Below are 56,214 nucleotides of genomic sequence, written 5' to 3' on the forward strand. Positions count from 1 at the left end.
ACCCGTTCGTCCCGAGCGGCGCCCACACGCCAAGCTCGGGCACTGGCTCGGCATTGAAGGGCGCCAGTCGAGGGATCGAGCGGCGGCGCTGAGGCCTGGTTCGACTCGGCTAGATCCGCTGCATCAGCCGTTGGCCCAGGCGCAGCGGGTCTCCCGCTGCAAGCTGAGCGACCGGTGCCACCCCCTCGCCAAAGCAGAGGATCACGGTCGAGCCGAGCTTGAATCGTCCCATCTCCGCGCCCTTGTCCAGGCTCACGCCGTCGCTGAAGTCGTGGCGCTGGATCTGCTCGCCGTGCGGCGGTACCTGCCCGGCCCAAACGGTCTCGATGCCGGCGACGATCATCGCGCCGACCAGCACCATCGCCATCGGGCCGTACTCGGTATCGAAGTGGCACACCAGGCGTTCGTTGCGGGCGAACAGGTGCGGTACCTCGGCGGCGGTGGCGCGATTGACCGAGAATATCCGCCCCGGTACGTAGACCGTGCGCCGCAGCCTGCCGGCGCAGGGCATGTGCACCCGGTGATAGTCGCGCGGGGAGAGATAGATGGTGGCGAAGCTGCCGTGGCGGAACGGCTCCGACCAGACGTCGCCACCGCCGAGCAGGGTATCGACCGAGTACTCGTGGCCCTTGGCCTGGAAGATGCTGGCGTGGCGAATCGCGCCGCACTGGGAGACCGCGCCGTCGGCGGGGGAGACGATCCCTTCCTCGATCGGTCGGGCGCCGGGCTTGAGCGCGCGGGTGAAGAAATCGTTGAAGCAGGCGTAGGCGCGCGGGTCCTCGATCTCGGCCTCGCTCATGTCGATGCCATAGAGCCGGGCGAAGCGTTGGATCAGCAGGTTCTTGAGCCACGGCGTGCGTGCGCTGGCGATGCGGCCTGCCAGTCGGGAGATCAGCGCATGGGGCAGCGGGTACTGGAGAGCGGCGAAGAGCTTGTCGCGATTAAGATCGGGCATCGGTCTCGGCAACGAATGGTGAGCGTGCGGTACGCCGGGTTATCGGGGCAGGCAGTATAGCCTGCCCCGCGTCGACGGCGCGGACGGCTTCAGCGTTCTATCGGGGTATCGTCGCGGTTGCCCCACTCCTTCCACGAGCCAGGGTAGGCGCGGATATGGGTGAAGCCGAGCGCGCGGCCGACCAGCCAGCTGAGTCCACTGCGGTGGTGGCTCTGGCAGTGGGTGACGATATCCTCCCCGGTGGTCAGGCCGCGGGCCTCGAGCATGGTCATCAGCTCGACGTTGTCGCGCAGCCTCAGGTCGCGGTCGCGGTCCATCAGCTCCAGCCAATCGAGGTTGACCGCGCCCGGGATATGACCAAGATGGCGGTTGTCGCCTTTCTCCCCGCGGTACTCGGCGGGGGAGCGCGCGTCCCACACCACCACCTGGTCGAGCGACTCGAGCAGCGTCTCGCGGTCGATCGAGACCTCCGGATGGAGCAGCTCCGCGCGATAGTCGCTCGGCGTGGGGGTGTTCGCCTCGCGCTCGAGCCGCAGGCCTTCGCCGCGCCAGGCGTGGATCCCACCGTTGAGATAGGAGTAGTGGCGATGGCCGAGCAGCTCGAGGGTCCAGAGCAGGCGTCCGGCCCAGCCGCCGCCCTCGTCATCGTAGGCGACTACATGGTGGTTGGGACTGAGGCCGAGTTCGGAGAACAGCCGGGAGAGCGCCTCCAGGTCGGGCAGATCGTTGGGCACCGGGCCCTCGCCCTTGAGCAGCCGGCGATGATCGAGGAACAGCGCCCCCGGCACGTGGCCGTCCGTGTAGCTTTCGGCCTTGAGCGGCACGTCGATGATCAGCAGGTCGGGGTGGTCGAGCCGCTCGGCGAGCTGAACGGGCTCCGTGATCAGGGGCAGCAGCTTGTCGTTGGGCATGGAGCTCTCCTTCCTGGTGTTTCGAGCACGATGGATGAATGGGTCCACCCAGCATCGCATATCCGCCTTCCTCCTGCTTTCGTATCGCTTGGAAGAAATCAACCTCCCCGGAGGATGAGGTGGTTTCGATTGACTGATACAGCGCCATTGCGCAGCCAGTTCAACGTCTGTCTGGAGAGCGCGATGGTGTCATCGTCCCGGCGGCCGAACCCATGAGGCGCTCGGGCAAAATCGCGAAGCTCTTTCCGTCCGCAGAATACCGACTCACCTTATCACCCTGGGGATTGCTGAATGCGAACACCGTTGGTTCGAATGAATCGAACGCTACCGCGCTTCAGACCCATAGAGCTGGGCGATAGCGATAATGCTGTGAGCTGGTTGAATAGATGTGTTTCGACAATTCGTCGGCGAAATTCCCGGTGAGAAAGTGTTGCCATGCATGCTCATGTTCGCCATGTCATTCCGAGGCTTTGACGGAATGGCGTCTTTCTTTGAACCCCTGATAAAGACAAATAGCCATGAAGACGATGCCAAAAGTAAAGAATAGCGAGGCCAAAATGAGTCGAATAAAAAAATCAACCCGTAAATTTTCATGGATGTAATCGTAAGGAATAATCATATTTTTTCTTTCATCCATGACCTGCCACACTCTTATTTCATCGTTGGGTGTATTGTGGCGGGTAATGTATATTAATAATTTTCGCCCGATAGGAAATTCATCGAAGTAACCGTCACCTTTGAAAAAAGGTACTGAGATACGCTGTGATTCTCCATTGTCCATAATCGTCAAACTCAATCGATACTTGTTTCCCGCTCTGTTGACAGTTCTTGGTCTGGTATCGACTACCGTATCATGAATAGAAAGGAAGGGTTGGTCCTCTGTTCGAAGTTGATAGGGGTAATAAGACATCGCGGTCCATATAAAAAAGACTGACGATAATAAGAAAGCTAGCATGCCTGAAATGCCAGCCGAAATTTTTTCATTGGGGGACCATTCACTGAAAGGAGGCATCCCCGATCGTTTGAATCGTTGTTTGAAGCGCATTCGCCTGCCTCAAGCAGAGGTGAAATTAAATTTTAACTCTAATGCCTGAGATGCGATGAAGTCAATGGCTAATAATAACCGTCTCTCGTAGAACCGCAGCAGTTATAATCATCTCCATTGTTGGGAGGGGATGGGGTCGTTGGAACGGTTAACCCGCCAGACCCTCCGCCGACACTGCCAGGAGGATAGTGGATGAGAGGCTGGGGGACTGGGCCTGGCGGTATATATACAATGGGTGGGCCCTCAGCTGGAGGCGCGGCGATGTTTCCTCCATTGCCATTGTTGTTGCGCGTGAAATTTATCTTTCCCAGGTTCATGATATTGCCATCAGGATTAAGGAAGAAGGCTGCCACTGAGTCGCCTTCATTGAAGGAATTTTCCTCTTCAACGGTGCCCTCGGGAGTAGCAATACCGCCACTCTTATTTTCTCCAATCATATTGTCCATGATGTTTTTTATAAATTCTCTTACTTTGAATTCGTTATTATTGTTCATGATGATGCTATTTATTTAAGCAACTATTCCAAAGGCAGTTAAAACGATTCCTACGTTTGGGATTAAACGCAGCCCTGCCAATGCAGTTAAATTTAGTGCAATTCCGCTCACGTTTCCAATTAGTGAGACTATATCCTCATGATTTATCCCTTCAGTTTGGCTATAATCCACGGAAATTTTATGAACCGTAATCCACCCGGCAACTGCATTGGTGGAGGAATTAATGATGGCTACCGGGGCAACCCCAGGCATGGCTACTTGCGAGGCGCTGGTGATAGCTGCGATAGTTTGGCCATGAGTATTAATCAATTCAATTCTGGTTTCTCCGCCGCTATTTAGGCTATGATAGATGGAGTCACCAGCGGATACTGTCGTTGTGACATCACTTATATGTCCTAGGAATATATATCCATTAGCCACGTGTCGCTACCTTGTATTTGTCTTGAAAGCAATTGTCATTCGCATTTGTAGTGCGGATGAGTTGGGTGAATTAGCATTGTGAGCAATGCTTCCAGAAAAAAAACTGCTCTTCCGGGTTTCGGTAATACAGATTTTACAATGTCCTCTCGGTTTTTATCATAAAATTGCAGGGCGCCTCCCCAGGCAACAGGCCAATGGGGATTAGCAAATAAAACTAGTGTCATTCCTTCTTCGCCAGGGCGATTGTCTCGATGAATAGGAGCGTCTTGTCCGAACACTTGACCATTGGCATAAACGCCAAGTAAATTTGAATTTATAGGCATATGATCCTGTTTTGCTCGCTGCCAAATCTCAATTAAAAGTCCAAAATCTGGATTTTGGGCTAATTCTTCTTCGGCACATCCATTCTCTAGGCGCTTCTTGCCTGCAATAAATATTTGAAATGCTGTTTTTATATAATCTGGTAATGTTTTATCAGGCCATCCATATCGCCATATCGGGTTGTTCAATGCTTTGTGCAAAGTGAATATTTTTCGTTCCGTCAGAAAGTTGTCTACCACGCTGATTCCGTCATCAGGAAAGGATAATTTTGTCATATGTTGTTATGTCAGTATCAATATACTATGATGTTGGTTTTTGAAAAATTCAAAAGACATATTGGGGTCTGCATGAGGCGAGTTGAGTTTTGAGTAAAGAATCATTTTGTGGCATTGATGAGCGAAAATTATTCTTGATTTTCCTACATGTTGTTAATTGGGGAAATCTTATCATTATTGGTATTCCTAAATGAACTGGTTATGTACTTTGTTGTATGCCAGATACGTTAAGTTCTTTTGCGTAGGGGATGTAGGTAATCGGGGAATGCCATGAAGAAGTCGACGACGTCCCCTTCAGGAGTGCACGCGTGGACGACGGTGAGCCCGGTACAGGGGCATCAGAACCGGTACGCCTGGGGGTGGATGGCGATCGCATCAATCTCAAGTAAGAGCGACCGCGCGGCCGGGATTCTGCGCAGGTTCGTTCGAGCCGTGGTGGTTCAATTCGATGGCGTGCAGCATCGCGCATATCCGCCTTCCTCCTGCCCGTGCGCTGAGGAAGGCGACGGTGTGGCGCCCAAACGGCGACGCCGCCTGGTGTCGGATACGACCTTCGGATGGATATACTACGCGCTGTCCGCGCGTCCCTGGCGCCGGCTGCGCCACGCACCCGCTGAGCGGTGGGGAAGGGCGAACACAATAACGGCACCGGTGCCCCGCGTGGCGCATCCGGTGCGAACCCCCTCAAGGAGAACGACGCGTGCTAGAGCGACTGTTCGATACCGCGCGGCAGGGCACCAGCCCACGGCGCGAAATCATCGCGGGGATCAGTACCTTCCTCGCCGCCATGTACATCATCGTGGTCAACCCCACCATCCTCAGCGCCGCCGGCATCTCCTTTTCCGCCGCACTCACCGCCACCGTGCTGATCAGCGCCTTCGGCAGCCTGGCGATGGGGCTCTATGCCAAGAACCCGATCCTGGTCGCGCCGGGCATGGGGATCAACGCGCTGTTCACCTACACCATGGTGCTCGGCGCGGGCGTGCCGCTGCCGGTGGCGCTCGGCTGCGTGTTCTGGTCCGGCGTGCTGTTCGTGGTCCTGGCGGTGCTCAACGTGCGCCAGTACGTGATCGATGCGATTCCGGCCTCGCTGCGCCACGCGATCGCCTGCGGTATCGGGCTGTTCATCACCGTGATCGGCCTGGTCAACGCCAAGTTCCTGGTCGGCAACCCCGCTACGGTGATCGGCCTCGCCCACATGAGCGCGCCGGTCATCACCTTCCTGATTGGCCTTGCGATCACCGCTGCCCTGGTGGCACGCAGGGTGCCGGGCGCGCTGATCATCGGGATCATCACCACCACCCTGCTGGCCAGCCCGATCGGGCGGCTGTGGGGCGATGGCTCGGCCTATCCGCCGGGACTCTCGACCCTGGTCAACTTCAACGGCATCTTCGCCTGGCCGGATTTCAGCGGGCTGTTCCAGGTCGACCTGCTCGGCGCGCTGAACGTGGCCTACTGGCCATTCATCTTCGTGATCCTGTTCACCGCCTTCTTCGACGCGCTCTCCACCTTCATGGGCGTGTGCCAGGCGGGCAACCTGCTCGACGAGAAGGGCGAGCCGCGCAACATTAAGAAATCGATGGTGGTCGACGCCTTCTCCGCGTTGATCTCGGCACCGCTCGGCACCAGCCCCGCCAACGCCTACGTCGAGTCCGCCGCCGGCATCAGCCAGGGCGGGCGCACCGGGCTGGTGGCGGTGACCTGCGCACTGCTGTTCCTGCCGTTTCTGTTCCTCTCGCCGCTGCTCTCGCTGGTGCCCGCGATCGCCACCGCTCCCGCGCTGATCATGGTCGGGGTGTTCATGCTCGCGCCGATCCGCCACATCGACTGGGTCGAGCTCGACGACGCCATCCCCGCTTTCCTCGCCATGGTGCTGATCCCGCTGACCTACTCAATCACCCACGGGGTGGTGTTCGGCTTCCTCGCCTTCGTGGTGTGCAAGACCGCGGTGGGCAAGACCGACGAGATCCGCCCGACCATGTGGGTGCTCGCCGCGCTCTCGCTGCTGCTTTTGTTCCAGGAGTGAGGATGCGTCCGGTGCGGATCGGATGACGAATCCCGTCCGCTCCCCCGGCGCTCCCCCCGGTCCACCCGCTTTGCTATCATCCCCCGCCGACGCCGCTGAAAGCGGCGTCGGCGTTTTCGTCTCCGCCATCGCGCGCCGCGCGTCCAGACAAGTTGCCCGCTATGCCGATTTCTCCCCCTGCCATGCCCCGCGCCCTGTCCCGTAGCCCGAAGGTAGCTCGATGAGTTCGTCGTGGAGCCGGCTGCTCGCCGCCACCGCGCGCCTGATCGACCTGCACGATAGCGCCCACGAACCCGGCTCACCCTTCATCCAGGTCAGCCAGGAGAGCCGCCGGGGCCTGCGTGACGGCTACTGGCTCGATCTCGGCTGCCTGCTGCTCGACTATCTGCTCGAGGTCGATTTCGACGCCAACGGCGCCTTCATCCCGCAGTCGCGCTGCCTGACGCGGCTGCGCGAGGAGTATCCCGCGCTCTCGGCGGACGACCTGGGTTTCGTGGTCAATCTGCTTTCGACTCCGAGCGAGCTCCATTTTCGCCGTGGCGAGGAGGGTGCGGACGAGTCGCCTGCGCGAGTGAGCGCGAGCACCAAGCGCACCGCGCCGATCGAGCGCCAGCGCCAGACCGGCCAGGTGCGGCTCAGCGCAGCGGGTCGCCAGGCGGCGACGCTGGCGGCCCAGGTCGAGGACGTGCTGTACAGCGAATACGATGCCGCCAAGGTGCTCGCCGCGCTCGATCGCGGCGATTTCGCCCGGGTGCCGCAGATCTGTCGCCAGATCCTGATCGCGATCCGCGGCCTGACCCAGGAGCTGCGGCGGGTGCGCGAGCATCCGAGCCTGACCAGCAAGCTCGCCGCGCTCACCGAGCAGCATCGCCACTACCATCATGCGCTGGGCCAGATCCAGGGCACTTTGCTCTCGGCCCGCGCCAAGCTCGCCACTGCCGAGCTCGCTGCTCGCTTCGAGCACTGGTGCGAGCAGCGCCCTTCGGAGCAGTGGGATCTACTGGTGCTGAGCGCTGCGATCGCCCGGGTGCTGACCGCGATCGAGAACCTCTCGCGCCGGCTGGCCGAGCTGCTGGCCGACATCGCCGAAGGGCGGATCCAGTCGATGGGGGTGATCGATTTCAGCGCACTGGCCAAGCGCCTGCTGCTGGTGCCGCCCAGCGAACGGCTGAGCGAAGCCTGGCTTGGCAAGAGCATGCCGTTCGACTGCGCGGCGAGCTTTCCGAGACTCGCGCCAATGCTTGCGATCACCCAGCGCGAGCGCGAGGCGCGCAGCACCACCACCCTGGTGTTCGACACCGAGGCCAGCACTGACGCGCAAGATCGCCTCCTGGCCCGCTTTCTCGCGCGTCGTGCAGCGCCGCTTCGCGAGCGCATCCGCCGCGCGCCGCTCTCGCTGCCCGAGGCGATCGAGGAGGGCTGGCACCGGCTCGACGACGAGGAGTGCCTGGCCCAGCTGGTCAACGCCTTCGTCGATACCGAACTGCTCGGCGAGCCGCTCAGGGTCGGGTTGGATGCCTCCCCGTTCGCGGTCGAACTCGCCGACGGTCGCCTGATCGAGGGCGACCTTACCCCGACACTGCGCTTCGCCGAGGAGAGCCCAGGATGAACATGACCGAGATGGGCGAGGTGGTCGCCTTCCTGCTGCGCTATCGCACCGCCGAATCCCACCCGGCTGGTGGACGCAAACGCCGCGGCCCGCGTGTGGGCCAGCTTTCCGAGCGCGACGTCTGCGCGCTTTTGAACGGCGCCGAGGAGCACGAGCGCACCGCGCTCGCCGCGCTGCTCGAGGGCTTCGGCCTGCGTCTCACCGAACTTGGCGCCGGCGACTACCCCGGCATCCAGCCGGGCGCGCGGGTCTATCTGCTGCTGCCCGACCCCGAGGCGGAGCTGCCGCCGCTGTTTTCGCTCGACCCCAGCTTCGCCGCCCTGCGCCTGCGCCAGGAGAGCAAGGGCGAGCTGGCGCAGTGGTTCCTGCAGCTGTGGATGCTGACCATGACCCTGCTCTATACCCGCTGCAACCGCGCGCCCTCCGATGTCAGCCGCTACCAGGAGGCGACCTTCTGCGCCGAGGAGCTGGTGGAGCTTACGCGCGAGCAGCTCGAATACCTGCGCGGGCTCGGCGAGCGGGCGCCGCGCTCGAGCAGGGTGCTGCTCGAGGAGCGCGGCGAGGACCTCGCCCGCCGCGTGCGCGGCTTCATCGAGCTGCTCGCCCGCGCAGGCCACCTTGAGCATCCGCGTGAGAACGAAAGCGCGCAGGAGGTCTGGCAGCAGACCCTGCTCGGCGCCGTCGAGGTCGCCTCGATCAGCGTTCACCACCTGCGTCATCTGATCGAGGCCACCGCGGCCGCGGAAGAAGAGCATCCGCTCGGAGCTTGGCTCGGGACGGGAGGCGGCACTGGCGCGGATGCCCCGGCCGGTGACAGCGAAGCAGTCGACCAGCCATTGGATCAGGAGAACTCTCGATGAGCGTGATCAACCGGATCGAGGTCGCCAACCTGCTCAACAAGCACGGCGATATCGGTTCTCCCTGGGACGCCAAGATGCGCCACCTGCTGCTCGACCTGCGCGGTCAGTCGAGCGCGATCAGCATGGAGAACGGCTTCGGTAAGACTACCCTGGCCGAGGCGCTGATCGGCCTGCTGGCTCGCGACCGTACCCTGCTTTCGCGCACTCGCACCAAGTGTTCACCGGCCAACGTCGGCGGCCAGGCGAGGAGCTGGACCCATCTACGGGTCGAATTCCGCGCAGGCTCGGGCGGCGCGCAGAGCGACCTGCTCGCCGAGAGCGGGCTGGAGAGCGGTGGCGAGACCTTCGTCTTCGGCTGCCACGGCTACAGCGACTCGGGCAGCCTCGGCTTCTACCACTACGCGGGACGGCTCGAACAGCTCCCGGTCCACTACCTGACCCGCGACGACAAGCTGGCGCTGTCGAGCAACGCCGACTTCCTCGCCGCGATGAAGGCCCTCGACGTCCAGCGCGGCGCCAGCCGCGAGGAGTGGCTCGATGCAGTGGGCGAGCACATCTCGCGACGCGAACTGGCGCAGATGGCGGCGTTCCAGAAGGAGGGCGGCGCCGACAAGAGCCAGATCTTCAATGCCATTCGTCCACGCGCCGGGGAGAAGCCCGACCAGGCGTTCTTCTTCGAGGTGCTGGCGCCGCAGATCCTGCTCGGTGCGATGCGCGGCGAGAGCGACGAGAACGAAGAGCTGATCGAGGAGGTGATCCTCAACTCGGGCCACAAGGTTTCGACGCTTCGCCACAACCTCGACGAGGCCGAGCGTGACCTAGGGCGCGCCGAGCACAAGGTCGCCAAGCTCTCCGCGCTCAACGCCCAGGGGCTCGAGCTGATCGAGGCGCGGGTAGGCTTGAGCGCGCTCGATGACGAGATCGAGGGCGTCGAAAGGTTGCTCGGTGGCGGCGCCATCGGCGGGCTGCCCGGGCTGCCGGCGAGCGACGAGGAGCCGGCGCGCTGGTGCGCCTGGGGGCTCGAGGAGGAAGGGCGCCCGCGCGTCGCGGTGGCGTTCATCGCCAGGCTCTGCGCGCAGTCGAGCGCCGATGTCGAGGCCGCGCTCACCGCGCGCGGCCAGGCGGTGGCGCGCCATCGTCGGCTGGTCGCGCTGCCCGAGGCAGGCTGGCTCGACGATGAGCGCGCGGCGCATCTCGACTACCGCCAGGCGCGCGACTATCTCAAGCAGCACGCGGGTTTTTCCGATGAGCAGGCGCGCCGGCAGGCTGTGGAGATTTTCGAAGAGGCGATCGAGGCGTTCGAGAGCGCCGGCGGCAATCCGTATCGGGTCGAGGTGATCGCCGACCGCGCCCACCTCGCCAGTCTCGAGGAGCAGCGCGCGCGGGCCGAGCGCGAGGTCGAGCGGCTGGAGACCGAGCGCGAACGCCTCGATGCTCGCCACCAATCCTTCGCCGACAACCAGAGCTTCTATCAGCAGGCCCTCTCCGACGGGCTGTTCGAGGCCGCCGAACTGGATGATCTCGCCGGGCTCGAGGCGCTGGAGGCGCGCTGCCAGGCGCAGGCCCGCGAGGCGTTCGAGGCGCTCTCCAGCCACCAGCGCCAGCGCGGCGAATGGGCCAGGCCCTATGCCGACTATCTCGCCTTCGTCGAGCGTCATCCGGGCGACACCCCCGAGACCCTGCTCGAGCTCAAGGAGGCCCGCAGCGCCGAGCTCGAGGAGCGCATTGCCCTGCTCGAGGGCGAGCTCGAGACGGTCGAGCGCGATTTCGCCGCTGCCCAGGCCCGGCTCGATGCGCTGGCGCTCGAGCGCCAGCCGCTGCAGAGCGAGCTCGACCAGCTCGGTGGCGGGGTCGAGGCGTGGCGCGAGTTCCAGTCGCGCTGGCCCGATCAGCAGGCCGCTGGCCTCTGGCACGCGCGCCGAAGCGCGCTCGATGCGCTCGAAGCCGAGCTTGGCGAATGCCAGCGCCGGCGCGACGAGGCCGAGCGGGAGCGGCTCGAACTGGTACTGCTCGAGCAGGACGCCGAGCGCTATCGCAAGCTCCACGGCGACGAGGAGCCGGTGCACCTGCGCCAGCGCCTGGTCGACGAGCGCCAGCGGGTCGACCGCGAGAGGGAACAGCTCGGCCGAGAGGCGCAGCGCTACGAAGGGCTGCTGCACGCACTCAAGGAGTTCCGCGAGGAGAGCGAGCTCACGCCCGAAGGCTGGCTCAAGGATGCGCGCGGACGCTATCCGAAGCTTCTGCGCGAGCGCGAGGCGCTGCTCGAGGGGATCGCGGCCCGCGAGGCCTATCTCGCGCGCCTGAGCGAGGATCCGCTGGCGCGCCAGCAGGTCGAGGCCGAGGCGCACGCCTGCCTGAATGAAGCGGGGATCGATTTCGTCGCCCTGCATCAGCGCCTGAGCGCGGCGAGCGAGGACGCAGAGCGGCGCCGCGCCTGGCTCGCCCAGGCCGCCGGCTGCCTTTTCGCTCCGGTGGTCGACGGGGTCGAGCAGGCCGAACGAGCAGCCAGGCTCTTGCTCGAGCGCAACCTGGCCACGCTGGTGCTCGAGGGTGGGGCGCTGGCCGCGCGGATCGAAGCCGGGCAGCCGCCGCTCGGCGCGGTGGTCGGGCTCGAGACCCTGGCGGTCAAGGCCGCGCTCGACCCGCGCCATCTCGACGAGCTGCGCACCCAGACCGAGCAGCGCATGCAGGCCGAGCGCCTTCGCCTGGCGGCGCTGGAGGAGGAGCTCGAGCGCCTCGACCCCGAGGGCTACGCCTACGCTTTGGCGCAGGCCGCGGCCAAGGCGCTCGAGCTCGAGGTCGAGACCGCGCTGCCCAAGCTTTCGATCGAGGCGGGCGCGCTCGCCGAGCGTGAGGCGCTGCTCGACCAGCGCTTGAGCCCCGAGGGGGTGAGCTGCATCCAGGGCCTGCTGCGCTTCATGGAGCGCGGCGGCGCGGCCGCGCTAGAGCAGACGCTGGCGCGGCTCGCCGAGGCCGACGAACGGCTGCCGGAACTGCGTGCGACGCGCGAGCGCCAGGCGCTCGAGATCGAGCGCTTCGGGGCGCTGTGGCTGACCGTCGAGCGCTTCCACCAGCATGGCGGCGAGCAGGCCCTGACCCGGCTGGAAGCGCAGCTCGCGCTGCTCGACCAGCAGCGCGAAGCGGGGAGCGAGCGGCGCGCAGCGGCGAGCGAACGCCGCGAGCGGCTGCGCGGTGAGCTGCTCGATGCGCGCCGTGCGTACGAGTCGGTGTTCGCCGACGGCGAGCGCGCCACGCTGAAGGGGCTGGTCGAGTTTCTCGATGCCGGTGGCGTCGGCTTCATGGCGGTGGCCGACCAGCAGCAGGCGCTGCTCGATGAGCGGCTGCAAGCGGCCAACCGCCGTGCCGGCTTCGACTTCGAGCGCGTTCGCGGCTATCTCGAAGTGGTCCAGCAGGGCGCCGGCGGTAAGCGCTTGGAGCGCGAACTCGCCGAGCTCAAGGGCGCGATCAAGGAGGCTCGCGACGGGCTCAAGGCGAGCCAACGCGAGCATGCCGAGACGCTCACCCGGATCACTCGCCATCGCCGGGTGCTGAGCGCGCTCGACCGTCTCGGCCATGCCTGGCTCGAGCGCCTGCGCCAGCTGCCCAAAGGCTGGCGCGAGCGCATCGCGCTTGCTCCGGCGGGCGAGCCCGATGAATCGCTGCGCGCGCTCGACGCCGCCCTCGATGAGTGGCGTCGCAGTGCGGTCGACCCGCTCGAAACCGACGCCGATGCCGATCGGCTGCTGGGGCTCTCCCAGCGCCTGCTCGACGGTCTCGAGGCGCTGCGCCTGGGCGAGCGCGGGCGCGAGCGCGACCGGCTGGGCCGGGAAATCCAGCGCCTCGAGCTCAAGCTCGGCAAGGCGCTGTTCGACGCGCTCGAAGGCGGGTTGTTCAATGCCCTCGAGCGCGCCCGGCTCGAGGCCTTGTCGAGTCTCGACCCCACCGCGCTGGATGGCCTCGAAGGGCTCCATGCCCAGCTCACCGAGCAGCTGGCCGAACACCGCCAGCGGGTCGAGCAGCTCAACGCCTCGCGCGGGCAGATCGAGGAGACCCTGGTCGAACGTCTCGGCTCGATCACCGTCGACGCCGCCGCCAACCTCGATATCCTCAAACGCGTCGCCAAGCGCAGTGCCAGCGGCGGCGCTTTCTTCGAGGTCCGCGCTGAGCTGATCGAGCTCGACCAGGTCCATCGCCTGATCGAGACGCTGCTCGCCGAGATCGACGAGCACCTCGACCAGCGCCGCCGTCGCGAGGCCGACGATGCCAGCCAGCAAGCCAAGCGCGACGCCGAGCTGACCAAGCGCATCCGCCAGCGGATCTACCGCGGGCTTTTCACCCACGTCTCGATCCGGCTCAAGCACGACGCCATCCGCCCCCACGGTCGGCTGTTCTCGCTCAATGAAGGCATGTCCGAAGGCCAGCGCGAAGCCGTCTCACTGATGTGGCTGGTCAAGCTCTCCGAATTCGCCATCGAACGCGAACTGCGCGAACTCAGCGCCAGCCAGCGCAGCCGCGGCCAGGTCCAGCGCGAAAGCGTGATCCTCCTCGACGGGCTGTTCTCCAAGCTCTCGCACCGCAAGATGATCCAGGACTCGCTCGAGTCGCTGCGCAACACCCGCGGGCGCTTCCAGATGATCGGCCTGATCCACAACCCCAACTACGAAAACGATCCCGGCATCTTTCCCACCTACCTGGTCGGTAGCGTGATCGGCGCCCGCCACGGCCAAGGCGGGCACGTACTGGTGCGCGACGGCGAAGTGGTCGAGCCCGAAGCGGTGGGCCGCAGCGAAGGGGAGGCGAGCCTGTTCGGGATCAGGGTGAGGGAGAAGCAGGGGTAGAAGAAGCAAGGGTAGGATCGAAAAAGCGCTCCAGGAGGGGCGCTTTTTCACCTTGGATTGGGCTTGCGTTGGCATCGAGGCCGGGATGGCCGGCCCTCATCTCCTGCGTGCGATGATATCGAATCGATGCCAACGTTTAGGGCCTCTCATGCTGCTCCCATCCTCTTCGATCTCGGCAAACGAGAGCACTTCGAATTCGAGCAATGAAGCTTCCGCCTGGGCCAGGGAGTGAAAGGTCATCGTCGGTATGCTTGACCACCCGTCCCTGTCTCCAAGCAAGTTGCCGACGAACAGCCCGCCCGGCACCAGTGCGCGAGTGATCAATGCCCATAGCCGTGGAAAACCATCCGGGTGGCAGAAGGGCAAGCTCATTCCCGCGAACACCAATGACGATGAGGGCAGCGGGCCGAGACTTTCGAAATGGCTGGTGACGGTGGTCAAACGGCCTTGCGGTAAGCGTTGCGCAATCGCCTCTACCCTATCGATCGCCGATCGTTGCTTGTCCACTGCGTGGACGCTCCAACCCCTCTCCAACAGCAGCCCGCTTTCGAGTCCCGCGCCGCAGCCCAGGTCCACAGCAGATTGGCGCTGGTCCGGTGCGATCATGGCAAGAGCGCGTCGGAGCAAGGGTGAGCCTTCGCGTCTCTCATTGAGCCTGTAGTAACGCTCCCAGCCGTCCGGGTATTCCATCATCAACCGGCCTCATGTCGGTATGCCTGATTGCCATGGGAGCTGAATGCGGACGCGGTTTTTCAACGGCGGCGCAGTCGAGTCTTCGGTAGGCGCTCTCGCATCGAGTCGCTCAAGCTGGGCGACAGTTTTGATGCTCATGGTCCGCTTTTTATCTTTCTTTTTCGACAAAAAAAAGCTGATGCTCGGTAAATAAAACTCGTTGGTATGCATTATTTGCACTTCCTATGATGTTTTCAGGCGCTAAATAACCGATCCTTCCTTGCGAGGCAGTGACATGCGTTCATCCAATAACAATACAAAGTTTTCCTTGGTGGTGCTGATGGTCGTGCTGTGCGGATCTTCCGGTTTGGCCAGCGCGGCAGAGATCACAGTGATGGGGTATAGGTCGGGTGGCTTCCAAGAGAACTACCAAAAGGCCGTTATCGACCCGTTCAATGCGTCCCACCCCGAGGTTCATGTGACTTTCTACGGTGTGCAGAATGCAGCCGTATCCTTGGGATTGCTGCGGGCGCAAAGGGCCAACCCGCAAGCCGATGCAGTGATTTACGATCTTTCCGTGGCCAAGATCGCCAAGGATGAGGGCCTGATCGACGAGATCGATATGGCCAAGGTGCCCAACGCCGAACGGTTGGGCTCGATTGGCCGCGAACTGGGGGGATACGCGTTACCGCTGACCTACGATACTTTCACACTGGTATTCAACCAGCAGGTCTTCGCTGACGGCGCGCCGGACAGCTGGAAAGCATTGTGGGATCCGCAGCATCGTGGACGTGTGGTGGTTCCTGCACAAGGCGGTGGCGATATACAAGCCATCGCGCTCACTTTGCTGACCAACCATATGTTGGGTGCGGATAGCGATGAGACCATCGAACCCGCGATCGAAGCGTTGATCGAGTTGGCACCAGCGGTGCAGACCTGGGAACCGAAGCCGGAGCAGTACACTTTAGTGGCCAATGGCTCGGCCGATATCAGTGTTGGCTGGAACGCACGCAGCCAGTATTTCATCGACCAGTCCGAGGGACTGCTCGGCACGGTGGCACCTCAGGAAGGTACGCTCACCCAGGTCAATGTGATCAGTCCGATTGCTGGTTCGGCCAATCCGGATGCCACCCAAACCTTCATTGATTACGCGCTCAGCGCTGAAGCCCAGCAGCGATTTTCCGAACTGATGTATTACGCACCGACCAATATAGACGCAGTACTCGACCCATCGGTCGAAGAACGCGTCCCCTTTCTCGACGACACCCAGCACGACAAGTTGTTGCCGGTGGATTGGATGAAAATCGCTGCTGCCCGCGATGAACTGCTGAACCCCTGGCGGCGCCAGATCATTCCTGCCAGCCGGTAAGGTACGAGCGGTAATTTGCATCCCTCTTCCAATATAGCTGAGCAAGAAGGTTCATCATGCAAACGACTTTATCCCAGTCGCCGGTCGACTCCTTGCCGGTGCGGTCGTCCGACGCTTCTTTCCTTCGCTTGGAGGCCATCACCAAGCAATATGGTTCTAACTCGCCCACCGTGGATCGGCTGGATCTGAATCTGGGCAAGGGGCAGCTGCTGGGATTGTTGGGTCCCTCGGGGTGTGGAAAGACGACGACTTTGAGGATGATCGCCGGCCTATTGCCGATCTCCGCGGGGCGAATCCTGATCGGCGACAACGATATCTCCCATCTGCCGCCGCACAAACGGGACATCGGTCTGGTGTTTCAGAACTATGCACTGTTTCCCCATATGAATGTTGGGGAGAACGTCGCCTTCGGCTTGACCATGCGCGGTATCGGTAAACGTGAGTCGTTGCGCCGCGCCGAAGAGGCTTTGGAAACGGTACGTCTGCCCGGGCTTGGCAAACGCCGGCCGAAGGAACTCTCAGGTGGTCAGCAGCAGCGAGTGGCATTGGCGCGGGCGCTGGTGATCAAGCCCCGGTTGCTGCTACTGGATGAACCGTTGTCCAACCTGGATGCACAGCTGCGCGACCAGATGCGTATCGAGATCCGCGACATCCAGCAGCTGCTAGGCATCACTACTGTCTTCGTGACCCATGACCAGACCGAAGCGCTGACCATGTGCGATCAGGTGGGGGTGATGTACGGCGGCCGCTTGGCGCAGCTAGGGGCGCCCGAGGAAATCTACGAGCGCCCGGCCTCGATGTTCGTCGCCCAATTCGTCGGTCGGACCAATGTCTTGACCGGTGAACAGGTGAGCCATCAACAGGTTCGCATCGGTGGTGCGCGCTATCGCTGTAGCGGCGCCCGGCCCCATTGGCGTGGATTGAAGATTGCCATTCGTCCTCATCGGATCAGCCTGACGCCCAACCGTGACCCTAGTCTGCTGAGCACCGCGACCAATTGCGTCCAGGGACTGGTCGCGGCAATCACCTACATCGGCGATGTGTTGCAGTACGAGGTTGACATCGGTTGTGCACGTATCCGGGTGGAGACGCCGACCGGCTCTTCCAGGCTGCGCTACAAAGTGGGCGATTTAGTGATGTGCGAGTGGCTCCCTCAAGACATGCTGGCGTTCGAGGGTTGACGACATGAAAATCCTGACCGCGAATTCTTCTTCCCTTGGGCAGTTGAAAAATACGACCAAACCACGCTTGTGGTTGTGGGCCTTGGTGTTGCTGGTACCCCTTTTAGTGATCAATTTGGTCTCGTTCGTCGGGCCAATTACCCATCTGGTCCAGCTGTCTTTCCTGCAGAGCCGTGCCGGAGTGATAAGCGGTACCTACAGCCTGGAGAACTACGCCAACTTCTTCTCCGACGGTTATTACTGGGGCTTGATCGGTAATTCGCTGATGATGAGTTTTACCGTCACCTTGATCACTCTGGGATGCAGCTATCCGATCGCTCTGTTTCTCTACCGGATGTCTGCGAGCTCCTGGCGCAACGTGCTGTTCGTTTTGACCATCTCACCATTGTTGGTTAGCAGTGTGGTACGCACCTATGGCTGGATGGTCCTGCTCGGCGACCAGGGTGTTCTCAATAGTGCTTTGCTGGGAGCGGGGTTGCTCGATCATCCATTGCGCCTAGTCAACAACCGTATAGGTGTGGCGATTGGCCTGGTTGAGACGCTAGTGCCCTACATGGTGCTGTCGCTGATGGCTGGCTTTGGCCGACTGGACCTGTCTCTCGAGGAAGCTGCAGCCTCGCTCGGCGCTAACCGCATCAAGCGCTTCTTCCGGATAATCCTGCCGCTCACCGTACCTGGGATTGCCCTGGGTTGCCTGCTCTGTTTCGTTCTCGCCATCAGTTCCTTCATTACCCCGAAGTTGCTCGGGGGAGGCCGAGTCTTTCTATTGGCTACCGAGATCTATGACCAAGCGGTGATCCAATTGGAATGGTCGATGGCTGCCACGCTCTCGATCATCGTACTGCTGATTTTCGCGCTGACGCTGTTCCTTTACAGCCAGTTCGCCCGCCGTTTTGGCTGAGCGGATTCTTTTCCATCCATCCATGATCAGGAGGCCCCATGATCGGCTCCCCTACTTGGACGTTTCGCTTGCTGATCGTCGTTCTTTACCTGTTTTTGCTGGCGCCGATCATGATCGTTGTACCGCTCTCGTTCAGCAATGATCCGTTACTGATGTTTCCGCCACGCTCTTGGGGCATGCGTTGGTACGTCGAGCTGTTTCACCACCAGGGCATGATCGATGCGTTCTGGATCAGCTTCCGAGTGGCGATCATTGTCACGCTGCTGTCGTTGGCCGCCGGGATACCCGCTGCTTATGCCTTGCGCCGCTTCGTGTTTCCAGGGCGGGATGCACTGATGGCGCTGTTCACCGCACCGCTGCTGTTGCCGAGCATCGTGCTCGGCCTGGCGATCCTTTTGATGTTCGTGCGGTTGCAACTGCTCGGTACGTTCACCGGCCTGGTGATTGCACATTCGATCGTCACTACGCCTTACGTGGTGCGCATCATGAGTACTTCGCTGGCCGCGTTGCCTCCCACCGTGGAGGAGGCCGCAACCATGCTTGGCGCCTCGCCGCCGCAGGTGTTCAGACGGGTCACCTTACCGCTGATGATGCCCGGGGTGATCGCAAGCTCAGCGCTCTCCTTCATGCTCTCCTTCGATGAGGTAGTGCTCTCCTTGTTCGTCACCGGCCCGCGTATCTCGACCTTGCCTGTCGCGATATTCAATTACGTCGAGGTGAGAATGGACCCAATGATCGCTTGTGTGTCCGTAGTCCTGGTGGCGGTCACTTTGCTGGTAATCCTATCGGTGGAGAGATCGCTGGGCTTCACCAGGGCGATGGTCAAGTAACGCCCGATGTCGGGCCTGCGTTAAGGGCCTGTGCTGCCCCAACCCGAGGAGTGAACATGCAACAGGATGGATTGGTACTCTGGATGTCTTCGCCGTTGATCGGATTGGTCGAGATCGCCCAACTCTGCGGCTTCAGCAATATCATCATCGACGTCGAGCACGGCTCCTTCGATCTCGAGGGGCTCGACCGTTTTCTCGCCTTCACCAAGGCCAAGGGAATCTCGGTAATAGCCAAGACCCAATCGCCCGCTACCGATGCGATCCAGCAGGTGTTGGACTTTGGTGCCGATGCGGTAGTCGTACCCCATCTTCAGGGGGTCGAACATGCGCGCCAAGTCACAGCTGCAGCGAAGTATCCACTGCTTGGCATCCGTAGCTACATGACTGGTCGAGTCAACGACTACACCCGACCGAGTACCGAGTTCTTCGGCATCGAAAATAGGCGGACTCGTTGCTATGCGATGATCGAGACCGCCGAGAGCTTGGAGGAGGTCGAGGAGATCGCCGCATTGGATACCGTCGATGGAATCTTTCCCGGGCCTTCCGATTTGGCGCTCGCTCGTGGCCGCGGCGCCTACGCTTTCACCGATGCTGATCGCCGCGACCTCGTACGTTGCGTCAATGCTGCCAGAGCGGTGGGGAAACCCTGGATGATGCCAGCCTGGACCCCGGCCGAGCGAGCCTTCGCCCTCGAGCACGGCGCTGAACGGATCATCGTCTCTACTCAGTCGATGATCCTTCGACAGGGCTTGAATGCGACGTTGCAGGCACTGAAAGACGAAGCCGTGCTTGGCTGATCTACTCCTAACTGTTGCCGGACGAGACCATGAAAGTTTCCCTGATCCAGACCAATCCGAATACCGATCGCGACGCCAACCTTCGGATCACTCGCGAACTGATGGAATGCGCGATCGCCACCGATTCGCCAGACCTGTTGGTGCTGCCCGAGTACTTCGAGTTCTATGGTGGCACGCTGGCTGACAAATTAGCTGCCGCCGAGCCTTTGCCGGGTGGCGCCGCCTACGCCATGGTGCAGGAGGTAGCGCGAGAGCACGGCGTCTACGTGCACGCCGGCAGCCTGCTCGAGAGAATTGCTGAGGACGAGCGGCGGATCTACAACACCAGCGTCGTGTTCGATCGTAGAGGCCGGGAGATCACCCGCTACCGCAAGATCCACATGTTCGATATCACCTCGCCCGACGGAACCGCCTACAAGGAATCCGATTCGGTCAAACCTGGAGAGGAGGTGGTCGTTTATGAGCTGGATGGGTTCAAAGTAGGGTGTGGGATTTGCTACGACATACGCTTTGCTGAGCTCTTCCTTGCTCTGGCCGACCAGCGGGTCGATCTGATCGTGCTGCCGGCCGCTTTCACCCTCCAGACCGGTAAAGACCATTGGGAGGTGCTTTCGCGCGCTCGCGCGATCGAGACCCAGACTTACTTCGCCGCCTGTGGTCAATGGGGCACCCATTTCGACAATGGTGAACCTCGCCAGACTTTTGGCCACTCCCTGGTCTGTGATCCTTGGGGACATGTGATCGCCAAGGCTTCCGACGGCGTTGGTTTCGTCACTGCACGGGTGGATCGAGACGTGCTCGAGCGCACGAGAACTTCGATTCCGATCCATACCCATCGCCGCCTGGCCCATCATTGAGGAGTGCAGGATGTACACGATCAATCCAATGCCGCCGCAAGTCCCGCCGGAGTTGCTCGCGCTTTTCGCTGAAGTGGAGACCGCCACGGTCGGTCACTGGCGTTTGTTCGGCTTCATGCACCGCGAGATCCGAGCCTTGTTGCGCAATCATCGGGTGGTAGGCACTGCCGTTACCCTGGCGATTCCTGGCTCGGATTCAACGCTTCTGCACCATGCCTCCGGCATGCTCCGTCCGGGGGATGTACTGGTGATTGACCGGCTCGGCGACGACCGCTATGCCTGTTGGGGCGGTGGCGTTACCGTTGCCGTCAAGGCCGCCGGTGCGCTGGCCGGAGTGGTCGATGGGCCATGCACCGATCTGGCTGAAATCGAGGACTCCGATTTCCCTATCTGGTCACGTGGCTTGTCGCCGATCACTACCCGGTTAGAGGACCTTGGCGGTGGCCTGAACATTCCGGTGTCTTGCGGCGGGGTCCCGGTGATGCCGGGCGATCTCATCCTTGCCGACGACAGCGGCGTGCTGGTGCTGCCCGTCGCTGAAGCCGAATCGGTCGGACTGCGCGCCTTGGAGATGCAGCAGGCGGGGCGAGCGCGAGAGGCCGCGGTACGCCGCGGAGAAGCGAAGCTAGGGGATATCTCTGGGGCGACGGCGCGAGTGCTGGCCCGCTGAAGTCCGTTAGTCCACTGAGGTAGCGATTGAGTTAGTCTGATCTCGAGCCCGGTCGTCAAGGAGGCGCTTTCAGCTTTATTCGTTCGACGCGTTGAACACTGCCTTTTCCCATATCGGTGCCCATTCGTGGGGCCGCTGTGTCCAATATAAGAAGCGGCACTTCGCCACCAGATGGGTGCCGATTACGAAAAGACCAGGATGACGCATACCATGAACATCCGTTTTCTTGAAACGGCGATTTGTCTGGCCGAATTGCGCAATTTCCGGGCGACTGCCGATAGCCTGAACATCACGCCTGCGGCCATTTCCAGCCGTATTTCCTCGATGGAGCAGGAGGTTGGGTTCAAATTGTTCGATCGAGATTCTCGCCAGGTGACGATTACCGAGGGTGGCAAGGTGTTCGTCGAAGGAGCCAAGGATATCGTCGAGCGATATCATCAACTGGTGCAGAGCATGGATTCGGCAGTTTCGGTCGAAGGCTCGATTCGTATTGGCCTGGTCGCTAGTATGGCATTGGTACTGCTACCGGATATCGTCGCTGCTCTGCGGCTGCGTTTACCGAAGATCCAGCTTTCGCTGGTGACCGATTCTTCCTTGCGGATTCTGGAGATGCTCGACCGCGACGAAGTTGACATCGCGCTGATCATCCCGGCTCGCCGTGTCTCCCATTACAAGCTGGTAGAGCTATGTACGTTCGGTATGTACTGGGTGGCTTCTCCTTCGGTGATCTCCAATGAAGATGACCATGTCTTCCACTTCGAGGATATCTGTCATCTTCCGATCATTTCCTATGAGCAAGGCTCTTATAATCAAGGTTGCATGTCTCGTTATCTGGAGAACCGTGGGTTGGATAATTCCATTACTCATTACTCCAATGCTTTACCCACCACGGTAAGGATGGTGACCGCTGGCCTTGGCATCACTGTGGTGCCGCCGGTGGTGATCCAGAAAGAACTGCGCGAAGGCACGCTCAGCGTTCTGAAGGTCACGCCCCGTTTTCCCGCTACGCGATACGTGGCCCTCCATACGGGAAAACGAGCCCCGCAGCTGTGCGCGTTGGTAGTCTCCATCGCAGCGCAAGTCGCCAGGGATTTCTGCGCCATGTTCGATGACTTTCTCGCATACAGCGATAGCCCACCGGTGCCGCTGAGCCGCAGGGTGGAGAAGCAGGCGCTTTCCTGCGCTCATTCGTGTTCCGAGACTCGCCGCTGAGGGGACAAGGACCTAGGCCGAGCTGGGCCAATCTTGCAAGACACCAAGGAGGCCCGAGTTGAGCCACGGCCTCATCGCCGCCGCTTGATCCCTCGACTGGCGCCCCCATTGCCGAGCCTGGACTCGATCTCGGTGCGTACCGGCGCCCCATTGCCGAGCCGGTGCTTGGCCTCGGCGCGTGCGGGCGCCGCTCGGGACGAACGGGTGAGGGTTGGCGCCCCGTTCGTGTCCTTCGATGCGCTTCGCTTACTCAGGATGCTCGGATAGCCGGCGAGGACCCTTCGGCTCGCTGCGCTCGCTCAGGGTGCTCGGAAACATCTCGAGTCGAACCACGGCCTTACCGCCGCCGCTGGGTCCCTCGACTGGCGCCCCCATTGCCGAGCCGGTGCTCACGCTTGGCGCATATGGGCGCCGCTCGGGACGAACGGGTGAGGGTTGCCACCCCGTTCGTGTTAAGCCGGGCCTTCGCCGAGCTGGGCCAATCTTGCAAGACACCAAGGAGTCTTGAGTCGAACCACGGTCCGGCGTCGAGGCCGGCAGGAACGCGAGTGGCTGAATTGTTGTTGGGGTTTGTTTGTATTTGGTGACTTATTGTATCGTTGGGCCCGCGAACTACCCGCTCTTGCGGGTAGACTCTGATCCTTCACCTCGCCTCATCTTCATCGCCCGATCTTCATCGCGCGATCGCCGGACGCGGTGGGTCCGGCCTGGCCGGCAATCAGGCCGGTATTGCGCCAAGCTTTCGAGTACGGATGCGCGTTTCAAGGAGAACACTGGATGTCCAGAGCTGCTAAGCGGCGGGTGTGGCCAATCGCATTGGCGCTGGCGTTGGGCAGCGCGGCGGTGATCGCCGCCGCCTCGGACGGGCGCAGCTATGCGCAGCGTTTGCTTCATCTGGAGCTGTCGCAGCGCTTGCCGTCGCTGTCGTCGGCGCTGGAGGGCGAGTCCGATGCGGTGAAGATCGTCTTCATCGCCTACGCCGAGGACGAGCCGCTATGGCTCAACGCCCGGTTGGCGCTGCTTAAGTATGGCGATGACGCGCGCGAACCGCTCGCCGAGCAGGGGCTCGAGCCTGAGTTCCAGCATGCGCTGCGCGAGTACGGGCCGGATATGCTGCTGCCGGTGATCTATTTCCGCCAGCATGGCTATTTCCTGTCCCGCTGGAAACGCCAGGCCGAGTCGGGCTACCAGACCCTGGCCGAGTGGTGGCGCGATGAAGTGCAGCCCGGGGAGGTGATGCCCGACGAAGCGGCGCTGCAGCGGGCGGATGGTGCCAGGGCGGTCGAGTTCGTCAACGACGAAGGCTACGACTTCATCCAGCAGTTCACCCGCAATCCCGCCAGCGGAGAAATCGACTGGCTCAACACTGAGCGCATCTCGCGAGGCATGACCAATCTGCTGCTCGGAGACACCAAGCGCTGGGAAGCGCTGCGTGCTCGCGGGGAGGAGGTACCGAGCGCGGTGATGTTCGGCTCGGTGCTGGAGATGGGATCGCTCGGCCTGCTCGCCGCGGGTCCCGCGATCAAGGCGTTGAGCGGCGGTTCGCGTATGGCGCGCTGGGGGATCGCATCGCGCTCCCCCAGCGCCGCTGCGACCAGCAGTGCGCGGGCCTCCAGGGTCGCCCTCGCGGCACGCCGGGGCGTGACGGCGGTGACTTGGCTCGCGGGCAGCCGCTGGGCCAAGGTCGCCGGAGGCGCTGCGCTGGCTTACTTGGTCATCAAGCATCCGACGCTGCTCAATGGGGTTGGCAACGCGCTGGCCTGGGCATTGGGCATCCCGGCTTGGCTCGGGGTGGCGGCAGTGTGGTTCTGCGTGCTCGCGCCGCTTTACTGCCTGGCGCGTCCGTTCCTGCGCCTGCTGGGCGGGGTGATTCGCTCCTGCCTGAAGGTCTCCGGCTGGGTACGTAGGAGCGCGGTGTCGTCGGGTTGAAAGTTCTGGGCTGAAAACCCGGGGCTCAACAACCCCCGCCACGATGCTTCAGACCAACTACGTCATCTTCTCCCTGAGCACTCAGCTCCTCGGCGCGAACATGATGATCCCCATCCCCACCATGGCCACCGAGGCGCCGAGCAGGTCCCAGCCGCTCGGCCTGATGCCGTCGACCGACCACAGCCAGAAGATCGCCACGAACACGTAGACGCCGCCGTAGGCCGCGTACACCCGTCCCGCTGCGGTGGGATGCAGGGTCAGCAGCCAGGCGAAGAGCATAAGGCTCAGCGCCGCCGGCACCAGCAGCCAGGCCGACTTGCCCTCCCTGAGCCAGAGATAGGGCAGGTAGCAGCCGATGATCTCGGCCAGCGCGGTGACGAAGAACAAGGCGACGGTCTTGAGTATCAGCATGGCGAGAGGGCTCCTCGAAGTCGCTCGGAGTCTACCAGCATGGTCCGCTGGCCGGTGAGAAGGATGATGCGGCTGAGCGGGCACCCGCCCTCGCTGGATGGCTTGGTGATCCGGACGAAAATCCACCGCCTGATCGTGCCGATGCCACACAGGCCCGCCGCAGCCTGATATCGTCAGCGCTCTTCGCACACCGATGGAGAATCAGGATGTCGCAGAGCAGGACCGATTTCGCCACGCTCTTCGTCGACGAGGTGGCGTTACTCGACGTGCGTGCGCCGGTGGAGTTCACCAAGGGGGCTTTTCCCCAGGCGGTCAACCTGCCGCTGATGGACGACCTCGAGCGCCAACGGGTCGGTACCCGCTATAAGCAGCAGGGCCAGCAGGCCGCGCTCGAACTCGGCCATCGGCTGGTCAGCGGTGAACTCAAGCGCAGGCGGATCGAGGCCTGGACGAAGTTCGCTCGTGCCCATCCCGAAGGCTGCCTCTATTGCTTTCGCGGCGGGCTGCGCTCGCAGATCGCCCAGCGTTGGCTGCGTGACGAGGCGGGCATCGACTACCCCCGCGTGGCGGGCGGCTACAAGGCGTTGCGTGGTTTTCTCAGTGAGGTGATCGAGCGTGCGGTGGTCGAGTGCGAGTGGGTCCGGATCGGTGGGCTGACCGGCGTCGGCAAGACCGAGGTGCTGGCCGGGGTGGCGAACGCGGTCGATCTCGAAGGGCTGGCCTGCCACCGTGGCTCGAGCTTCGGTGGACGCGTCACGCCGCAGCCGGCGCAGATCGACTTCGAGCATCGGCTGGCGATCGCGCTGCTCAAGCTGCGTGAGGCGGGTGCCGCTCGCCTGATCGTCGAGGACGAGGGAGGGCGGATCGGGCGCTGCATGCTGCCGCTTGCGCTGCAGCGCAGGATGCAGAGTGCGCCGCTGGTATGGCTCGAGGCACCGCTGTCGCAGCGGATCGAGCGCGTGCTCAAGGACTACGTCATCGACCTGCGTGCCGAGTTCATCGCCGCCTTTGGCCTAGAGCCGGGCCTCGAGCGTTTCGCCAGGCGTCTCGAGCAGAGCCTCGCGAGCTTGTCCAAGCGGCTCGGTGTGGAACGTTATCGCCGGCTCGCCGCGCTGATGTCACGGGCGCTCGCCAGTAGCGCAGAGGAGTCGCTGGCGCTGCACCGCGGTTGGATTCGTCTGCTGCTTGACGAGTACTACGACCCGATCTATCGCTATCAGCGTGACAGCCGGCAGCAGCAGGTGCTGTTCAGCGGTGAACGCGAGGCAGTGATCGACTATCTGCGCTCGATGAGCCGCGCCCGGTAGCGGTTCGATCGGCAGGGCAAGGTGGCGGGCGAGGCTTCTGAACACCGGCCGAGCGTCTCAGCCCTTGCCGTGCCTGGCGAGCAGTTGGCACACCTCGGCCTGCTCCTGCGCATCCAGCGGAACCAGGTACTCGAGCCTTGCGCCCAGGGCGCGCGCTATCGGCACGCCGTCGCGATAGACGATCCGGTTGCCGGCGAGCGCGGGGACCCGCTCACCCGGCAGCAGGATACCGACCAGATTGAGCGGATCGGTGGCGCAGACCAGCTGCAGCGTGCCCTCGCTGCCACGATGCCGCGCGCGGCGCAGCGGCCCCACCGCTTCGGGCAGGGCGAACTGCTCGCCCGAGGTGCCGTTGACGAAGCGCCCGCCGCGGATTTCTCCGCGCGCCTCCAATCGATGCAGCACGCGCAGCAGTTCCCGCCAGGGCGGCAGCCAGTCGGCCTCACGCTCGAGCAGCCGCCAGAATATGACGCCGTAGCGGCGCAGCAGCACGCGGACGAGATGTTCCAGCGCGTCGGCCGGATACGCCGGATGCGCGGCGGGAGAGGCTGCTTCGCTCGGCGCTCGCCGCAGCAGCGCCCAGCGCCCGGCCTGCTCCATGGCGTGGGCCAGCGGAGAGCCTCGCGTGTGCCGGCCGTGGCGCTGCGCCCGGGTGCGACGTGGGGCGGGTGAGATCAGCGCCCGCAGGCCGGCGAAGCCGTCGGCATTGACCAGGCCCGCGCCGACCAGCTCCGCCAGTGCGTTTTCCAGCTCGCTGCGCAGCAGCCGAGTCTCGGCCAGGAGCTCATCGAAGAAGAGCGCGCCCTGTTGGCGCAGCACTTCGGCGACCCGCTCGGCGCGGGGCGAGGGCGCCGCCTCGGGCACGCTCGCCGCCAGCGCGTCCCAGGTCGCAAGCCGGCTTCGCGGCAGCAGCACGATCGGCGTCGCCCGCACCGGTCCGCCGCCGGAGCCGGGCCTGGCCGACTGACGCGCCGCTTGGCGTTTCCATATCACTCTTCCTGAGCGGCACAGCTCATCGAGCTGATCGGCGTGATAGTCGACCAAGCGGGCTGGAAGGATATCGCTCTCCCAGCTCGACGCCGCGGCCTGGTAGCCCTCGAGCTGCTCAACTATGGTGGCCAGCGCTTGGGTACCCCGTCCGCGGGTATCGGCGGAAAGACGCTGCCAGTCGAACAGGAAGCGAACGAAATCGGCCGGTTCTACCGGTGCGATCTCGCGCCGCAGCCGCCTCAACGTCAGGCGGTGAATACGCGCCAGCAGCTGGCGTTCGCACCACTGTTCATCGGCGGTGTGCGGATCGAAGCGTCCGCGCAGCGCGTAGCCCTGGGCTTCGAGCGCAGCCAGCGCTTGGGCTGCGCGGGGCGTCGACAGCGCCAGCGGGCGGGCCAGCTCGGCGAGGGTGACCGGGCCGCTGGCGCCGAGCCGCGCGCGGACCAGGGCGACCAGCGCCTGCTCGTCGTCGTGCTCCTGGTCGAACCCCGGCGGCGGCTCGAGGCTCGGCTCGACCCTGGGGAGCCCGGCCGAAGTGGCATAGACCGCGCGCACTTCGTTCAGCCGCTCCACCGCGACCCACAGCCACTCTCCCTCGGCGACGTTCACCCGGGCGGCGCGACCGCTGGCCGCGAGAGCGTCGAGCCAGGGCCGCCACTCGTCCGGTACCTCGCTGAGGTTGATCCCGGCGAGGCTGTTCAGCGCCTCGCTCATCTCGTCGGCGTCGCGCACCCGTGGCCAGGCCTCCTCGCGCACCTCGGCGATCGCCGCTGGGTCGAGCGCGCCGAGATCGTCGGCGGACTCCGGATCGCTCCAGCGCCGCGCCAGCACCGCTTGGGTACGACGCTCCTCCAGCGGCGCGTCGTCGAGGAACGCATAGGGCTGCGCACCGAGCACCTCGGCGGCGAGCGGTGATGGCGCCGGCAGGTCGCGGGCGATGAGTCGGACGTCGCCCGACTCGATGCGCTCGAGCAGCTGGATCCAGCCGGGGCTATCCATCGCCTCGTGCAGGCAGTCGTCGAGGGTCTGCCTGACCAGCGGATGGTCGGGAATCTCCCGCTCGCCGACGATGTTCTCGATGCACGCCGCCTGGTCGGGGAACACCGTCGCCAGCAGATCGTCGCTTCTCATCCGCTGCAGCTGAGGCGCCACCTTGCGCCCGCCGGCCATGCGCGGCAGCGCGAGCGCGACGGTGGCGTTCCAGCGCCAGCGCACGCCGAACAGCGGTGCGTCGAGCAGCGCCTGGATGAGTACCCGTTCGGCGCTCGCCGCGCGCAGGTAGTGCCATACCTCGTCCAGCGCGAAGCTGTGGCTGGTGGAGAGCGACAGCACGATGGCGTCCTCGGTGGCTGCCGCCTGCAGCTCGACATCGAAGCTGCGGCAGAAGCGCTTGCGCAGCGCCAGGCCCCAGGCACGGTTGATCCGACTGCCGAAGGGCGAGTGGATGACCAGCTGCATGCCGCCGGATTCGTCGAAGAAGCGCTCCATCACCAGGGTGCGCTGGGTCGGTAGCGCCCCCAGCGCCGCTTTGGCCACGGCGAGGTAGTCGACGATCTGCTGCGCTGCGGCCTGGTCGAGGCCCAGCTCGCCTTCGAGCCAGGCGATCGCCGGCGCGAGCCGGGAGGTGCCGTCGGTGGGCTGGTCGCCCAGCCGCTGGTCGATCTCCTCGCGCAGCCGCGCCACGCCTGCCGAGAGCGCGTCGCTGCGCCCCGGGGCCTCGCCGATCCAGAACGGGATGTTCGGCGGCTGGCCGCGGGCGTCTTCGACCCTCACCCGCCCGGGCTCGATCTTGATGATCCGGTAGGAGGTGTTGCCGAGCTGGAAGATATCCCCGGGCAGGCTTTCCACCGCGAAGTCTTCGTTCACCGTGCCAATCGGGTGGCCGGTGGGTTCCAGCATTACGCTGTAGTCGCCGCTTTCGGGGATGGTGCCTCCGCTGGTCACCGCGACCAGCTGGCTGGCGCGCCGGGCGCGCAGGGTGCGGGAGACGGCGTCGCGGTGCAGATAGGCCGCGCGCGGGCCAAAGCGACCGCTGAAGCCTTGGGCGAGCATGCCGAGCAGCGCCTGGTAGCGCTCGGCACTGAGTTCGGCGTAGGGGCCGGCGCGGCGGATCAGCTCGAACAATCGGTCCTCGTGCCACTCCTGGCAGGCGACCTCGGCGACGATCTGCTGCGCCAGCACGTCCAGCGGCGCCTGGGGAATCACCAGGGTGTCCAGCTCGCCGCGGCGCACGCAGTCGAGCAGCGCCACGCATTCGATCAGGTCGTCGCGCGAGGTCGGGAACAGCCGCCCGCGGGGGACCCCTGCGATCTGGTGGCCGGAGCGGCCGATGCGCTGGAGGAAGGCTGCGATCGAGCGCGGCGAGCCGAGCTGGCAGACCAGGTCGACCTCGCCGATGTCGATGCCGAGCTCGAGCGATGCGGTGGCGACCAGAAGGCGCAGCTCGCCACGCTTGAGCCGCTGCTCGGCGTCGAGGCGCTGTTCGCGGGCGAGGCTGCCGTGGTGCGCGGCCACTGCGTCGCGGCCCAGGCGCTCGGAGAGATGACGCGCCGCGCGCTCGGCCATCCGTCGGGTATTGACGAAGACCAGGGTCGTGCGTTCGCCGCGCGCGAGCTCGGCGAGCCGGTCGTAGACCCGCTCCCACACATCGTTGGCCATTACCGCGGCCAGCGGTACCGGTGGCACCTCGATGGCGAGTTCGCGCCGACGCGCATGGCCGATGTCGACGATCTCGCAGTCGCCATCCCCCGAGCGGCCGACCAAAAAGCGTGCCACCGCCTCGATCGGGTGCTGCGTCGCCGAGAGCCCGACCCGCGCGAGCGGCTGGCCGGACAGCGCCTGCAGCCGCTCGAGGCTGAGCGCAAGGTGGCTGCCGCGCTTGGTGCCGGCGACGGCGTGGATCTCATCGACGATCACCGCCCGGGTAGTGGCGAGCATCCGCCGGCCGGAGTCCGAGCCGAGCAGCACATAGAGCGACTCAGGCGTGGTCACCAGGATATGCGGCGGGCGCTTGCGCATCGCTACGCGCTCGCGGCTCGGCGTGTCGCCGGTGCGTACCGCGGCGCGAATGGCGATCTCCGGCAGCCCGAGCGCGCGCAGCTCGTCGCGGATGCCGGCCAGCGGCGCTTCCAGATTGAGCCGGATATCGTTGGACAGCGCCTTGAGCGGCGAGACATAGACCACCGTGGTCTGGTCGGGGAGCTCGCCACCGGCGGCGAGGCCCTGGCGCACCAGCCCATCGATCGCGGCGAGAAACGCCGTCAGCGTCTTGCCCGAGCCGGTGGGTGCCGCCACCAGCGTATGACGCCCGGCGCGGATCGAAGGCCAGGCCGCGACCTGCGCCGCGGTCGGGTGCTCGAAGACACGCCTGAACCAGCCCGCCACCGCCGGGTGGAAGGCATCGAGCACGGCATCCGACGCCACCGTGGGCGTGGAAGGGGAGGGAGAGCGGTCCATCCAAGCAATATGGCGGCTCGGCGGCGGTAAGCAAGCGCGCGGATGGAACATCGTTCGACCGATGCCGCGGCGGCACCGACTCGCTCAATGGGCGTAGTCCGGCGCCGATCTCGCCAGCCGGCGCTTGATGCTCTCCAGATGCAGCCGCGCACTCTCCGGGTCTCCTTCGCGCATCTGCTCGTAGCAGCGCTGAGCGATCTCGTCCGGCACCCTGACCAGCGCCTGGCCGCTGGTCATCGCCTTCAATTGCACCTGCGCCGCGCGCTCCAGGTAGTACAGATCGTCCCATGCCTCGGCGATGTTGGGTGCGGTCACCATCACCCCGTGGTTGCGCAGGAACAGCACGTCGGCGTTGCCGAGCGCCCGGGCGATGCGGTCTCCCTCGCTCGAATCCAGCGCCAGGCCGTTGAAGTGATCGTCGACCGCGGTACGGCCGTAGAACTTGAGCGCGGTCTGGCCGGCCCATTGCAAAGGCTCCCCCTCGGTCATGCACAGCGCGGTCGCGTTCGGCATATGGGTGTGGAAGGCCACCTTGGCCCGCGGGTTGAGCGCATGCAGGCGGGCATGGATGAAGAACGCGGTGGCCTCCGGGCGGCCTTCGCCCGCCACCACCCGACCATCGAAGTCGCAGATCAGCAGGTCCGAGGCACGAATCTCATCGAACGACATCCCGTAGGGATTGACCAGGAACAGGTCGTCGTGGCCCGGCACCACCGCGGAGAAGTGGTTGCAGATACCCTCCTCGAGGCCAAGGTGCGCGGCCATGCGGAAGCAGGCGGCGAGGTCGATGCGGGCCTTGAGGATCTCGGGCGCATCGAGCGCCCGCCTCGGGGGGCGATCGACAGCGGCTGGGGTGAAGGCGTGTGCCATGGCGGTGGCTCCTTGTTGTTGGCGGCGTGAGCGATCGGTCGTGCGTCGGGGCACTTGCAGGCCAGCATGCCTGCGTTCCAGCGCGTTGTGTAGCGCCGCCGGCGCCGCTCGCCGCACCCCGGGTTGGGCCCGCGACCGAGACCGGCGACAAGGTAAATTCAGCCAAGGCCGTCGAGCGGCGGGTTACTCTGGACGTCCTCTCAATTCGTCCCGGGCGATGCCGAACTCGGGCTACGGTATGGACGCCACCTCGATGCGCTCGATTCGCTTGCTCCCCATTCTGGCCTCGCTTTGCGCAGCCTGCCTGCTGGCGCCCGCTCATGCCGAGGTGGCGCCGACCCCCGCCGCCGCGATCGAGGCGCTGTTCGATGGGCGTGCCGGCGAGGCGCAGCGCTACGCCAGCGCCTTTCGCGAGCAGGTTTCACCGCAGCAGGTCGCCGAAATCGTCGCGGATATGGAGCGCCGGCTTGGCGGACTCGAGCGTATCGATACCCGGCGCAGCGGGGCGCTGTTGCACTTCGAGCGCGGCCGCGTACCCGCGCGTATCGCCCTCGACGCCGAAGGCAGGATCAGCCAGCTATGGTTCGGTGCGGCTGAACTCGATGACGATATCGATAGCCTGGCCGGCCTGATCCAGGCGCTGCCCGGCGACACCGCGCTGCTGGTGGTCGCCGATGGCGAGCCTTTGGTGTCCCACAACGCGCAGGCACCGCTGGCGGTCGGCTCCGCCGCCAAGCTCGTGGTGCTGCGCGCCCTGGCGCTCGCGATCGAAGAGCAGCGCCTGGCCTGGGACCAGGTCGTCACCCTCGAGCCGGGCTGGCGCTCGCTGCCCAGCGGCCAGCTGCAGGAGTGGCCGGCGGGCACCCCGGTGACCGTGGCGACGCTTGCCCACCTGATGATCTCGATCAGCGACAACACCGCCACCGACGCGCTGATCCATCTCGTCGGTCGCGACGCCGTCGAAGCGATCTCCCCGCGCAACGTTCCTTTCCTCACCACCCGCGAGCTGTTCGGCTTCAAGGCCGATGATGCCGAGGGGCTGCGCGAACGGTGGCGCGAAGGCGACATCGACGCACGCCGCGCAATCCTGGCCGGCCTGCGCGATGCGCCGCTGCCCGCGGTCGATTCACTCAGCCCCGATGTCACCCACCAGATCGAATGGTTCCTAAGCGCCGAGGAGCTATGCGAGCTGCTCGACGCCACGCAGGGCTCGCCGAGCCTATCGATCAACCCCGGCCTCGCCGACCCCGCCCAATGGCAGCAGGTCGCCTACAAAGGCGGCTCGGAGCCGGGCGTGCTGAACCTCTCCACCCGCCTGGTCGCTGCCGATGGCCGAAGCCACTGCGTCATCGCCAGCTGGAACGATGACGCAGCGCTCGATCAGCAAGCGCTGTTCGATCCCTATCGCAGCATCATCGAGCGGTTGGCAGGTGAGCCGAAGTGACCGACCGCGGGGCTGCGATCAGCGACTCGAACCGAACATGAAGCCAATCATCAGCTCTATCTGCCCGCTGAGCATTGCGCGGCCGGGATGAGTCGGCAGGCCGGCACGGGCTAGCTCGCATGCTTGTCGATGGTGCCGATGGCGTGACGCAGGCATCCGGCGAATCCGTCGGCGATGCGCGACTTGAGCCTTGCGCTGGTCGCTACTCTGGGGCGCGCGCTCCAGGCGATCTTGAACTTCGTCGAGGACTGCAGCGCATCGACCAGCGCTTGGTCCTCGCTGCAGGTCAGCGCGGAGAACCCGCCCACCGCTGCGTATGCTCGGGCATCGATACCGAAGTTGGCGCCGTGGACGTGGCGGTGCCCTTCGCGATCCTGGTAGTTGCGCTCGAAGTCCGCGCGCAGGGGGGCGGCCCACTCGCCGCAGATCGACCAATCCTCGATCGAGATGGTGCCGCACACCGCGTCGGCTTCGAGCGATAGCTGGTCGACCAGCCAGCGCTCGGAGACGCGGGTGTCGGCGTCGGTGAAGGCCAGCCAGCGGGCGCCGAGGGCAAGCAGGTGGTTGGCGCCCGCGGCGCGGGCGGCGCCGACGTTGCGTGCGTCGATGGTCAGGCATTCGACCGGATGGCGCGCCGCGACCAGCGGCGTGCGGTCGCGGCAATGATCGAGGACGACGGTGATGGTCACGGGCTCACCTCCGAGCCCTGGGTGGCGCGCGGCGGCAAGCGCCGATACCAGGCAAGCGTCGATCCAGTCCTGCTCGTCATTGGCGGGAATGCAGATACCGATCATCGCATACTCCTTATGCGTTTCCGGGCGATCAGAGAGAAGCCGACCTCTGCCATACGCCCAGTTGGAAATCCGTTTCGATATGGTGGATCGTCGCCGACAGCGCCTTGGCTCGATCGAACCTGCGGTACATCGACTCGACGTCGTGACGCCGGTCGTCGAAGGGATGGCGCCAATGGCAGAGTACCAGGTCGCCCGCGGGGTTCAGCGAGTCCACGCAGTGCGAGATGAAGCACGCCAGATCGGCATCATCGAGGTAGTAGGCCAGCTCGCTGACCAGGATCAGGTCGAACTGCGCCGCTCCCGGCGCCGGCCACTGCTCCGGTAGATGCAGCCGTTCGATCTGGACATGGGGGGATGGCGCCAGGGTCTCACGCGCGATCGCTACGGCCGCGGCGGAGAAATCGGCCGCGAGCAGGGTGTCGCAGCGCTGCGCCAGCTGCCGGGTCATTGCACCGTTGCCGCAGCCGGGCTCGAAGGCGCGGCGATAGCGCTCGCGGGGCAGTGCGGCGAGCACCAGCGCGCGCTTGCGCCGCTCGTACCAGGAGGCCTCGACCTGCCAGGGGTCGGCGTCATCGCGATAGAGGCGATCGAAGTGCTCGATGCGCTCGCTCATCGGAACAGCACCTCGGAGTCGCGCAGCAGCCGGGCGAGTACGTTAGGCGGCAGGATCGGCGCTTGCCCGGTCGAGTCGTCGGGCTGCAGCTGGCTGGTGAAGAGGGCGACGGCCTGGCGCTTGCGCTCGAGCTGCTCCTCGCTCAGGTCGATCGCGCATGCCCGCGCCCAGGGCACGCGGGGGTCGTCGACGCTGGCCCAATGCCAGGTCCAGATCGGTACTTCGTAGAGCGTGCAGCCTTGCGCCTCGCAGACCGCGGCGACGGCATCACCGGTGGCCTCGTGGTCGGGGTGCCCATCCTTGCGCCAGGTGGTGAACACCACGTCACCGGGTTGCAGGTGAGCGCGCAATCGGTCGCGCAGTTCATCCGCTTGGGCTGCGACCGCGCCGTCGTCGAGCCCCAGGCGGTGCACTTCGGCGTCGACGCCGAGCGCCAGCAGCGCCCGGCGGGTCTCCTCGCGCCGAGCCTCGCGCAGCGCGGGCGGTGGCCAGCGTGTCGAGCCCGGGTGGCTCGCGCCGCCATCGGTGACGGCGACCAGCGAGATGTCTCGCCCTAGCCGAGCCAGCTGGATCAGCATGCCGGCGAAGCCGAGCACCTCGTCGTCCGGGTGCGGCGCGACCACGACAGCACGCTGCCCTGGGGCGACCAGCGAGGAGAGCGGTTCGCGCGGCAGCGCGGCCAGCGCCGGCCATGCCTGCCAGTCGCGCTCTGGCGTGCCGAGCCCGATGATCGCGCGATCGTTCACAGTGTCCATTGTGGCTCCTCTAGCGTGGCGACTCGCTGGCCATGGGCGGCCTGGTCGCGTTCGGCGTGGCTCTGGCGGATGAACACCGGCAGGTCGGCCATCAGTCGGGCGAAACCTGCGTCACGGCAAAGCGGTGCGGCGCCGAGCGCCCGTGATGCCCGCACCAGGATCTCTTCGGCAGCGCTCTCCACCGCGAGCCTGGCGCGCGCGACCTCGAGCGCGCAGCCATCGGTGGGCGAGGCGTCTATCGCCTTGGCTGCATCGATGAGCATCGCACGTGCCTGGCACAGTGCGACGTCCATGGCGCCCAGGTGGGCGAGCCGGTGAGGATCCGCCCTGCCTGCAAGGGCGGCGCGGGTGAAGTCGACGATTCTCGCCGTCGCGCCGTACCAGCAGGCAGCGACGCCCGCCGCGCCGTGAAGGAATCCCGGCCGCTCGACGTAGCCGCCGGGGGCGCCGACCAACCGGCCCTCTGCGTGGGAGAAGAGCACGTCGACGCTGGCGGCGCTTTGCATCCCTACCGCCGCCCAGCCACGGTCGGTCACGGTGATGCCGGGCTGGTCGAGCTCTACCGCCACCAGCCAGGAGCGATTGTCCGCAGTGCGCGCGCTGACCAGCGCATGGGTGAGAGTCGCGGCGCCTGAGCACCACGCCTTGCTGCCATCGAGCGACACGCGGTCTGCGCTGGTACCGGTGGACACCATCAGGTCGTGTCCTGGTGCCTGTGCGCACCACACTCCCCAGCGTGAGTGCGGGGGTATCTCGGTCGAGCCGAGCTCGGCGTGAATCGCCAGCGCATCCTCGTGCGCCTCGAACAGCTTGACCAGCCCCAGATCGCAGGCCGCGACCTCGGCCAGCGTACGCCAGCGCGCCAGGGTCGCACCGCCGCCGGGCAGCGGCAGGCGATCGAGCCCCTCGGTGACCAGTCGTTGCAGCCAGCGGTTTGGATCAGGCGCGGCCTGCGCTTCGCCGAGCAGCGAGGTGAGCCGCTGCTCGTACGACGTCGGTATGGGTGGCGTCACTTCCTTGTCGCGGATATCCATCGGGGCCCCTTCCTTAGGAGTGCTGTACAGAGTCTAGGCCCTGTTTGCTGGGGCAGCGAGGGACATGCGTGGTGCAATCGTGGGACCGAGAGGTGGCGACGCGGCCGTGGTTCGACTCGGGCCCACGGCGTCCCGCAAGCCGGCTTGGTCGGCGAAGGCCCGGCTCACCACGAACGGCCGAGGTGGGCTCGCGTCATCACTCCCACCCGTTCGTCCCGAGTGGATGGAGCGACGTCGAAGGACCGAGCGGTGGCGGCGGTGATCGACCGCCGCCGTGGTCAGGATTTCGATGAGGCGTAGGCTGGTGTCCGGCCGGGCTTGCGATCCCGCTGGGCTTCGCGCTCCGCTGCCAGCGCCGCCCTGGAGCTGCGCTTGAGTTCGCCCTCGTCGAGCTCGATGTAGCAGGTCAGCACCGCGGCGATCAGATAGAGCACGGTATAGGTCCAGATCACGCCGGCCGGGCCGCCGTACGGCAGGACCATCAGTGCGATCGCCGGGCCGAAGAAGTTGGAGAGCCCGGCGGCGAGGTTGTGCGCCGAGATCGCCGCGCCCTTGTGCTCGGGTGCAAGCGATGGGAACAGCGCCGACATCGGCACGAAGGCGGCGATCGAGGTGCCGAGCACGATCGCGGCGATGAGCGCGATGCCGAAGTTGTGGCCGAAGTAGAGCGGCAGGTAGTAGAACGCCAGACACGAGATCGCGCAGCCGACCGCGCCGAACCAGCGTACCAGCCGCAGCCAGCCGATCTTGTCGCCGACCACGCCCCAGAGCACGTTGGTGAAGATGGTGGTGATGAACACCGCGCCCCAGATCCGCAGCCACTCGGACATCGAGAAGCCCAGCTGATGGGTGAAGAACACGGGCATGAAGACGACGAAGCCGAACAGCGCCAGCTGGTTGATCGAGCGCACCACGCAGGCGATGGCGATGTTGCGATTCTCGGCGAGGATCGTCACCCCACGGGCGAGTTCGCGGATCTTTTCCTGGCGCGAGGCGCTGGCTCGCTTGGTCGAGCTGGTCTTGTCCTTGATCAGGAAAAGGCCCATGAAGCCCGCCACCGCGACCCAGGCGGTCGCCATCCACAGCGTACCGGCGAAGCCGAGCACCGGGATGGTGAAGCTCGGCAGGTAGGTGCCGATGAAGCCGACCCCGACCGAGTACATCGCCCAGAACCAGCCCATCGCCGAAGCCAGGCGGTGGGAAGGCGCGACCTGGGCGATCCAGACGATGAACGAGTAGATGAACAGCGGATAGCCGATGCCCCTGATCCCGTAGAGCAGGGTGATCATCGCCAGGTTCTCCTGTTCGATGCCGAAGATCATGAATAGCACGTGGAAGGCGAGCCAGATCACCGCGCCCCATTTCATCGCGTTGCGCGGGCCGATCATCTCGGCGAAGACCCCTGAGAACCACGAGGCGATGGCGACGATCAGTCCGTAGACGGTGAAGACCATCGCTGCATCGCCCTGGCTGAAACCGATTTCAATCAGGTACGAAGAAAGAAACGCCTGTTCGATACCGTCGCCGGTCATGAAGATGGCGATGGCGAGGTAGCCCCACATTAGGATGATCGGCAGGCCGAGAAACTGCTTTCCTGACGAAGATGACTGCTTGGTCGTCATGAAACGGATCCTTTTTCTTAGCTGTGATTCATAGGCGCAACAGCGCGCGAGCGAGAGGTAGCGCTTCTCGCCTGCGGATATTTCGTCGGTGTTTCGCCCGATGGCAGGGCGCGCGCTGGCAAATCGAGAATCAATGGTTATCGTTTTTGTCTTTAATGAGAATTTAAAATTATGTCATAGCGACATTGGAGAGACAAATTCGAACGATCCGCAATCGGACCAAAGCCCGCCCGCCCACCTGACCGCGGGCGGGGATGGAGCCGTATGCAGTCCGCCGAGGCGCCTGTTTCCGCGATTCGGACGGCAACGAGCTTGGCGTGGTCTGTCGCCACGCCAAGGCTGGGCGAGGAGCTTTCGGTGATAGACGCGGCTAGGGCGCTACGGTGACTTCGCTTCTGCCGCTGTCGATCAGCGCCTGGCGGACGAAGCCGGTGCGTTTCATCTCCTCGACGAAGGCGTGCACGTATTCGGCGGCCTCGGTGTTCGCCTTGGGGACGCCGACGGCCTGACGGATCGCGGTGAAGCGGCCGTCGAGCACGCGTAGCCCTGGATGCTTCGCGGCGGCCTTTTCGAGCGGCTGGCGCACGCCGGCGGCTGCATCGCCAAGGCCTTTGACGAAGGCGTCGATCGCGGCCTGGGAGCTGGTCTCGCGCAGCAGTTCGGCGTGCTCGAGGGTGCGGGAGAGGTAGAGATCGTAGGCGGCGCCCCGACCGACCACGATGCGGTTGCCGGGGCGGTCGAGCTGCTCGACCGCGGTGAAGGGGCCATCGTCGCGGACGAGATAGGTTCCCTCGATCAGCGCGTAGGGCTCGCTGAAGGCGATCTTCTCCGCGCGTACCGGTTCGATGGCGAGAAAAGCGAGGGTCCACTGCTGCTGATCGGTCGCGCCGAATACCTGTCCGGCGGTGTCGAACACGCGTGTCACCAGGGCGACGCCCAGGCGCTCGGCGAGCGCGCGGGCGAGGGCGACCGATACGCCCTGGGGAGTACCGTCGTCGGCGTGGGGGAAGGCGAGTACCGGATTGCCGAAGTTGATCGCGGCGACCAGCCTGCCCTCGGGCGCGAGCTGGTCGAGTACGGCGGTCGGGGCGGATGAGGTCATGTCGAACTCCGGCTCGGGGATGAACCCCGATCCTAGGTCGCCGGGGGCATCGCCGACATCATCCGAAAGGCGAAAGAGGCACTTTAGGTTGTCAGGCCAGGGTTGGCGGTCTGGGGTGTCAGGTCCGGCTCGGCAGGCCTGCGCTCAGGTATCAAGCTCGGCGACGATGCGCCGGAAGCTGTCGAAGCGGCTGGCCTGGATCTCGTCGCGTTCGACCGCCCCGAGCAGCGCGCAGCCGGGTTCGGACAGATGGCGGCAGTTGCGGAAGCGGCAGCGGCCGAGAAAGGGGTGGAACTCGATGAAGCCTTCGGCGATCGCCTGTTCATCGAGATGGCCGAGGCCGAACTCGCGGATGCCGGGGGAGTCGATCAGCTCGCCACCGGCAGGAAAGTGATAGAGCCGCGCGGTGGTGGTGGTGTGGGTACCCTTGCGCGACTCCTCGGAGAGCGCTCCGACCTTGAGCGCTTCATTGGGCAACAGGGCCTGGATCAGCGACGACTTGCCGACCCCGGACTGGCCGACGAACACCGAGGTGTGGTCGGTCAGCGCCGTGCGCAGTGCCTCGAGGCCGTGGTGATCGTTCACCGAGGCTTCGACCACTTCGTAGCCGAGACGCTGGTAGCGGGTGAGCAACTCGCGCAGCGGCCCGCCCTCGCTGGGCAGCAAATCGACCTTGTTGAGCACCAGCGCGGGGGTGATCCCGGTGGTCTCGGCGGCGACCAGGTAGCGGTCGATCAGGTTGGGGTGCGGCTCGGGTTCGGCGGCGAACACGATCATGATCCGGTCGAGGTTGGCCGCCACCGGCTTGAGCTGCCCCTGGGCATTGGGCCGCTCGAGGGTCGAGTCGCGCGGCAGCCGGGCGACCACCACACCGCTTGCATCGCTCGCCTCGCGCCAGCTGACTCGGTCGCCGGTGACCAGGCTCTCGAGGTTGGCGCGCAGATGACAGCGATGGGAGACGCCGTCCTCGCCTTCGACCTCGAGGGTGCGCCCGAAGTGGGCGATCACCCGGCCCGGCTGCTCGGGGCCGTACTCGCCGGCCTCGAGCAGCTTGGCATCGTGCACGTCGCGGGCACCGGCGCGCTGGTTGCGCTCCGCCTGGATCTTGTCGATGCGCCAGCGCTGCTGTCGTGAGAGTTTGCGTCCGCTCATCGTTCCTCGAGGGCTTGATCAGTGCACCGGGAAAGCCGGCTTGACGTGCCATTCTACAGGTTTAGTCTTGATCGGTTGCCGCCCAGTCGGGCCTTTTACAATTCTTTTTCCAGTTCATCATTTCAGTGGAGCAAACCGTTCATGACCCAAACAGTGGGTAGTATCGACCCGGCCACCGACCGGCTCGTATGGATCGATCTCGAGATGACCGGGCTCGATCCGAGCTACGAGCGCATCATCGAGGTGGCGACCATCGTCACCGATGGCAACCTCAATGTGATCGAGGAGGGGCCGGTGATCGCGGTCCACCAGGATGATGCGGTGCTCGACGCGATGGACGAGTGGAACACCCGCACCCACGGCAAGTCCGGGCTGATCGCTCGGGTGCGCGAGAGCCGTATCGACACCTTGGAAGCCGAGCGGCTGACGCTCGAGTTCCTCTCCCGCCACGTCGCGCCGGGCGTTTCGCCGATGTGCGGAAACAGCGTCCACCAGGACCGCCGCTTCCTGGTCAGCGAGATGCCGGGGCTCGCCGGGTTCTTCCACTACCGCAACCTCGACGTCTCGACCCTCAAGGAGCTGGCCCGGCGCTGGAAGCCGTCGATCCTCGCCGGGTTGACCAAGCGCGGCAGCCACCAGGCACTCGACGATATCCGTGAGTCGATCGAGGAGATGGCCTACTACCGCGAGCACCTGCTCGCGCTGTGAAGCGGCGCTCTCAGCGCGGGTAGTCGTCGAACAGCGCCGGTTGATCGGGGGGGTAGGGATAAGGAGGTGGGCGATAGGGCGAGACCACGGCCGGGCCGTCGCCGCGATAGCTGCCGACCCCGAGCGACAGCCTGCTGCTGCCGCGATCGACGTCCACTCGTGTGCTGCCGAACTGCCCGCTGCCACCGCGCGATCCCGAACTGACCCCGGCGGCTACGCTGCCGTGCACCTGCACACTCGAGCTTGGCGCGGAGCTTACCATCGGTGCATCGTCCGACACCGCTGGCGAGGCGCCGGCGGAGCGCGCCTCGTCGGCGAAGTTCGGTCCGGGCACGCTGAGGTCGAGCGGGGCGGCGAGCACGCCGAGCGGCGTCAGCGAGAGCCAGGCCACCAGCATGGCGCGAAGGGCCGGATTCATGGCTCGAGCAGCGCTTCTCGCAGCGCGTTCCAGCTCGCCTCGTCCGGGGCGCAGATCAGCCCGCCGCCGGTCGCGCGAGGCAGGTAGGGCGTGCCGTCGAAGTGGGCGGAGTAGCCACCGGCCTCGCGGTGCAAAAGCCAGCCCGCGGCATGGTCCCAGGGCATCAGCTTGTTGTAGAACAGCGCGTGGCTATGGCCTTCGGCGACCAGCCGGTAGTCGTGGGCCGCGCAGCGCAGCATGCTGACCGCGCCGAGGCGCGAGAGGCGGGAATTGACCCGGCTGCGCAGCGGCTCCTCCAGGTACCCGCTGGAGACGTGCGCCTCCATCTCGCCGAGCGCCACTGGCGATGCCACTCGCAGCGGGTGGCGCTGGCCGTCGCTCCCCTCCCGCCAGGCACCGCCGTCGCGCAGCGCGTAGTAGCGCCGCTCGGTGATCGGATCGAGGATCACCCCGGCGACCACCTCGCCACGCGCGACCACCGCTGCCATCACCCCGAAAAGCGGTGTGCCGGAGGCATAGTTGCGAGTGCCATCGATCGGGTCGAGCACGATGGCGAGCTCGGCGCTCACGAGCGCCTCGAGCCCTGTCGTGCCTTGCGCCACCGCCTCCTCGCCGATCACCTTCGCGCTGGGGAAGGCCTGCGCCAGCGCGCTGGTGATCCAGCGCTCGGCGGCCTCGTCCGCCTCGGTGACCAGGTCGAAAGGCCCGCTCTTCTGATGGACCTGCGCCGCCGACAGGCGGCCGAACCGAGGCATGATCTCCAAACGCGCGGCCTGGAGGAGAATTTCGCCCAGCTGCCCAAGCTTTTGATCATTGAACGACATCATGGCCTCCATCGCGAGTGTCAGCGCCAGCATAGCACTCTCGCTGACATGCTCTTGAGCGATGGATCGAGCCGATTCGTTTTCGATTGCCTACCACATTGAGATGAGCCGGCTAATGCACAAAGTTGATGCATGAAGCGGAAAAAAAAGCCCGCTTCGGGCTCTTCTTGCGCTGACTTGGTGCTAGGAATTTTTTTCCTGGTAATCGTCGAATTTATATCGTTTTGAGCGAATCGGAGCTGCATCTCTAATAGCGATTATTCCACTTCGACAAAAGACCACCTCCTATGGGAAAAATCGGTTTCCGCATTCAACAGCATCCTGGCCGATCCATCGATGCCGAGACGCTGGTGCAGTACAGCACCGTGGGCAGTGCGCAGATCAGTGACTGCATGGGGCGCCTCTACGGTGCGGTCGGTCTCAAGCCGTTCCACCGCCCCGGCAGTGCGCGTCTGGTGGGAACCGCCGTCACCGTCAAAGTTCGTCCTGGAGACAACTTGATGATTCACAAAGCGATCGCTCTGGCAGGGGCGGGCGACGTCATCGTGGTGGACGGTGGAGGGGAGCAGACCAACGCATTGGTCGGGGAGCTGATGTACATGCAGGCGCTCGGTCGCGGCATTGCCGGTTTCGTGATCGATGGCGCCATCCGCGACGCCGACACCTTCTTCCAGAACGACTTTCCTTGCTTTGGCCGCGGCATCTCGCATCGTGGGCCCTACAAGGAGGGGCCGGGAGAAATCAATGTACCTGTGTGCATAGGCGGACAGGTCGTCAATGCCGGCGACGTGGTCGTAGGCGATGCCGATGGCGTCGTATTCATCGCTGCCGCCGATGCGCATCATGTGCTGGCGCAAGCCCTGGAGAAAGAGTCTGCCGAGGACGAGACCAAGAAGAAGATCCTCGGCGGTGGCAGCAACGACAAATCCTGGATCGATGCGGTCATCGCGCGCAAAGGAGAGGCTCTCTAATGGATGTCATCGCCGAGCGGATCAAACGCATCAAACCCTCGCCCAGCGGCGCCGCTCGCACGATCATCGCGAAACTGCGCGAGGAGGGCCGCGTCGTCATCGATCTGACCGTGGGCGAGCCCGACTTCCCGACGCCTCGCCACATTCTTGAGGCAGCCGCCGCCGCTGCGGATCGTGGCGAGACTCGTTATACCCACGTGCAGGGGACGCCTGCCTTGCGGGAGGCCATCCGCCGACAGTTCGTCAATGACTTCGGCCTGGACTATCCGGTGGCCGATATCATCGTCTCCACCGGTGCCAAGCAGGTGATCTTCAATGGCTTGGCCGCCACTGTGAACGATGGCGATGAGGTCATCATCCCAGCGCCCTATTGGGTGTCGTATCCGGACATGGTGTTGCTCAACGGGGGCAAACCGGTACCGGTGTCAGCCTATCCGGAAACGCACTACAAGTTGACGCCTGAAGCGCTCGAACGGGCCATTACATCGCGCACGAAATGGCTCTTGCTCAATTCGCCGTGCAACCCGACCGGTGCCTTGTATAGCCGGGCCGAACTGCTTGCATTGATGAATGTCCTCAGACGTCATCCCCATGTATGGCTGATGACCGACGATATATATGCCCATCTTAATTTCTCCTCTGAGCGCACCGTTCATCCATTGGAGATCGCGCCGGATCTGAAGACGCGCACGTTGATCGTCAATGGCGTATCCAAGGCGTATGCCATGACCGGCTGGCGCATTGGCTATGGGGCGGGACCTGCTGCGCTCATCAAGGCGATGGCGACACTTCAGTCCCAATCCACCTCGGGCACCTCCTCGGTCAGCCAGGCGGCAGCGCTCGAAGCCTTGTCTGGCCCGCAGGATTGCGTCGCGGAGTTTCGCGACCTCTTCAAAGCGCGGCGCGATGCCGCCGTGGCCGGCTTGTCGAGGGTGCCTGGGCTGGAAGTCGTCCGGCCGGATGGGGCGTTCTATGTGTATCCCACGTGCACACAGCTGTTGGGCAGGAAAACACCGGAAGGAAAACGTATCGATACCGACGCCGATCTGGTCGCGTACTTCATGCGCGAGGCTGGTGTGGCGCTGATCGATGGTACGGCCTATGGCGTGCCCGGTACCTTTCGAGTGTCGTACGCAAATTCGTTGGACAATATCGAACGGGCTTGCGTCAACATGCAGCTGGCGGCAAAACGGCTGCTTGCTTAATCATCCATATTCAAAGGTGAAAACAATAATGTCATATACCTTCCTATTCCGCTCTTTGATGGCGCTGTCGCTGCTCGGATCGATTCCGGCCGTCCATGCCGACCAGCTCGATGACGTGAAGTCTTCTGGTGTGCTGAACTGCGGCACGCTGGGTACGTCTCAGCCATTCAGTTTCCAGGATAACGATACTCGCCAGCTCGTTGGCTTCGATGTCGACATATGCAAGTTGGTGGCCGATAAGCTGGGTGTCGATGTTCGATTCAAGATGATGTCGGTGGCTGCCCGCGTGCCGGAATTGAACGAAAAGCGTGTGGATATCATCGCCGCCAACTTGGGCTATACCCCAGCGCGAGCCGAGCAGATCGCGTTCAGTCATCAATATTTTGCAAGTCGGCAGATGCTGATGGTCCGACAGGAATCGAACATCGAGTCGATCGAGCAGCTCGATGGGCGGCGCATTGGTGCGGTAAAAGGCTCCAGTTCCGAGCGCGACATCAAAAATCGCCTGCCCAATTCCACCGTCACCGGCTATGCCGACGGTTCGGCCACCTATCTTGCCTTGCAGCAGAAGAAGATCGATGCCCAGTACGGCTCGGAGGCTGGTCTGATGAGGTTCGTTCAACAGGCACCTGCCAATAGTCCGCTGGCGCTGATCGAGACCGCGGTCTTCGTCGAGCCTTGGGGCCTGGGCATTCGCAAGAATGAACCTGAATTCCTGGCGGCGGTAAATCAGATTCTGGTCGAGGCCGATGCGTCCGGAGAGATTACTGAGATCTTCGATAAGTGGTTTGGGGCTGACACCCCCTACGCGATGCAACGTGCCTACGAGGTCGAACCGATTACCAGTCTGTAAGCTCCAGCGTTTCGTCTGCGAGAGCGAGCGAGTCAAGGCCTCGCAGACCCGCTGAAAGGCAGAGGGCATTTCAGTCGACCAAGGAAATCGAAGGCATATGTACTTACTGGAAGCGCAATACCTATACCAGATGCTGGGCGGTATGGTGACTACCATCCAGCTTTTCATCGTGTCATGGGTGCTGGCCTTTTCGGTCGCATTGACATTGGTGGTCATCCGCGCAACCGAGTGGTCGGTTGCGCGCTGGCTAGTCGACGCTTATGTGGAATATCACCGCAACGTGCCTCTTCTGGTGCATGTCTTGTTCTGGTACTTCGGAATGCCAGAGTTGCTACCTGAGAGTGTCCGCGGTTGGCTCTATCAGCATAATGCGGAGATGTCGTTAGCGGCGATCGCGCTGGGTCTGGGGGCTGCCGCTTACATCGCCGAAGATATTCGCAGTGGGCTGCGTGCCATTCCCGATACGCAGTTCGAGGCGGCTCGGGCGATGGGTGCGAACTACTTGCAGGGTATGCGCTATGTGATCATTCCACAGGCGCTACGCCATGCGGTTCCTGCGTTGATCGGACGTGCGCTTCTGCTGTTCAAGAACACCAGTGTGACGATGGCCATCGGCGTAGCCGAGCTCACTTACCAAGCGCGTGAAATCGAGAACGACACTTACCGTACCTTTGCCACTTACGGTGCTGCAACGGCGATGTATCTGGCCGGCGCCTTCCTGATCATGTTCATTGGTGCGCGCATCCACGCGTATTACGCGATAAGCGGAGGGCGCAATGCTTGAGATCGTCCGTGAATACTGGCCAATGCTCTTGGTTGGGCAATACCCGAACGGCCCGCTGGGCGGCCTGGCGCTGACATTGATCGTCGCTGTCCTGGGACTGGCCTTCTCCCTCCCACTGTCACTTCTGATTGCGCTGGCGCGAGTCAGCCCGGTGAAATGGTTGTCGTTCGTGACCGCCCAGTTCGTGAGGGTCATACGCGGCATCCCGCTTCTGATGCTGATCTTCTGGGCCTATTTCGTGGTGCCCAAGCTGATCGGCAGTTCGGTCAGTGGGTTCACGACGCTAGTGTGCGCATTAGTGGTCTATCAGGCCGCCTATCTCGCTGAGGTCATCCGCGCGGGTATTGAAGCCATTCCATCCGGGCAGATCGAAGCGTCACGCTCGATGGGGTCGAGCTACATGTTGACGATGCGAAAGGTCATTCTTCCTCAGGCGTTGCTCAATGTGCTGCCGAGTATGACCAACCAGTTCGTTTCGACCATCAAGGAAACTTCGCTGGGGTATGTCATCAGTGTCAATGAGCTCACTTTTTCCGCCAATCAGGTGAATAATTTGGTGCTCACGCAACCTCTGCAGGTCTTCGGTGTGTTGGCGGTGGTGTATTTCATTGTGTGCTTTAGCCTCAGTCGTAGCTTGAGGTGGCTGGATATGCGCATACGCCGCTCTCGTGCCATGGCCTGAATGGAAAAGAGAAACGATAATGATAAAGATGGAAAAAGTGAGTAAATGGTTCGGTCAACACCAGGTGCTGAATGATATCGACCTGTCCTTGAACAAGGGAGAGGTGGTAGTGATATGTGGACCGTCAGGCTCGGGTAAGTCGACGCTGATACGTACGATAAATCGTTTGGAAAGTATCCAGGGTGGAAGGATAGAAGTCGACGGTGAGGATGTTTATGCCGGTCATATGAATGTGAATTCGTTACGCCAGAAGATAGGCTTCGTCTTTCAGCAGTTCAATTTGTTTCCACACATGACCGTGTTGGACAATGTAATGTTTGGGTTGGTGAACATACAAAAACGTTCGAAAAAAGAGTCTATGGAAAGAGCCAGGTCATTGTTGGATAGGGTGGGGTTGCTTGAAAAAATAAATGCATACCCTGGCGCGCTTTCTGGTGGTCAACAACAGCGTGTGGCGATTGCGCGTGCACTGGCACAGCAGCCACCGGTGATGCTCTTCGATGAGCCCACCAGTGCGCTGGACCCTGAAATGGTGGGCGAAGTACTGCAGGTAATGAAAGAACTGGCCAAGGAGGGGATGACAATGGTGTGCGTGACTCATGAGATGGGATTTGCCCGTGAGGTGGCCGATCGGGTGGTGTTCATGGATGCCGGGCAGATTCAGGAAATCGCCGATCCTGAAACTTTCTTCACCTCGCCGCAGCACCCGCGCGCGCAGCGCTTCCTGAGCGACGTGCACATACGGTGACTCTACTGGGCCGGAGGCTGGCTCACTGGCGAGCCCGACAGTGGATGCGGTATCGTCATGCTTTGGGCGAAATCCCGCGCCGACCCGGAAGATGATGTATACGCTCAAGCAAATCGAGGCTTTCTACTGGAGCTGCCTGCTGGGCAGTTTCAGTGCATCTTCCAAGAAGCTGCATGCTACCCAATCCGCGGTCGCCAAGCGTGTGGCCGAGTTGGAGTCCTTCGTCGGCAGGCCGCTTCTCGAACGCTCGACGCCCTTTACCTTGACGCCTGCCGGTCAGCAACTGTTCTCCTTCGCCCAGGAAATGCTGGAGCTGAACAGTCGAATCATCGACCGCATGGCCGACCCGAGCGGTCTCGAGGGAATAGTGCAGCTTGGGGCGACCGAGCTGATTGGTCTGACCTGGCTGGCGACGTTGATCCATGAGGTGCGCAGCCGCTATCCCAAGCTGCAGCTGCTGCCTGAACTGGATGGTGGCATCACGCTCTACGAGAGGCTGCGGCGCAACGAGATCGATGTTGCCATTCTCCCTGGCCCGTTCTGGAGCTATGAGTTCGACTCGATCTACCTCGGGGCCGTGCAGAAGGCCTGGATGGTGAGTCCTTCACTGGGAATCGATGCTGGCGCGACGTTGTCGCCTAATGATCTCACCCACTATCCAATCATCTCTCAACCCGCCTCATCCGCTGCGGCACACATGTATGACGCCTGGTATGCCAAGGCTGGCTTGGCTTTCGAGCGGGTAATCACTTGCAACAATCTGGGCATGATCGCCAAGTTGACCATGATGGGGCTGGGGATCAGCCATCTACAGCAGACGTACTTCCAACCACTGGTGGAGGCCGGACTGTTGCAGCAGCTCGACGTGCAACCACCCCTGCCAGAAGTCTGCTACTACGCGGTGTTCCGAAAGCGTTCGATCAACCCGGTCACCACCAAGTTGATCGAACTGATGCAGGAGGTCTGCGACTTCGACGTTGCTGGCTCATTTCTGCCGCAGGTAGTCACGCGCTAGCGTCCAGCATCCTCAATGGCTCGTCACAGCTCACTGATGAGCTGATCGAACCCTTCCAAGTGCAGAGCCGGAATCGCCTGGCCCCCAGACATGGGGGCCGGCGACGGTTCCCGTGCAGGGTTAGCTGGCCTCTGCCGTGGCCACGAGCTCGAGCAGCGTGCCTTCGCCGAGATCGCTCACGCCCAGGGTGGCGCGGGCAGGCAGGTGCTCCGCTCCGAACCACTGGGTCCAGACTTCGTTCATCGCCTTCTTCTGGCCGAGGTCGGTGACGTAGAGCGTGGCCGCTACCACCTTGCTCTTGTCGCTGCCGAGCTCGGCCAGGTAGCGCTCGAGCTTGGCGAGCACCTGCTGGGTCTGGCCGGCCATGTCGGCGCTGGAGTCGTCAGCGGTGATACCGCCGAAGAAGATCAGCCCGTTGGTACGTACTGCGCGATGCATGATGGGGGTGGGGATGTGACGTTCGATCATCGTACTTCCTTGGTGTGGTGGGTGGGGTGGTGTCAGGCGGCGGCCCGGACGTCGATGTCGGCGCCGGGTGCCGCGATTGCCTGGTGAAGCGGGTAGTCGCAAAGGCGACGGTCGGTAGTCGTGACCAGCGTTCGCCGAGCCGCTTCAATCGACTTCGGTCTTCGCTGCACGGGGCTCGGGGATCTCGAGCTCCGCCAGCTGGCCGAGGGTGATCGGCTTGATCGGCGAGCGCAGCCGGTAGTAGCCCACCTCGGCGGTCGGTCGGCCCTGGGTTTCGCCGATCAGCTCGGCGACGGTGAGCCCGCACATCCGCCCCTGGCAGGGTCCCATCCCGCAGCGCAGGAACGCCTTGAGCTGGTTGGGGCCGCTGCAGCCCGCGCGGACCGCGGCGCGTATCTGGCCTGCGTCGATCTCTTCGCAGCGGCACACCAGGGTCTCGTCGCTGGGCCGGCGCCAGGCCTCATTGGGACGGTAGAGGGCGTCGAGGAATGGTCGTATACGCAATTCGCGAGCGAGCGCGCGGCGCAGCGGACGGGCGATCTCGTCACGCCGGGCTGCGGTGATCGCGCCGAGCCGGGCCGCGACCTGGAGCGCGCTTAGCCGGCCCTGCAGTTTCGACGCCTCGGCGCCGACGATGCCGCCGCCGTCGCCGGCGAAGAAGATGTCCTGCGCGTCGCTTTCGCCCCACGGGTCGAGCTCCGGCACCCAGCAGAGCTGGTCCTCGCGCCAGCGGTGGCGGCAGCTCAGCGCGCGGCTGAGCTGGACGTTGGGTACCACCCCCTGATGCAGCAGCAGGGTCTTGGCGTTGATCTCCTGCCACTGGCCCTGGCGCTTGAAACCGACCCGCTCGAGCTGGCCGTCGCCCTCGGCGCGCAGCGCCTCGACCCCGCGCACGATGTTCACCCCGTGGCGGCGCAGCTCGCGGATCAGCTTGATCCCCTTGAGCAGGTAGTCCGGTGCGCCGAGCGCCGTAGCCAAGTAGGGCGCGGCGCGGCGCAAGGCGTCTTTCGGCGAGGTGTCGAGCAGCGCGGCCACCGGCACGCCGGCGCGCAGGTACTGGGCCGCCACCAGCAGCAGCAGCGGTCCGCTGCCCGCCAGTACCAGCGGTTGATCCAGCGCCACCCCTGAGCTCTTCAGCAGCACCTGGGCGGCGCCCGCGCCCATTACGCCCGGCAGGGTCCAGCCGGGAACCGGGAACGGCCGCTCCTGGGCGCCGCTGGCGACGATCACTTGGCTTGCCTGGGTCAAGGCGGCCCGGCCGCGGGAGAGGGTGCCGAGCTCCCGCTCGCGGTTGAGTTGCCAAAGCGTATGCTCGGGACGGTAGTCGATCAGTCCCGCCTCGATGCCTTGGCGCAGCGATTCGATCAGCTCGCCGCCGCGCCAGTAGTCCGCGCCGAGCAGGCTGCGCTCGCGCAGCGGCGTGGATTCGAGCGCGCGATAGATCTGGCCGCCGGGAGCGCCCTGCTCATCGAACAGCCGGCAAGGCACTCCGTGGCTTGCCGCTTCGACCGCGGCCGAGAGCCCGGCCGGCCCGGCACCGATGATCGCGAGCCCGAGCTTCTGACCTTCGGCGCTCATGGGGTGATCTCCGCCGCGCCGAGCTGACGCTCGATGCGCATGCCGTCGCGGACCTGCACCTGGCAGCCCTGCTGGTTGGGCACGCCATCCACTACCAGCAGGCAGTCGAAGCATACCCCCATCATGCAGTAGGGCCCCCGCGGCGCCGCGCTGACCGGGGTGGTCCTGAAGCTCTTGATCCCCGCCGCGAGCAGCGCGCTGGCGACGCTGTCGCCCTGGCGTGCACTGATCTCGCGCTGCTCGAAGTGCAGGGTGAGAGTGGGTCGCGAATCAGGCGACGACAGTCGTGTGGGCATCGAATCTCTCCGCGGACATTGAGGCGATCTGGTCGGGAACGGGGCCGCCTGCGATCCAGTCGGCCAACGGGCCTGCGTGCATCGCGGCCAGCGTCACGCCGCTGTGGCAGCAGGCGATGAAGGCCCCGGGATGGGAGCGCGAAGCCTGGTAGATCGGCAGCCCGTCGGGCGGCATCACCCGAAGCGCGCCCCAGGCGCGCACCATGCGTACGCTCGCCAGGCGCGGAAACAGGCGCAGGTTGCGCCGCACGATGGCCTTCAGCACTTCGACCCGGGTGCCGTCGTCGAAGCCTGCGTCCTCGTGGGAGTCACCGAGCTGCAGGGTGCCGTCCCCGGTCTGGCGCAGGTTGTGGGTCGGTATGTCGAGCAGCGGCGCCACCCGCTCGGTGATGATCACCTCGCCCCGATTGGGCTTGAGCGGCGCATGCAGCCCAAGCTGTGGCGCGAGCTGGACGTTGCCGAGGCCGGCGGCGAGGACGACGCGCGCGGCGTGGTGGGTTTCACCGTCGGCGCGCTCGATCCGGTAGCCGTCGCCGTCGCGGCTCACCCGCACCACCTTGGCGCCGGACAGGTAGCGCCCTCCTTGGCGGCCCAGGCCGAGATGCAGCGCCCTGAGCAGATAGAGCGGATTGGCGTGGCCGTCGTGGTCGCTCCAGGAGGCGCCAGCGACCTCCGGGCCGATCGCCGGGACCCGTTCGGCCAGCGCCTGGTGATCGAGCATCTTGAACTCGAAGCGGCCGCCGCTCTGCGTTCGCAGCCGCTCGAGCAGCGCGCGGCGCTGCTCGAACTCCTGCTGGTCGGCGCAGATGTACACGCCACCCGGCTGGCGCAGCTCGACGTCGATGTCGGTCAGCGCGTGGAGCTCCGCGGCGAGGGACGACCAGCGCTCGGAGGAGCGCAGGCTCCATTCGATGTAGTTGGGGTGGTTCAGGCCCTTGCCCTGCACCCAGACCAGCCCGAAATTGCCGCGCGAGGCGCGATAGGCGATGTCGCCTTCATCGAACACGGCGACGCCGAGGCCCTGCCTTGTGAGACCGAAAGCGATCGCGGCGCCTACCAGGCCGCCACCGATCACGGCGATATCGTGAGTTGCCATTCTTCAGCCTTTACCGGTAAGCACCTTGTCGAGCCCGAACAGCCGGTCGATCAGGAGCATGAAAGCGATGGTGATCAGGATGATCACGGCCGATACCGATGCGATCAGCGGGTCCACCGACTGATCGATGTAGTTGTACATCTGCACCGGCAGGGTGGTGTTGCCGGGCGAGGCGACGAACACCGTCATGGTCAGTTCGTCGAAGCTCATGATCAGCGCGAGCATCCATCCGCCGGTGACGCCGGGCAGGATCATCGGCAGGGTGACGCGGCGGAAGCTGGTCCAGGGAGAAGCACCGAGCGAGATCGCCGCGCGTTCGGCCTCACGGTCGAGCCCTACCACCGACGCCAGCACCAGGCGCAGGGTGTAGGGCACCACCACTATCACGTGCGCGGCGACCAGCGAGGCGAAGGTGCCGGAAACGCCGAGCTGGGTGAAAAAGCGCAGGAAAGCCACCCCGAGCACGATCTGGGGAATCATCAGCGGCGACAGGAACAGGGTGGTCAGCGCATCGCGCCCTTTGAAGCGATAGCGAGCGACGGCCAGGGCGGCGGGTACCGCGATCAGCGTCGCCAGGCTCGCCGAGAGCACCGCGAGCACCGCGCTGTTGTAGAAGGCGTCGATGAACTGGGGATTGTCGAGGATCGCCCGGAACCAGCGCAGCGAAACGCCGTTGGTGGGGTAGGAGAGATATCCCTCCGGGGTCAGCGAGACCAGGATCACCACCACCAGCGGGGCGAGCAGGAAGAGCAGGAACAGGGCGTTGAAGACCAGTGCCAGCGGTCCGTTTCGATCGAGGTTGCGATACATGTCAGGCCTCCCCCAGCGTCTTGCGATAGCGGCGTTCGACCAGCCGGTTGTAGGCGAAGATCACCAGGGCGTTGAGCACCAGCAGGATCATCGCCAGGGCTGCGCCGAGCGGCCAGTTCGAGGTGCTCAGGTACTCGTCGTAGATCGCTGTTGCGGCTACTTTCAGCCGTCGCTCGCCGATGATCGCCGGGGTGGCGAAGGCGCTGGCGGTGAGCGCGAAGACGATCAGGCTGCCGGAGAGGATCCCGGGCAGCACCTGGGGCAGCACCACCCGGCGCAGCATGGTGAACTTCGACGCACCGAGCGACAGCGCCGCCTGCTCGGTGGCGGGGTCGACCTTTTTCAGCGCCGCCCAGACCGAGATCACCATGAACGGGACGAAGACGTGGACCAGCGCGATCACCATCCCGGTATGGGTGTACATCAGGCTGCGATCGGTCAATCCGACGAACCGCAGCGCCTCGGTGACCAGGCCGTGGTTGCCGAGCAGCAGCACCCAGCCGAGCGTGCGCACGATCACCGAGACCAGCAGCGGCCCGAGCGCGGCGAGCAGGCAGATCGTCCGCCAGGGCGGGCGCAGCTTGGAGATCACATAGGCCTCGGGCGCGCCGAGCACCACGCAGATCAACGTGACCCCGACGCCCAGGGCATAGGTGCGCAGGAAGATCTCGTGAAAGTAGGGATCGACCAGCGCCTCACGGTAGCTGGCCAGCGTCCGGGTCTCGATCAGCCCCTCGGTATAGCTGAAACCATAGAGGCTGAGCACCACGGTCATCACCAGCGGCACGCCGAGCATCACCAGGAAGAACACCGCACCGGGGCCGCAGAGCAGCCACGGGCGAGCGTCCCAGCGCAGCCGCGGAGCGCGGTTCGCCGTAGGCTTGTGGAGGGAGCTTACTTCAGCCATGGTCGGGCGCCCCCGCTGCGTTCGCTGGATCGAGCGGGCGCGGTTCGGTGTCGAGCAGATGCATCGCCGCGAGCGGCCAGTCGACGTCGACCCGCTCACCATTGGCATGGCTGGGCGCACCGAGGTTGGGGGCGTTGACCATCAGCTCGCCCAGCCCGGTCTCGACCCGATAGTGCCAAGCGGCACCGGCGAACTGGCGGCCCACCACCCGTGCCGACAGGCGCCCCTGGCCGATCGGCACCAGGCGGAGTTTCTCCGGGCGCAGCGAGACCGAGACCGGCGCAGCGCGCGAAGCCGCATCGATCTCGAGCCGCAGCTCGCCGAGGTGAAGCATCGTCCGGCCCGCTTGGTCCGCGACCAGCCGGCCTTCGAGCAGGTTGGTCTTGCCGACGAAGCCCGAGACGAAAGCGTCTATCGGTGACTCGTAGGTCTGCAGTGGATCGGCGACCTGGACCATCCGCCCGTCGCGCATCACCACTACGCGGTCGCTCATCGACAGCGCCTCGCTCTGGTCGTGGGTGACCATGATCGTGGTGGTGCCGACCCGCTGCTGGATCTGGCGCAGCTCCGACTGCATCTCCTCGCGCAGCTTGGCATCGAGGTTGGAAAGCGGCTCGTCGAGCAGCAGCAGCGGCGGCCGGATCACCAGCGCCCTGGCCAGCGCCACGCGCTGGCGCTGGCCGCCGGAGAGCTCGCGCGGATAGCGCTTGGCGAAGCCGCCCATGCGCACCAGCTCCAGCGCATCGGCCACGCGCTGGGTGCATTCGGTGCCCTTGATCCTGCGCATATCGAGACCGAAGCGGACGTTCTCGCTCACGGTCATGTGGGGGAACAGCGCATAGCTCTGGAACACGATGCCGATGCCGCGCTTGTTCGCGGGGACCCGGCTGAGCTCGGTTCCCGCCATCTCGATCCGACCGCTGGTCGGCGTGGTGAAGCCCGCGATCATCGACAGTGTCGTGGTCTTGCCGCAGCCCGAAGGGCCGAGCAGCGAGACGAACTCGCCCTGTTCGATGTCGAGGGTGAAATCCTCCACTGCGGTGAAATCACCGTAGCGCTTGCTCAGGCCGGCCAGGCTCAGGTAACTCATGGCGCTCTCCTCTCGTTCACCGGTCGTTGACGCTGGATCGGAGCCGAAGACCGGCTCCGTACGGCGGAAAACTAGCGTTCCACTTGCCGGTTCCAGCGCTGGGTCCACTCCATGCGCTGCTGGTTGACCTGGTCCCAGTCGAGGGTGACGAGATGATCGACCTTGTCGCCGTAGGGCACTTCTTCGGCCGTCTCGGCGTCGAGCTCGACGCTCTTGTTGGCCGGGCCCTGAGCGCGTTCCTGGGCCATCAGCACCTGGATCTCGGGGCGCAGCATCCAGTCGATGAACGCGCGCGCAAGCTCGGCGCGAGGGGTTCCTTCGCTCACGCAGGTTCCTTGCACCAGCGCGACCGCGCCCTCCTTGGGATAAGCGAAGGCGATCGGGAAGCCCGAGTCGGCGAGCGCCTTCACGCGTCCGCTGCCCCATACCGACATCACGATCTCCCCGCTCTGGTAGAGCTCGGAGGTCTGTCCGGGAGAAGGGGTGAAGGAGAGCACGCTGTCGCTGATTCCACTGGTCATGGCATCGAAGCCTGGCTCGATGTCGCTCTCGCCGCCGCCGTTCGCTCGCGCCAGCATCACCAGTGCATAGACGCCGTAGCTGTTGCTGATCGAGGGGATGTTGAGCAGGCCCTTGTAGCGGGGGTCGGCGAGGTCGGTCCAGGATTCCGGAGGCGCCCAGCCCTGCTCCTCGAAGTAGGCCTGGTTGTAGGCAAGGCCACCGGCGACGATCGAGGTGCCGATCGCCTTGTCGTCGGGGAAGCGGGCGAAATCGTAGACCTGGTCGAGCGCCGGCATGCCCGCCAGCGACTGGCAGAGCCCATAGTTGATCGCCTGGTAGGTCGGGCCGTCGTCCATGATCGAGACGTCGATCTGGGGGCTGTCGCGGCTGGCCAGCAGCTTGGCCAGGGTATCGGTCGAGTTGCCGCCGACGTAGACCACGTCGGCGCCGGTCTCCTCACTGAATCCAGGAATCACCTTCTGCTGCATGATGTCCTGGAAGTCGCCGCCGTAGCCCGCGACGTAGAGCGTTTCCGCCCGTGCTTCGAGGTGGTAGGCGAAGAGCAACGGGCATATCGATAGCGCAAGGGTTCGCTGCGTGATTCTCATGGCATTCACCGTTGTTCGTTATTGTAGGAATGATTCAGGCAATCGAGATGCGCATGGGGCCGCTCGCGCCTTGCCAGTCGGCGCGGCGTTGGCCCCAAGGCCGTGTTAGACGCTAAACGAAATGAAAAAGCGCGCCCAATGCCGCTTTTTGGCAATGTCATCCGCAAATGTTATGGCCTGGGTCTCAAGGCTTGGGCAGGGCCTGCGTCGGTGACTGCTCGATCAGTGCGGTGAGGGTCTGGCGCAGGTCGTCGATCAGCTCGAGCGCCAGGCGCGAGGTGGGGCGCAGGCTCGGCAGCAGCAGGTGGTAGCTATAGGCGAAGCCCGGCGACAGCGGACGAATGACCAGCCCGCGTTGGCGGTAGAACATCGCGCTGGCCGGGTCGATCAAGGTGATCCCGGCGCCGCACAGCACCAGTTCGCAGGCCGCCGAGGAGAGCTGGGTCTCGATCCGCGTCTGGCAGTCGATGCCGTGCTCGCGCAGATAGCGGTCGATCCCCGGCCGCGCGCCGCCGAGCTGGCCGACCGAGATCAGCGGCTGGCCCGCGAGATCTTCGATCGCCACCCGCTCACGGCTGGCGAAAGGATGATCCGGCGGCATCACCAGCATCATGTCGGCGCTCGCCAGGACGCTGCTCTCGGTGCCCGGTTCGTCGAGCGCGATGCCGGTCAGCCCGATGTCGCACTGCTGGGTGGCGACCCACCTGCTGATCCGCTGGGAGCTGTGCACCTGGAGCGAGATGCTGACGCCCGGGTGCTTGTCGAGGAACCGGCGCAGTACCGGCGGCAGTACCGAGAGCGCCATCGCCGGCATCGCCGAAATCAGCAGCTTGCCGGTGCGGAACTGGCGGATCTCCTTGGCCGCTTCGGCCATGTTCTCGAGCCCGACGTAGGAGCGCTCGACCTCTTCGAAGAAGGCCTGGGCCTCGG

52 protein-coding genes (1 of these 52 only partly in view) are annotated in these 56,214 nt (G+C 64.3%); 23 read left to right on the forward strand and 29 right to left on the reverse strand.

From position 1 onward, the window contains the following. Window positions 1-109 precede the first annotated feature (109 nt). The 6 genes from asd to Q376_RS25120 all read right to left on the reverse strand — a co-directional run bounded on the left by asd (window position 110) and on the right by Q376_RS25120 (window position 4,385). Complete coding sequence (asd, locus tag Q376_RS0115840; protein WP_043448295.1) at window positions 110-955, reverse strand: archaetidylserine decarboxylase; 846 nt, start codon at window positions 953-955, stop codon at window positions 110-112. Window positions 956-1,044: 89 nt separating this feature from the next. Beyond that, a complete protein-coding gene (locus Q376_RS0115845; RefSeq protein ID WP_027351136.1) occupies window positions 1,045-1,866 on the reverse strand; it encodes a sulfurtransferase in 822 nt (273 codons plus the stop codon). Between the two features lie 457 nt (window positions 1,867-2,323). Next, window positions 2,324-2,878 (reverse strand): hypothetical protein, encoded by a 555-nt coding sequence (locus tag Q376_RS24950; protein WP_155834380.1) that lies wholly within the window; start codon window positions 2,876-2,878, stop codon window positions 2,324-2,326. A gap of 101 nt (window positions 2,879-2,979) precedes the next feature. Beyond that, entirely contained in the window at window positions 2,980-3,405 is a 426-nt protein-coding gene (locus Q376_RS24955) for a hypothetical protein (protein WP_155834381.1), read from the reverse strand. Between the two features lie 15 nt (window positions 3,406-3,420). Continuing rightward, entirely contained in the window at window positions 3,421-3,825 is a 405-nt protein-coding gene (locus tag Q376_RS24960) for a hypothetical protein (protein ID WP_155834382.1), read from the reverse strand. 35 nt (window positions 3,826-3,860) lie between these two features. Continuing rightward, window positions 3,861-4,385 carry a 2OG-Fe(II) oxygenase gene (locus Q376_RS25120; protein WP_169739042.1) on the reverse strand — a complete coding sequence of 175 codons (525 nt, stop codon included), beginning with the start codon at window positions 4,383-4,385 and terminating at the stop codon, window positions 3,861-3,863. 736 nt (window positions 4,386-5,121) lie between these two features. On the opposite strand from Q376_RS25120, the gene Q376_RS0115860 reads away from it, so the two are divergent. From Q376_RS0115860 to Q376_RS0115875, 4 genes are all read left to right on the forward strand, one after another. Next, a complete protein-coding gene (locus Q376_RS0115860) occupies window positions 5,122-6,447 on the forward strand; it encodes an NCS2 family permease (protein WP_081803604.1) in 1,326 nt (441 codons plus the stop codon). A 220-nt stretch (window positions 6,448-6,667) separates the two neighbouring features. Then, entirely contained in the window at window positions 6,668-8,056 is a 1,389-nt protein-coding gene (locus tag Q376_RS23040) for a hypothetical protein (RefSeq protein ID WP_043448297.1), read from the forward strand. Next, the gene (locus Q376_RS23045; protein WP_155834383.1) at window positions 8,053-8,916 is read left to right on the forward strand and encodes a hypothetical protein; all 864 of its coding nucleotides are present in this window, start codon (window positions 8,053-8,055) and stop codon (window positions 8,914-8,916) included. Before Q376_RS23040 ends, Q376_RS23045 begins: the two co-directional genes overlap by 4 nt. Continuing rightward, the gene (locus Q376_RS0115875; RefSeq protein WP_027351138.1) at window positions 8,913-13,754 is read left to right on the forward strand and encodes a coiled-coil domain-containing protein; all 4,842 of its coding nucleotides are present in this window, start codon (window positions 8,913-8,915) and stop codon (window positions 13,752-13,754) included. The genes Q376_RS23045 and Q376_RS0115875 overlap by 4 nt, the downstream gene beginning before the upstream one ends. 96 nt (window positions 13,755-13,850) lie before the next feature. Here the strand turns inward: Q376_RS0115875 and Q376_RS0115880 are convergent, their stop codons facing one another. Both Q376_RS0115880 and Q376_RS24965 read right to left on the reverse strand, forming a co-directional pair. Next, on the reverse strand, window positions 13,851-14,447 hold the full coding sequence (locus Q376_RS0115880) for a class I SAM-dependent methyltransferase (RefSeq protein WP_027351139.1): 597 nt from the start codon (window positions 14,445-14,447) through the stop codon (window positions 13,851-13,853). 9 nt (window positions 14,448-14,456) lie between these two features. Next, window positions 14,457-14,657, reverse strand: coding sequence for a hypothetical protein (locus Q376_RS24965; protein WP_155834384.1), 201 nt, complete (start codon window positions 14,655-14,657; stop codon window positions 14,457-14,459). Between the two features lie 64 nt (window positions 14,658-14,721). On the opposite strand from Q376_RS24965, the gene Q376_RS0115885 reads away from it, so the two are divergent. The 9 genes from Q376_RS0115885 (at window position 14,722) to Q376_RS0115925 (ending at window position 24,172) form a co-directional block, all read left to right on the forward strand. Beyond that, entirely contained in the window at window positions 14,722-15,795 is a 1,074-nt protein-coding gene (locus tag Q376_RS0115885) for an extracellular solute-binding protein (protein ID WP_081803605.1), read from the forward strand. A 56-nt stretch (window positions 15,796-15,851) separates the two neighbouring features. After that, window positions 15,852-16,976: an ABC transporter ATP-binding protein gene (locus tag Q376_RS0115890; protein ID WP_052365410.1), complete on the forward strand. Its 1,125-nt coding sequence runs from the start codon at window positions 15,852-15,854 to the stop codon at window positions 16,974-16,976. Window positions 16,977-16,980: 4 nt separating this feature from the next. Continuing rightward, window positions 16,981-17,877, forward strand: coding sequence for an ABC transporter permease (locus Q376_RS0115895; RefSeq protein WP_155834385.1), 897 nt, complete (start codon window positions 16,981-16,983; stop codon window positions 17,875-17,877). Window positions 17,878-17,915: 38 nt separating this feature from the next. Continuing rightward, window positions 17,916-18,707 carry an ABC transporter permease gene (locus tag Q376_RS0115900; protein ID WP_027351143.1) on the forward strand — a complete coding sequence of 264 codons (792 nt, stop codon included), beginning with the start codon at window positions 17,916-17,918 and terminating at the stop codon, window positions 18,705-18,707. Between the two features lie 56 nt (window positions 18,708-18,763). After that, complete coding sequence (locus Q376_RS0115905; RefSeq protein ID WP_027351144.1) at window positions 18,764-19,504, forward strand: HpcH/HpaI aldolase family protein; 741 nt, start codon at window positions 18,764-18,766, stop codon at window positions 19,502-19,504. 14 nt (window positions 19,505-19,518) lie between these two features. After that, window positions 19,519-20,361 carry a carbon-nitrogen hydrolase family protein gene (locus tag Q376_RS0115910; RefSeq protein WP_211266693.1) on the forward strand — a complete coding sequence of 281 codons (843 nt, stop codon included), beginning with the start codon at window positions 19,519-19,521 and terminating at the stop codon, window positions 20,359-20,361. Window positions 20,362-20,371: 10 nt separating this feature from the next. Further along, a complete protein-coding gene (locus Q376_RS0115915) occupies window positions 20,372-21,031 on the forward strand; it encodes an RraA family protein (RefSeq protein ID WP_027351146.1) in 660 nt (219 codons plus the stop codon). Between the two features lie 210 nt (window positions 21,032-21,241). After that, window positions 21,242-22,243 (forward strand): LysR family transcriptional regulator, encoded by a 1,002-nt coding sequence (locus Q376_RS23050; protein ID WP_162177913.1) that lies wholly within the window; start codon window positions 21,242-21,244, stop codon window positions 22,241-22,243. A 777-nt stretch (window positions 22,244-23,020) separates the two neighbouring features. Beyond that, on the forward strand, window positions 23,021-24,172 hold the full coding sequence (locus tag Q376_RS0115925) for a hypothetical protein (protein ID WP_155834386.1): 1,152 nt from the start codon (window positions 23,021-23,023) through the stop codon (window positions 24,170-24,172). Window positions 24,173-24,253: 81 nt separating this feature from the next. Here the strand turns inward: Q376_RS0115925 and Q376_RS0115930 are convergent, their stop codons facing one another. Further along, window positions 24,254-24,583 (reverse strand): YnfA family protein, encoded by a 330-nt coding sequence (locus Q376_RS0115930; RefSeq protein ID WP_027351148.1) that lies wholly within the window; start codon window positions 24,581-24,583, stop codon window positions 24,254-24,256. Between the two features lie 206 nt (window positions 24,584-24,789). On the opposite strand from Q376_RS0115930, the gene mnmH reads away from it, so the two are divergent. Beyond that, window positions 24,790-25,890, forward strand: coding sequence for a tRNA 2-selenouridine(34) synthase MnmH (mnmH, locus tag Q376_RS0115935; RefSeq protein WP_027351149.1), 1,101 nt, complete (start codon window positions 24,790-24,792; stop codon window positions 25,888-25,890). Window positions 25,891-25,947: 57 nt separating this feature from the next. On the opposite strand, the gene Q376_RS0115940 is transcribed toward mnmH, so the two are convergent. Then, a complete protein-coding gene (locus Q376_RS0115940; protein WP_245598976.1) occupies window positions 25,948-30,288 on the reverse strand; it encodes a DEAD/DEAH box helicase in 4,341 nt (1,446 codons plus the stop codon). 132 nt (window positions 30,289-30,420) lie between these two features. Next, on the reverse strand, window positions 30,421-31,206 hold the full coding sequence (locus tag Q376_RS0115945; protein WP_027351151.1) for an aldolase: 786 nt from the start codon (window positions 31,204-31,206) through the stop codon (window positions 30,421-30,423). Between the two features lie 253 nt (window positions 31,207-31,459). On the opposite strand from Q376_RS0115945, the gene Q376_RS0115950 reads away from it, so the two are divergent. Further along, complete coding sequence (locus Q376_RS0115950; protein WP_027351152.1) at window positions 31,460-32,650, forward strand: serine hydrolase; 1,191 nt, start codon at window positions 31,460-31,462, stop codon at window positions 32,648-32,650. Between the two features lie 110 nt (window positions 32,651-32,760). On the opposite strand, the gene Q376_RS0115955 is transcribed toward Q376_RS0115950, so the two are convergent. From Q376_RS0115955 to rsgA, 7 genes are all read right to left on the reverse strand, one after another. Beyond that, a complete protein-coding gene (locus Q376_RS0115955) occupies window positions 32,761-33,444 on the reverse strand; it encodes a glycosyltransferase family 2 protein (protein ID WP_027351153.1) in 684 nt (227 codons plus the stop codon). Between the two features lie 28 nt (window positions 33,445-33,472). Beyond that, entirely contained in the window at window positions 33,473-34,057 is a 585-nt protein-coding gene (locus Q376_RS0115960) for a class I SAM-dependent methyltransferase (protein ID WP_027351154.1), read from the reverse strand. Further along, entirely contained in the window at window positions 34,054-34,812 is a 759-nt protein-coding gene (locus tag Q376_RS0115965; RefSeq protein ID WP_027351155.1) for a PIG-L deacetylase family protein, read from the reverse strand. The genes Q376_RS0115960 and Q376_RS0115965 overlap by 4 nt, the downstream gene beginning before the upstream one ends. Further along, window positions 34,800-35,846 carry an acyl-CoA dehydrogenase family protein gene (locus Q376_RS0115970; protein WP_027351156.1) on the reverse strand — a complete coding sequence of 349 codons (1,047 nt, stop codon included), beginning with the start codon at window positions 35,844-35,846 and terminating at the stop codon, window positions 34,800-34,802. Before Q376_RS0115970 ends, Q376_RS0115965 begins: the two co-directional genes overlap by 13 nt. A 278-nt stretch (window positions 35,847-36,124) precedes the next feature. Further along, window positions 36,125-37,468 carry an MFS transporter gene (locus tag Q376_RS0115975; protein WP_052365413.1) on the reverse strand — a complete coding sequence of 448 codons (1,344 nt, stop codon included), beginning with the start codon at window positions 37,466-37,468 and terminating at the stop codon, window positions 36,125-36,127. A gap of 370 nt (window positions 37,469-37,838) precedes the next feature. Beyond that, complete coding sequence (locus Q376_RS0115985) at window positions 37,839-38,570, reverse strand: ABC transporter substrate-binding protein (protein ID WP_027351158.1); 732 nt, start codon at window positions 38,568-38,570, stop codon at window positions 37,839-37,841. A gap of 144 nt (window positions 38,571-38,714) precedes the next feature. After that, window positions 38,715-39,722, reverse strand: a complete 1,008-nt coding sequence (gene rsgA / locus Q376_RS0115990; protein ID WP_027351159.1) for a small ribosomal subunit biogenesis GTPase RsgA — start codon at window positions 39,720-39,722, stop codon at window positions 38,715-38,717. 141 nt (window positions 39,723-39,863) lie between these two features. On the opposite strand from rsgA, the gene orn reads away from it, so the two are divergent. Further along, the gene (gene orn / locus Q376_RS0115995) at window positions 39,864-40,430 is read left to right on the forward strand and encodes an oligoribonuclease (RefSeq protein ID WP_027351160.1); all 567 of its coding nucleotides are present in this window, start codon (window positions 39,864-39,866) and stop codon (window positions 40,428-40,430) included. Window positions 40,431-40,440: 10 nt separating this feature from the next. On the opposite strand, the gene Q376_RS0116000 is transcribed toward orn, so the two are convergent. After that, complete coding sequence (locus Q376_RS0116000) at window positions 40,441-40,848, reverse strand: hypothetical protein (protein ID WP_027351161.1); 408 nt, start codon at window positions 40,846-40,848, stop codon at window positions 40,441-40,443. After that, window positions 40,845-41,672: an inositol monophosphatase family protein gene (locus Q376_RS0116005; RefSeq protein ID WP_027351162.1), complete on the reverse strand. Its 828-nt coding sequence runs from the start codon at window positions 41,670-41,672 to the stop codon at window positions 40,845-40,847. The genes Q376_RS0116000 and Q376_RS0116005 overlap by 4 nt, the downstream gene beginning before the upstream one ends. Window positions 41,673-41,959: 287 nt before the next feature. On the opposite strand from Q376_RS0116005, the gene Q376_RS0116010 reads away from it, so the two are divergent. The 7 genes from Q376_RS0116010 to Q376_RS0116040 all read left to right on the forward strand — a co-directional run bounded on the left by Q376_RS0116010 (window position 41,960) and on the right by Q376_RS0116040 (window position 47,930). Continuing rightward, the gene (locus Q376_RS0116010; protein WP_027351163.1) at window positions 41,960-42,643 is read left to right on the forward strand and encodes an RraA family protein; all 684 of its coding nucleotides are present in this window, start codon (window positions 41,960-41,962) and stop codon (window positions 42,641-42,643) included. Next, a complete protein-coding gene (locus Q376_RS0116015; protein WP_027351164.1) occupies window positions 42,643-43,848 on the forward strand; it encodes an aminotransferase class I/II-fold pyridoxal phosphate-dependent enzyme in 1,206 nt (401 codons plus the stop codon). Before Q376_RS0116010 ends, Q376_RS0116015 begins: the two co-directional genes overlap by 1 nt. A 28-nt stretch (window positions 43,849-43,876) precedes the next feature. Beyond that, the gene (locus Q376_RS0116020) at window positions 43,877-44,701 is read left to right on the forward strand and encodes an ABC transporter substrate-binding protein (RefSeq protein ID WP_027351165.1); all 825 of its coding nucleotides are present in this window, start codon (window positions 43,877-43,879) and stop codon (window positions 44,699-44,701) included. A 97-nt stretch (window positions 44,702-44,798) separates the two neighbouring features. After that, window positions 44,799-45,485 (forward strand): amino acid ABC transporter permease, encoded by a 687-nt coding sequence (locus Q376_RS0116025; RefSeq protein WP_027351166.1) that lies wholly within the window; start codon window positions 44,799-44,801, stop codon window positions 45,483-45,485. Beyond that, window positions 45,478-46,167: an amino acid ABC transporter permease gene (locus Q376_RS0116030; protein ID WP_027351167.1), complete on the forward strand. Its 690-nt coding sequence runs from the start codon at window positions 45,478-45,480 to the stop codon at window positions 46,165-46,167. Before Q376_RS0116025 ends, Q376_RS0116030 begins: the two co-directional genes overlap by 8 nt. Window positions 46,168-46,195: 28 nt before the next feature. Then, window positions 46,196-46,915, forward strand: a complete 720-nt coding sequence (locus Q376_RS0116035; RefSeq protein WP_281173370.1) for an amino acid ABC transporter ATP-binding protein — start codon at window positions 46,196-46,198, stop codon at window positions 46,913-46,915. A 91-nt stretch (window positions 46,916-47,006) separates the two neighbouring features. Then, window positions 47,007-47,930: a LysR family transcriptional regulator gene (locus tag Q376_RS0116040; RefSeq protein ID WP_211266694.1), complete on the forward strand. Its 924-nt coding sequence runs from the start codon at window positions 47,007-47,009 to the stop codon at window positions 47,928-47,930. 120 nt (window positions 47,931-48,050) lie between these two features. Here the strand turns inward: Q376_RS0116040 and Q376_RS0116045 are convergent, their stop codons facing one another. The 9 genes from Q376_RS0116045 to Q376_RS0116085 form a co-directional block, all read right to left on the reverse strand. After that, the gene (locus tag Q376_RS0116045; protein ID WP_027351170.1) at window positions 48,051-48,398 is read right to left on the reverse strand and encodes a RidA family protein; all 348 of its coding nucleotides are present in this window, start codon (window positions 48,396-48,398) and stop codon (window positions 48,051-48,053) included. A gap of 144 nt (window positions 48,399-48,542) precedes the next feature. Next, window positions 48,543-49,976 carry an NAD(P)/FAD-dependent oxidoreductase gene (locus Q376_RS23055; protein ID WP_052365415.1) on the reverse strand — a complete coding sequence of 478 codons (1,434 nt, stop codon included), beginning with the start codon at window positions 49,974-49,976 and terminating at the stop codon, window positions 48,543-48,545. After that, window positions 49,973-50,272, reverse strand: a complete 300-nt coding sequence (locus tag Q376_RS0116055) for a (2Fe-2S)-binding protein (RefSeq protein ID WP_027351171.1) — start codon at window positions 50,270-50,272, stop codon at window positions 49,973-49,975. The genes Q376_RS23055 and Q376_RS0116055 overlap by 4 nt, the downstream gene beginning before the upstream one ends. Further along, window positions 50,247-51,368 carry an NAD(P)/FAD-dependent oxidoreductase gene (locus tag Q376_RS0116060; RefSeq protein WP_027351172.1) on the reverse strand — a complete coding sequence of 374 codons (1,122 nt, stop codon included), beginning with the start codon at window positions 51,366-51,368 and terminating at the stop codon, window positions 50,247-50,249. The genes Q376_RS0116055 and Q376_RS0116060 overlap by 26 nt, the downstream gene beginning before the upstream one ends. A 3-nt stretch (window positions 51,369-51,371) precedes the next feature. Continuing rightward, window positions 51,372-52,178: an ABC transporter permease gene (locus Q376_RS0116065; protein ID WP_027351173.1), complete on the reverse strand. Its 807-nt coding sequence runs from the start codon at window positions 52,176-52,178 to the stop codon at window positions 51,372-51,374. Window position 52,179: 1 nt separating this feature from the next. Then, window positions 52,180-53,085, reverse strand: coding sequence for an ABC transporter permease (locus Q376_RS0116070; protein ID WP_027351174.1), 906 nt, complete (start codon window positions 53,083-53,085; stop codon window positions 52,180-52,182). Then, window positions 53,078-54,175, reverse strand: a complete 1,098-nt coding sequence (locus tag Q376_RS23060; RefSeq protein ID WP_052365416.1) for an ABC transporter ATP-binding protein — start codon at window positions 54,173-54,175, stop codon at window positions 53,078-53,080. Before Q376_RS23060 ends, Q376_RS0116070 begins: the two co-directional genes overlap by 8 nt. 71 nt (window positions 54,176-54,246) lie before the next feature. Continuing rightward, window positions 54,247-55,284 (reverse strand): ABC transporter substrate-binding protein, encoded by a 1,038-nt coding sequence (locus Q376_RS0116080; protein ID WP_027351175.1) that lies wholly within the window; start codon window positions 55,282-55,284, stop codon window positions 54,247-54,249. 184 nt (window positions 55,285-55,468) lie between these two features. Continuing rightward, on the reverse strand, window positions 55,469-56,214 hold the 3' portion of the coding sequence (locus tag Q376_RS0116085) for a LysR substrate-binding domain-containing protein (protein WP_027351176.1). The gene runs 178 nt beyond the window's last position; 746 of the gene's 924 nt are visible here — the last part of the coding sequence; its start codon lies off the right edge, out of view — the gene reads right to left on this strand; the stop codon is at window positions 55,469-55,471.

It is taken from the genome of Halotalea alkalilenta DSM 17697 (assembly GCF_000621205.1).
GTDB lineage: Bacteria > Pseudomonadota > Gammaproteobacteria > Pseudomonadales > Halomonadaceae > Halotalea > Halotalea alkalilenta.

What these genes read in the sequence shown, in the direction of transcription:
- Q376_RS0115985 (WP_027351158.1), bottom strand. Translation starts at nt 38,570, where the DNA reads ATGACCTCATCCGCCCCGACCGCCGTACTCGACCAGCTCGCGCCCGAG.
- Q376_RS23040 (WP_043448297.1), top strand. Translation starts at nt 6,668, where the DNA reads ATGAGTTCGTCGTGGAGCCGGCTGCTCGCCGCCACCGCGCGCCTGATC.
- Q376_RS0116070 (WP_027351174.1), bottom strand. Translation starts at nt 53,085, where the DNA reads ATGGCTGAAGTAAGCTCCCTCCACAAGCCTACGGCGAACCGCGCTCCG.
- Q376_RS0115900 (WP_027351143.1), top strand. Translation starts at nt 17,916, where the DNA reads ATGATCGGCTCCCCTACTTGGACGTTTCGCTTGCTGATCGTCGTTCTT.
- Q376_RS24955 (WP_155834381.1), bottom strand. Translation starts at nt 3,405, where the DNA reads ATGAACAATAATAACGAATTCAAAGTAAGAGAATTTATAAAAAACATC.
- Q376_RS0115975 (WP_052365413.1), bottom strand. Translation starts at nt 37,468, where the DNA reads ATGACGACCAAGCAGTCATCTTCGTCAGGAAAGCAGTTTCTCGGCCTG.
- Q376_RS0115845 (WP_027351136.1), bottom strand. Translation starts at nt 1,866, where the DNA reads ATGCCCAACGACAAGCTGCTGCCCCTGATCACGGAGCCCGTTCAGCTC.
- Q376_RS0116005 (WP_027351162.1), bottom strand. Translation starts at nt 41,672, where the DNA reads ATGTCGTTCAATGATCAAAAGCTTGGGCAGCTGGGCGAAATTCTCCTC.
- mnmH (WP_027351149.1), top strand. Translation starts at nt 24,790, where the DNA reads ATGTCGCAGAGCAGGACCGATTTCGCCACGCTCTTCGTCGACGAGGTG.
- Q376_RS0115930 (WP_027351148.1), bottom strand. Translation starts at nt 24,583, where the DNA reads ATGCTGATACTCAAGACCGTCGCCTTGTTCTTCGTCACCGCGCTGGCC.
- Q376_RS24950 (WP_155834380.1), bottom strand. Translation starts at nt 2,878, where the DNA reads ATGCCTCCTTTCAGTGAATGGTCCCCCAATGAAAAAATTTCGGCTGGC.
- Q376_RS0116010 (WP_027351163.1), top strand. Translation starts at nt 41,960, where the DNA reads ATGGGAAAAATCGGTTTCCGCATTCAACAGCATCCTGGCCGATCCATC.
- Q376_RS0116025 (WP_027351166.1), top strand. Translation starts at nt 44,799, where the DNA reads ATGTACTTACTGGAAGCGCAATACCTATACCAGATGCTGGGCGGTATG.
- asd (WP_043448295.1), bottom strand. Translation starts at nt 955, where the DNA reads ATGCCCGATCTTAATCGCGACAAGCTCTTCGCCGCTCTCCAGTACCCG.
- Q376_RS23050 (WP_162177913.1), top strand. Translation starts at nt 21,242, where the DNA reads ATGAACATCCGTTTTCTTGAAACGGCGATTTGTCTGGCCGAATTGCGC.
- Q376_RS0116020 (WP_027351165.1), top strand. Translation starts at nt 43,877, where the DNA reads ATGTCATATACCTTCCTATTCCGCTCTTTGATGGCGCTGTCGCTGCTC.
- Q376_RS0115875 (WP_027351138.1), top strand. Translation starts at nt 8,913, where the DNA reads ATGAGCGTGATCAACCGGATCGAGGTCGCCAACCTGCTCAACAAGCAC.
- Q376_RS0115955 (WP_027351153.1), bottom strand. Translation starts at nt 33,444, where the DNA reads ATGATCGGTATCTGCATTCCCGCCAATGACGAGCAGGACTGGATCGAC.
- Q376_RS23060 (WP_052365416.1), bottom strand. Translation starts at nt 54,175, where the DNA reads ATGAGTTACCTGAGCCTGGCCGGCCTGAGCAAGCGCTACGGTGATTTC.
- Q376_RS0115965 (WP_027351155.1), bottom strand. Translation starts at nt 34,812, where the DNA reads ATGGACACTGTGAACGATCGCGCGATCATCGGGCTCGGCACGCCAGAG.
- orn (WP_027351160.1), top strand. Translation starts at nt 39,864, where the DNA reads ATGACCCAAACAGTGGGTAGTATCGACCCGGCCACCGACCGGCTCGTA.
- Q376_RS0115880 (WP_027351139.1), bottom strand. Translation starts at nt 14,447, where the DNA reads ATGATGGAATACCCGGACGGCTGGGAGCGTTACTACAGGCTCAATGAG.
- Q376_RS0116035 (WP_281173370.1), top strand. Translation starts at nt 46,196, where the DNA reads ATGGAAAAAGTGAGTAAATGGTTCGGTCAACACCAGGTGCTGAATGAT.
- Q376_RS0115960 (WP_027351154.1), bottom strand. Translation starts at nt 34,057, where the DNA reads ATGAGCGAGCGCATCGAGCACTTCGATCGCCTCTATCGCGATGACGCC.
- Q376_RS0115925 (WP_155834386.1), top strand. Translation starts at nt 23,021, where the DNA reads ATGTCCAGAGCTGCTAAGCGGCGGGTGTGGCCAATCGCATTGGCGCTG.
- Q376_RS0116015 (WP_027351164.1), top strand. Translation starts at nt 42,643, where the DNA reads ATGGATGTCATCGCCGAGCGGATCAAACGCATCAAACCCTCGCCCAGC.
- Q376_RS0115885 (WP_081803605.1), top strand. Translation starts at nt 14,722, where the DNA reads ATGCGTTCATCCAATAACAATACAAAGTTTTCCTTGGTGGTGCTGATG.
- Q376_RS23045 (WP_155834383.1), top strand. Translation starts at nt 8,053, where the DNA reads ATGAACATGACCGAGATGGGCGAGGTGGTCGCCTTCCTGCTGCGCTAT.
- Q376_RS0115895 (WP_155834385.1), top strand. Translation starts at nt 16,981, where the DNA reads ATGAAAATCCTGACCGCGAATTCTTCTTCCCTTGGGCAGTTGAAAAAT.
- Q376_RS0115950 (WP_027351152.1), top strand. Translation starts at nt 31,460, where the DNA reads ATGCGCTCGATTCGCTTGCTCCCCATTCTGGCCTCGCTTTGCGCAGCC.
- Q376_RS0116045 (WP_027351170.1), bottom strand. Translation starts at nt 48,398, where the DNA reads ATGATCGAACGTCACATCCCCACCCCCATCATGCATCGCGCAGTACGT.
- Q376_RS0115945 (WP_027351151.1), bottom strand. Translation starts at nt 31,206, where the DNA reads ATGGCACACGCCTTCACCCCAGCCGCTGTCGATCGCCCCCCGAGGCGG.
- Q376_RS0116055 (WP_027351171.1), bottom strand. Translation starts at nt 50,272, where the DNA reads ATGCCCACACGACTGTCGTCGCCTGATTCGCGACCCACTCTCACCCTG.
- Q376_RS23055 (WP_052365415.1), bottom strand. Translation starts at nt 49,976, where the DNA reads ATGAGCGCCGAAGGTCAGAAGCTCGGGCTCGCGATCATCGGTGCCGGG.
- Q376_RS0116000 (WP_027351161.1), bottom strand. Translation starts at nt 40,848, where the DNA reads ATGAATCCGGCCCTTCGCGCCATGCTGGTGGCCTGGCTCTCGCTGACG.
- Q376_RS0116065 (WP_027351173.1), bottom strand. Translation starts at nt 52,178, where the DNA reads ATGTATCGCAACCTCGATCGAAACGGACCGCTGGCACTGGTCTTCAAC.
- Q376_RS0116060 (WP_027351172.1), bottom strand. Translation starts at nt 51,368, where the DNA reads ATGGCAACTCACGATATCGCCGTGATCGGTGGCGGCCTGGTAGGCGCC.
- Q376_RS0116080 (WP_027351175.1), bottom strand. Translation starts at nt 55,284, where the DNA reads ATGAGAATCACGCAGCGAACCCTTGCGCTATCGATATGCCCGTTGCTC.
- rsgA (WP_027351159.1), bottom strand. Translation starts at nt 39,722, where the DNA reads ATGAGCGGACGCAAACTCTCACGACAGCAGCGCTGGCGCATCGACAAG.
- Q376_RS0115915 (WP_027351146.1), top strand. Translation starts at nt 20,372, where the DNA reads ATGTACACGATCAATCCAATGCCGCCGCAAGTCCCGCCGGAGTTGCTC.
- Q376_RS24965 (WP_155834384.1), bottom strand. Translation starts at nt 14,657, where the DNA reads ATGCATACCAACGAGTTTTATTTACCGAGCATCAGCTTTTTTTTGTCG.
- Q376_RS0115890 (WP_052365410.1), top strand. Translation starts at nt 15,852, where the DNA reads ATGCAAACGACTTTATCCCAGTCGCCGGTCGACTCCTTGCCGGTGCGG.
- Q376_RS0115905 (WP_027351144.1), top strand. Translation starts at nt 18,764, where the DNA reads ATGCAACAGGATGGATTGGTACTCTGGATGTCTTCGCCGTTGATCGGA.
- Q376_RS0115970 (WP_027351156.1), bottom strand. Translation starts at nt 35,846, where the DNA reads ATGGATATCCGCGACAAGGAAGTGACGCCACCCATACCGACGTCGTAC.
- Q376_RS0116030 (WP_027351167.1), top strand. Translation starts at nt 45,478, where the DNA reads ATGCTTGAGATCGTCCGTGAATACTGGCCAATGCTCTTGGTTGGGCAA.
- Q376_RS0116040 (WP_211266694.1), top strand. Translation starts at nt 47,007, where the DNA reads ATGATGTATACGCTCAAGCAAATCGAGGCTTTCTACTGGAGCTGCCTG.